Origin of the sequence: Streptomyces sp. AJS327 (genome assembly GCF_013450295.1) — a bacterium.
Lineage (GTDB): Bacteria > Actinomycetota > Actinomycetes > Streptomycetales > Streptomycetaceae > Streptomyces.
The window spans coordinates 1562501-1620171 of record NZ_SKBR01000001.1 but is presented as its reverse complement, the minus strand read 5'-3'; the positions used below and the strand labels follow the sequence as shown (position 1 = coordinate 1620171).

The following is a 57671-nucleotide window of genomic DNA, read 5'->3' as shown; positions in this document are numbered from 1 at the left end:
AACGAACGGCGGAGGGAACCCCATGAAGATCGGGATCGTCGGAGCGACCGGCCAGGTCGGCGGCGTGGTGCGGGAGATTCTGGCGGAACGGAAGTTCCCGGTCGGCGAACTGCGGCTGTTCGCCTCGGCCCGCTCCGCCGGGCGCACCCTGCCCTGGCAGGGCGGGGAGATCACCGTGGAGGACGCGGCGACGGCCGACTACACGGGGCTGGACATCGTCATCTTCTCGGCCGGTGGCGCGACCTCGCGGGCCCTCGCGGAGAAGGTCGCGGCCTCGGGGCCCGTGGTCATCGACAACTCCTCGGCCTGGCGGATGGACCCGGAGGTGCCGCTGGTCGTCTCCGAGGTGAACCCGGCGGCCGCGCTCGACCGCCCCCGGGGCATCATCGCCAACCCGAACTGCACCACCATGGCCGCCATGCCCGTGCTGCGCCCGCTGCACGCCGAGGCCGAACTGGTCAGCCTGGTCGTCGCCACCTACCAGGCGGTCTCCGGGAGTGGCCTGGCGGGCGTCGCCGAACTGGACGGCCAGACACGGCGGGCGGTGGCGGACGACGCGACCCGGCTCACCCACGACGGCGCCGCGATCGACTTCCCCGCGCCCGAGACCTACCGGCGTCCGATCGCCTTCAACGTGCTGCCGTTCGCCGGCGCGCTCGTCGAGGACGGGCTCGACGAGACGGACGAGGAGCAGAAGCTGCGCAACGAGAGCCGCAAGATCCTGGGCATCCCCGAGCTGAAGGTCGCCGGTACCTGCGTGCGGGTGCCCGTCTTCACCGGCCACTCCCTCCAGGTGCACGCCCGCTTCGCGCGCCCCCTCACCCCCGGGCGCGCCCGCGAGGTGCTGACCGGGGCGCCGGGCGTCGAACTCTCCGACATCCCCACCCCGCTCCAGGCGGCGGGGCGGGACGCCAGCTACGTCGGCCGGATCCGGAACGACGAGACGGTGGAGAACGGGCTCTCGCTCTTCCTCTCCAACGACAACCTCCGCAAGGGCGCGGCGCTCAACACCGTGCAGATCGCGGAGCTGGTCGCGGCGGAGCGCTGACCGGAACGCGCGCCCGGAGCCGGTCGCGCGTCCCCCACACGCCCCACACACCGCGCGAACCCCCGGACAGTGTCCGGGGGTTCGCTGTGTGCGAGGTCGCCGGCCGGTGACCGGCGAGGTCGGCTATGGGTCAGCCGATCTCGGCCCCGTACGCCTCAAGCGCCTCGGTGACCGGCTGGAAGAAGGTCTCCCCGCCAGCGGAGCAGCTGCCGCTGCCACCGGAGGTCATGCCCAGCGCCTGGTCCTCGGCGAAGAGCGCGCCGCCGCTGTCTCCGGGCTCAGCGCAGACATCGGTGTGGATCAGACCCTCGACGGTGCCCTCCGGGTACTCGACGGTGGCGTCCACCGCGAGCACCTGACCGTCGTGCACCTGGGTGGTGCTGCCACTGCGGGTCACCTGCTGACCCTCGGTGGCCTCACCGGCGCCCGCGATGGCCTGGGTGCCACCGTCGTAGAGGTTGACCTCACTCGGGTGCTCGGTGTCGGCCGTGTACATCGCGATGCCGTAGTCGTCGCCCGGGAAGCTGCCTTCCTTGGTGGCGGCGATCTCCGGGCCACCCTCTTCCTCGGCCCAGCTGCTGATCGCGTCGGTGCAGTGCCCGGCGGTCAGGAAGCCGGCCTCGCCACCGACCGTGACGTTGAAGCCGAGCGAACAGCGGCCACCGTCACCCCAGATGGCGTCGCCACCGGCGATCTTGGTGGTGTACTTGCCGTTGGTGCGCTGGAGTTCGGCCTTGCCGTCCTGCGCGGCGACCTGCTTCTTCAGCTCCGCCAGCTTGGCGCCCTTGACCGTCTTGTCCGCGGTGATGACGACCTTGTTGGTCTTCGCGTCGACGGCGCGCGAGGTGCCGACCACACGGTCCTTGCCGCCGAAGGCGTCCATGGTGGAGGTGAGCTCCGCCATGGAGTGCCGGACCTCCTTGGCCTCGGCGCCAGCGGACTCGACCTTCTCCTTGGCCGCGTCGCTGACGACGTTCACGACCAGCTTCTCGGCCTTCGCGTCGTAGTACGCGCCCGCGGTGCCCTTACCGGACAGCTTCTCGGCGAGCGAGGAAGCCGAGGTGGACGACAGGGTCTTCACCGACGGGCTCTCGTCCGTGGCGTTCGCGCTTGAGACGGTGAGCGTCCCGGCGGCGAGCGCGGCGACACCCGCACCCGCGAGAAGCATCCGGCGCTTGGATATACGTCGGTTGTGACTCAACTCAGAACCTCCAGTGGGGGGCTGGGGCCGCCCGTGGGGGAACGACCCCGGAGGACATGGGGACATGGACCGTTCGCCGGAGCAAGTCGCGTCCATGCCAACCCGTCCGCCGAGTATTGCGACGATGTTGAGACCCACACAAGGCTCAGATCACGACAGTGCCCCACGCGGGAACTTTCCGGGGCCGTGGACCGTACGCACCGATAGTCGTGCACGTCGCTCCAGAGGCCGAACACGGGGGGCGATCCCCCGGCCCCCCGGGGTGAGGACTACACCTGTCTGATTACTGATCCCCAACGGCCGGTTCTCCGCTACCGGTTATCCGAGGTGCCCCGTCGAACCGAACCCCGCGCCACGGACGCCCTGTTCGTCCCGGACGCCGCCCTCGCGTCCCCCCACCGCCGTCCATCGCCGTCATCCGGCGACCGGCGCGCCACCGGTCGGCACCTACCGGCCCACCGCCCGGTCCGTCCGTACGCCCACACCCCCACCCCGATCGAGGCACCGGCCTCCGGACCTTCACGCCCGGGCCACCCGGAACGCGGGAGCCGTCCCGGTCCCGAACCGGGAGCGGGACGGGCCCGGGCCGGATCAGGTCAGGGGTCGGGGCAGTGGATCGGGCCGGTCGGGTCAGTGGATCGGATCGGGCCGGGGATCGATCGGTTCCGGTCGATGGTTCGGACTGGTTCCGGTCGAGTCGGTTCAGCTCGGTCCGGTTCAGCTCAGCGCGTCGCTCACGGGCCGTCAGGCCGCCGCCGGGCGCGGGGCCGAGGGACGGTTTCCGGGAGGTCCCCGCCGCCCGGACCACCGGATCGGCGTCCGCGCCGTCGGGGTACCGCGCCGTGCCGCGCGGGCGGAGCCGGACGTTGGCCGGGACCACAGACCGGACCCGCTCACCCGGATGTCCCCATCGCCACCCGTCCGGCCGGAGCCCCCGCTTCCGGCGGACCGTCACCTCCCGTGAAGGGAACGGGCCCTGAGGGAACGCCATATTTCGGGCGGAGGTACCGTCGGGAATCACAGATCCGGTGCGTATCCGCTTGGCGCATTGTCCGCGTCATGCACGACGATAGAGACGCGGGCCCGCAGCCACGTCGCTGCCGGACGGAGTGGGATCCGCGCGAGGAGAGGAGGCGCCCATGGGATCGGTGCGCAAGGCGAGTGCCTGGTTGGGCCTCGTCGACGACAGCGAGATGCGCTACTACGACGACGACTACGCCGAGGGACCGGAACCCGGTGACGCCGCCCGCGACTCCTGGGTCACGGATCCGAAGGTGCGCGTCACCGCGGAGACGGCGCAGGACCAGGGCACCCGGATCGCGACGGTCACCCCCGAGGGCTTCGCCGACGCGCGCGGCATCGGCGAGCTGTTCCGGGACGGCGTCCCCGTGATCGTCAACCTCACCACCATGGACCCGGCGGACGCCAAACGCGTCGTGGACTTCGCCGCCGGGCTGACCTTCGGGCTGCGCGGCTCCATCGACCGCGTGGCCACCCGGGTCTTCCTGCTGACGCCGCCCGCCTACCAGATCGTCGCGGGAGAGGACCGCCGCGCCGCCGAGGGTGGCTTCTTCAACCAGAGCTAGACCGGGCGCGGCGGCCGTCCCGTCCCGCGCGGCGAGCCCGTCCCCGGGGGGCGCCCGACGCGGGAGCGGCCGGGCCCGCCGGCCGGGCTCGAGGCGAACCCCTCGCGGGTTCGCGGCCCTTCCGGGGTCGCGTGCCCGTCCGGGGTCGTGCGCTCCTCGCGTGCCAGCCCGCCCGCGAGCTGGCGGGCTGGCACGGCGGTGAACCCGGCGCGAGCGGGACGACGGCCCGTGCGACCGGCGCTAGGAGTGGGTGACCCGGCCCTGTAGCAGGGGACCCGGGCCCTGCCCCTGAGTGTCGGCCGCCCCTCGCTCGTCCGCCGGTCCGCCCCCCTGCCGGGGCGGGCCGTCCAGCTGCGCGGACTCCTCCTGCGCACCGCCGCCGGTGCCGCGCGGCAGCCGGAGCGCGGCCAGCGCGCCGAGCAGCAGCAGCGCCGCGCTGACCAGCAACGTCATATGGAGGCCGTGGACGAACGCCTGGCGTGCCGCCTCGCGCAGGGCCTCCCCCGCCGAGCCGCCCAGCTGGGCGGACACCTCGTGCGCGGCGCCCAGTGACTGGCTGGCGTCCGCCCGGGCCTCACCGGGCACTCCGCGCGCCTCCCGCACGCCGGGGGCGTAGGCCGCGTTCATCACGCTGCCCAGGAGCGCTATCCCGATGCCCGCGCCGAGCTGGTAGGCGGTCTCCCCGATCGCGGCGGCGCCTCCGGCCTGCCGCACGGGGGCCTCGTTCAGCATCGACTCGTAACAGCCGAAGAGCGTCGTCTCCAGTCCGAAGCCGAGCAGGACGAAGCCCAGAACGAGCACCCCGGGGCGGTCCTGCTCCCCCACGCCCATGAGCCAGAGCACCGCGACGGCCGTCAGCACGAAGCCCAGCGAGACCATCACGCGCGGCCCCAGCGCCCGCAGCAGCCGCGGCCCGGCCAGCCCGGCGGCGATCGCCGCGACCGAGAGCGGCAACAGCCGCAGCCCCGTCTCCAACGGCGAGAGCCCCAGCACGAGTTGCAGGTACTGCGCGGCGATCAGCGCGAGCCCGACCAGCGCGAGCACCGTGAGCACGATGCAGCCGACCGCCGTGCCGAAGGCGGGCCGGGCCAGCGCCGAGAAGTCGATCAGCGGGTGGGAGCGGGTGCGCTGCCTGCGGACGAACAGCACGAGCAGCGCCGCGCCGACCGCCAGCGGCACCACGGCGCCCGGAGTGAACAGCGCGCCGTCGCCCGCCTGCTTGACGCCGAGGATCACCCCGCAGAGCCCACCCGCCGCGAGCAGCGCGCCCAGCACGTCCCACGGCCCCTCGGCCCCTCCGACGGACTCCGGTACCAGCCAGCGCGCCAGCGGCAGACTCACCGCCATCAGCGGGATGTTGACCAGGAAGACCGAGCCCCACCAGAAGTGCTCCAGCAGCACCCCGCCCACCAGGGGCCCGACAGCGGCGCCCACGGCCGCGACGGCGCTCCACACCCCGATGGCCACCGCGCGCTCACGGCGGTCGGTGAAGACCTGGCGCAGTATCGAGAGCGTCGCGGGCATGATCATCGCGCCGCCGACGCCGAGCAGCGCGCGGGCGGCGATCAGCACCCCCGGGGAGGGAGCGTAGGCCGCGACCGCCGAGGCGATCGCGAACAGCGCGTACCCGAAGAGGAGGACCCGGCGGCGACCCACACGGTCACCGAGGGTGCCGAAGAGGATCAGCAGCGAGGCGCAGGCCAGCGGGTAGGAGTCCACGATCCACAGCAGCTGGATCGATCCGGGCCGCAGGTCCTCCGAGACGGCGGGCACCGCGACGTGCAGCACGGTGGCGTCGATCGCCACCAGCAGCAGGCTGGAACAGAGCACGACGAGGACGGCCCAGCGATTCATGGCGATCCGGCCGCGGTCCGCCCGTGGGACACCAGCTGCCTTCCGCGCTCCGGCCGCGCTCGTGCCGGACATGTACGCACCTCCTCTTACCTCGCTCCTCTCCGAACCGTGGGGAGTTCCGGGGCAGCGCGGCGCGGCCGGTCCGGTACGGGAAACGAGTGGCGTCAGCGTACGCCAGCGATCAGGGGCTCCGGATGTCGGCCGTCACCCTGTGGGGCGACGGAACCCGAAGATCCCAAAGGCACCGAAGAACCCGAAGACCCCTGGAGAGCCCGAAGACCCGTCCGTCCGGGCGGGCGCCGGAGGACGCCGGGAACCCCCGGGAGGGGGCGCCGGCACGCGAGTCGGCACCCCCTTGACACCCCCCTTGACACCCGCACGGGACGGAGAAACCGACTGATACCCCTGCGGAACACCACACACGGGATGGCGGCGAAGACACACAGCGAAACTCCCGCCGGGGAGCACACCGGGCGAGACGGTGCATGCCCGCACCCGCGCGGGGACCCCGCTCCCCGGTGCGGTGATAATCGCCCCGTGACCGACCTCGCCACCGCTTCCGCCCCACCGCCGGGCCCGGCCTCCCCCCGCCTCCGCACGGCCTTCCGGTCCGCGCTCCGCGCCGCGGCGCCCGCGCTGCTGGCCTACACCGCGGTGCGGATGCTGGGGCTGCTGACGCTGGCGATCTGGGCGGCGGTCGCGGAGCGCAGCCCGCACCAGCTGCTCTCCGCCCGCTGGGACTCCCTCTGGTACGCGCGGGTCGCGGACGGCGGATACGGCTACACCGTCCGCCTGCCGGACGGGTCGGTCCACTCCGACCTCGCCTTCTTCCCCCTGCTGCCCGGGCTGGAGTGGCTGCTCTCGGCCGTCTCCCCGCTGTCCTTCGCGGACGCCGGGCTCCTGGTCAGCTGGGTCTCCTCGCTGGCGGCGGCATGGGCGCTGTACCTGGTCGGTGAACGGCTGTACGGGGCGCGGGCCGGGGTGTGCCTCGCGGTGCTGTGGGCGGCGCTGCCGGTCGGCGTCGTGCAGTCGATGGCGTACAGCGAGTCGCTGTTCACCGCGCTCGCCGCCTGGGCGCTGTACGCGGTGCTCACCGAGCGCTGGATGACGGCGGGCTGCCTGGCGGCGCTGAGCGGCCTGACCCGGCCGGTGGGCGCGGCGGTGGTCGCCGCCGTGGTGATCGCCGCGCTGCTCTGGCTACGACGGGAACGGGTGGCGCCGCCGCCGCGCGTGGTGGCCGGGGTGCTGCTGGCTCCCCTCGGCTGGTTCGGCTACGTGGCCTGGGTGGGAGTGCGGACCGGCGAGGTCACCGGCTATCTCGACATACAGGACGGCTGGGGCAACGGGTTCGACGGCGGCTGGGCGTTCAGCCGGTTCATATGGGGCCACCTGACCGACTCGGTGATCGCCGGTCTCGGCCTCGTCGCGGGCGTGACGCTCGTCCTGTGGCTGCTCTACCTGGCCTTCCGGCAGCGGCAGCCGCCCCCGCTGCTCATGTACACGACGATCGTGGTGGCACTGGCGCTCTGCGCGAAGGGCTACTTCGGCTCGAAGCCCCGACTGCTGCTCCCCGCCTTCCCCCTGCTCCTGCCGCCCGCCGCCGGTCTGGCCGCGCTCCGCACCCGCACGGCGGCCGTCGTGCTGAGCGCCCTGGCCGTGGCCTCCGCGATCTACGGGGCGGCCTGGCTGCACGGCTCCGGCCCGCCGTGACCGGCGGGCGCCGGACGGGGCACCGCCACCCCGCCGGTATGGGGCCCGCCGCGACCACGCGCCCGCCCCGGCGCTGAAGCGCCCCGCCCTCGCCTGGCCCCGTCAACCGGTCACACATCGCCGTCGGGAAAACGGGAACGGAAATCGCCGTGACACCCGGGAAAGCTCCCCGCAAAGCATTGTGGTATTGGCCGCACGGCAGCGGCATTCTCCGGCCCGGAAAACGGGGAAGAGGGTCAGCACAAGGGCTCGAATCCGCTCTGTTTCCCGCTCATGACAGATCACATCGCCATCACGAAGACCGGAGCGTTGACAGAGCGGCACTTCACAGCCGGTAATCTCGATTGAGTGCGTACCGACCGAATCTTCTCCAGACTAGAGCAGGAGGCTCATAGGCCAACTGCTCCAACACCCCGGATGAGCCGCGTCCGCTGCGCGCTCTTCGGGGCGGTGGTGGGGCTGTACCTCGCCATCGTGCTGGCCGTGTTGGTGTCAACCTGGCTGGTCCACCTCGACTGGCAGGTCATGTTCTTCCGCCCGTACAAGCAGTGGCCGGAACTCCACGCCTTCCTCGACTACTTCGTGGTCCTCGGGCAGCGTGGCCCGACGGCGGTGCTGGTGTGCGCCTGGCTCGGCTGGCGCTCCTGGCGGCAGCGCACCCTCCGGCCGTTGCTGGTCCTGGGCAGCGCGCTGCTCCTGCTCAACGTCTCGGTCGGCGCGGTCAAGATCGGTCTGGGGCGGCTCGGGCCGCACTACGCGACCACCATCGGCTCGACCGAGCTGTGGTCCGGCGGCGATATATTCCCGTCCGGGCACACCGCCAACGCCGTGGTGACCTGGGGCATCCTCGCCTATCTGGCCACCACGCCGATCGCCCGCCGGGTGCTCTCCATCGTCGCGGCGGTGTTCGCGCTGGGAGTGGGGGCGACGACCGCCTACCTCGGTACGCACTGGGTGAGCGACGTGCTCCTCGGCTGGGCCGCCGGACTGCTCATCCTGCTGGGGCTGCCATGGTGCGAGCCCGCGATCGCCCGGGCGGAGGTCGCGATCTTCGCGTTGCGGGAGCGGGTGCGCGCCTCGGTCGGGCGCTCCCGGGCCCGGGTCCCCGTCAACCATCCGCCCGTCCTCGCCGCCCGCGAGCGTCCCGGTGAGGGGCTGGCGCACAGCGAGGCGGGCGACCCCGGTGTCGCCGTCTCCCACCCGCTGACCTCGGCGGGAGCCTGCTCCGCGAGCGGCTCCCGGGCGCACAACGGGCACCCCGGCCCCCGGCAGCACTCGCTGCGCGCGGGGCGGGCGCCGGTCGGTCCACGCCTGGACTGACCGGCGCCCGCCCCGCGGCCGGTACGAGGGGCAGCCACGAGGGATACGGGGGCTGGGGAATCGCGGTTGGCGGGGGAATGGGTCGGCGTTCAGCCGCGCCCGCCGCGGGTCCACGGGGTCGGTACGCACACCTCTCCGTGGTCCGTGGAACGCCGCGCGTACGCGGGGCGGGTCCGGCGCGTCAGCCCTTCCAGCAGCGCACGACCGTGTCGTCGGTGACGGCCAGGTTCAGCCGGCCGACCAGGAACTCCATGGTGACGATCGCGTCCGGCGCGAGTCTGCGGACCGTGCTCCAGCCCTGCTCGTAGGCGCGGCGCTCGGCGGCGTCGGCGGACAGGCCGACGTAGCTCTCCGGCTCGTCTCCGGCGGTGTCGGGGGCTTCGGGTTCCGGTGCCATGGCCGCCACGGTACGGTCTGGACGCGGACAGCCGGTAGTCGGGGTCCCACCGCGACGCCGTCCCCGGTTCGTCACACTTCTGTCACGGCCATCGTCACGCTTCGGCAGCAGTTCTTTGGCCATTGCCTCACGTTCCGGTCGATCCGCCCCGGGGGTCCGAAGCGCCCGTATTCCACCACGGGGGGTCGTCGTCCGGCCCTCCGTCGCGAATTCCGGGGGCGGGCGGGAATTCCCCGTCGCCGCGCCGGTCGCGAAATCCGGGAAGCCCGCGGAAATGGCGCGCCGGGGTACGCGGGAACCGGGCGGTTCCGCCGGCGTGGGCGTCCACCGGCTGACGGACGGGCGGAACGGGCACCCCCTCACCACCGCACCGCAGCCCCAGGCCCGGGTCGGCCCGGCCCCCTCCGATCGCGGCCGGGAGTCCGGGAACGGGGGGACCGTGCACGGGAGTTGGGGGCTGGGAGCGGGAGGGCGGATTCCCGGGGGCGGGGAGCCGCTCGTCCGTTCCGGCGGGGCGCCGTGCCTCGTCTCTCGGGTCAGATCCCGGACGCCGTGTCCGTCACCCGGACCGCCAGGTCGTTGTCCCGTGTGTAGTACGGAGTGGCGGTGGTGGGGGAACCCGCGGCCAACGGCTCGGCGGGGTAGCGGACGACCAGCTGCTTGTCCGGCACGTCGTCCAGGATGCGGGCGAGTCGCACGGGGTCGACCCCGCCGCCGGGTCTGAGCCACAGGTCCCATACCGGGTGACCGGCCAGCCGGGCGAAGCGGAGCCGCGTCGTGAACGCCGTCTCCCCACCCTCCGCCGGGTCGGTCCACACCGGTTCGCGCACCGGCGGGCCGCCCCCGTCCCGCGGCTCCGCCACCAGCTCCGCGGCCGGGGTGAGCCGAGCGCCGTACAGCCGCCCGCCGAACGTCATCCCGAACTCCGCGAGCCGCGGGTCCCCGACCTCCGCGTGCGGCCAGCGCAGCCAGGACCGGAGGCTGAGGTTGCCGCGTGCCGTGGCGTACGGGATGCGGACGCCCAGCCAGGTGCGGTTCTCCCGGGGCGTCCGGTCGACCAGCGAGCGCAGGTCGTTGACGCCGGGCAGCAGCCGCTCCGGCTCGCCGCCGGGGAGCGCGAGGTAGGTCTTCCAGCGCCCCTCGGCCAGCGGCACGGTACTGGGCAGCGCGGCGCGGAGCGGATCCCCGGGCGCGCCGGTCGAGGTGAGTGGCAGCCGTACGGTGTCGGCCGGATCGGTGCCGCCCCGGCGGCACAGCAGGAGCGCGGCGTCCCACGGGCCGAGCGGGGACTGCCGCCAGGTGGGCAGCCGCACGTCGAAGGTGAGGCCGCCCGCCCGGTCGGCGGTGCAGTCGGCACGTGGTTCGGGGACCTCCACACGTGGGGCGGGCGCCCGCCCGTCCGACGGTTCGGGGCGCGGGACCGCGCCGGGGAACCCGCGGGACCCCTGGGACTCCGGGCGTCTGGGGAGGGACGTGCCCGGTCCACTCGTCGTCGGATCGCTCATGCCGTACGGCTCCTCTGCGGTGCGTGCCCCGTGTCCCTGACCGTGTCCCCCACCGCGTACCGCCCGCCGTGCGGCACCGTCCGAGCGCGGTACGGGCGGCGGCCGCCGCGTGCGCCGAACTCCATCAGCAGGGTCTCGTACCGTCCGGCCGCCCGAAAAGGGGCGAACGGGACGCTGTTGGCGGCCACTTCCCGGCGCGGCCGTCTCCCCGCGTCCTCCCCGCGCACGGCGGACGGCGCGTCCCGTCCGCCGTGGGGAGGGCCGCCGGGCGGGAACGCCCAGGCCGCGCGGGCGCGCGCGGGCCGTCGCCCCGCCCGCGCGCCCGCGCGGCCGACGGCGCGCTGGACGGCGGATCCGACGGCCGGGCACGGCGTGAACGAGTTGCGCATCTTTCCCGGGTTCCTCGCCTCCCACGGACGGCCGGGCCAGCCGGCGGGCCGGTCCGTCTGACACCCGTACAGATGCGTACCGCGTTGTCAGGGTTGAGTGGTTTCACCGTCCTGTTCCTGAAGAGTTCCGACATCGTGAGTCACCGGACGGAACCGTTCGGGGACGCTTTCCATCCCCCCGTTGCGGGGAACGGAGGTGCGTATCCGGACCGTGCGTGCCCGGATGGCACGCTCCCCCGGCGCTGGGCGCCGGGGCTCACCAGCGCCGTGCGCCGGGGCGGGGCCCGCTCATCGCGCGGGCCCGGCCCGGCCAGCGGCACAGCGGACGGTCAGCGGACCACGGGCGGCACCCGGCGGACGGCGGCTGGGGACGCGCCCTCGCCCTCCGCCACCTCGCTCCCCTCCGCGCCGGGCGTACCCGGCACGGTGAGTTCGGTGCCCACCTCCAGCCCCTCCGGAGTGCCCCCGGCCGCCTCGGCGTTGGCCTGATACAGCCGCTGCCAGCCCCCGGGCACCGCGTAGCGCGCGGCGATCGAGCTGAAGGTCTCGCCGGGGGTGACCACGTGGGTGCGGGTGGGGGCGGACCCCTCGTCCGGTTCCGGGGCGCGCAGCCCGACCTTCACCGAACAGACCGGCCAGGCCTTCCAGCCCTGGACGGCCAGCACCCGCTCGGCCACCGTGATCTGCTGCTCGCGGGTGGCCAGGTCGGCGCGGGCCGCGTACCGCGTTCCGCCGAACTCCTCCCAGGTGGGCTGCCAGAACTGGAGGCCGCCGTAGTAGTCGTTGCCGGTGTTGATGTCCCAGCGGCCGCTGCTCTCGCACAGGGCGAGGCAGTCCCAGGGGCCGTCCGCGCCCTCCGCGCACCCGGCGGGGGTGTGGCGCTCCGGTGGTCCTCCCGCCCCCGGCGAAACCGTCGTGCCGGGCGCCGCCTGCGCCGGTGCGCCCGCGAGCAGCACCGCGGCGAGGCCGGTGGCCACCGCGGCCAGGCGTGCCCCGGCCGGCCGCCTGGCGTCACCCGCCGGACGGGGCGAACCCCCGATGCGGGCGACACGGGGCCCGCCGGAACCGGGGAGGCCACGGGAGTCCCGGGAGCCCACGAACCCCGGAGAGCCCGGGGAGTTCAGGGAGTTCGGAGAGGCCGGGGGATTCGGCGGGAGGGGACGGGTCGTGAGACGGGTCCGGACAGCGGCCCGGAATCGGACTCTGAGCATACGAACACACATCTGCGCCATCCGGACAAGCAAGCACAGGAGCGGAGACGATCCGGTCCACCGCGCCACCGGCCCCGGGCAGCCCACCCACACAGCGGAGCGGGAAGCGGCGGCGCGCCCGTGCCTCGGCCCGTGGGTGGGGCCCCGCCTCCCGCGCCTCTCCGGCCGGTCCGAACGAACGCCGAACGAACGGCCACCGGACGGGGACCCGGCCCGGAACGCGTGACCAGCGCGCCGAATCGTCCGTTGTCCACACGAACAGCAACCCGAGAGCCAGGAGCCCCCGTGTCCCCCATGCTCGATGTCAGCGACGCCGTACGCGCAGAGATCGGCGATGAAGAAGCCAACCGGCTGCTCGCCGGGGAGTACGCCCCGGGCAGCTACGACTGCACCTCGTGCCGCACCCCTGGCGACCCCGGCTCCGAGCGGACGAGCACCGTCCTGTTCGTCGGGGAGGAGTCGGCGGTCCTCGCCTTCGCCCACGCCAGCTGTGTGCCCTCACAGGTGGTGCCGGTCTCCGAGGAACAGCTCCAGGGCGCGGTCCGCACCATCGAGGGCCAGCCGTCCGTGGAGGACGACGTACCGGACGGGCCGGCCGACGCGGCGCCGGACGTGGAGCCGGTCGCCCCGGAGGCACCGGCCGACGGCCAGGAGGGATCCCGGCAGGCGGTGCTCGGCGTCACCTGCGGGCAGGTACTCATGGACAACGCGCTGGCCGCCGCGTTGGTCGTCGAGCCGACCGGGCCGATCGCCCGCCCCGGCTCGGACGGCCCGGGGGACGACTTCCTGCCGATCCTGATCGAACAGGGCTTCCTGCCGGTGACGGACGTGGCGCAGGCGCCCGCCACCAACCCCGGCTGGTCGGTGCTGGTCGCCACCGGTCAGCTGCACGCGATCCTCCAGCCGCCCGCGCCCGGCACCGCGCAGCCGATCACCTGGTGGCAGGCCCATCAGCCGCTGGCTGTGACGGACGGCTGGCGGGCGGCGGTGAACAAGACCAACACGGTGCTGGTCTACGCGGCACCGGCGGGCTCCATCGGCCAGCAGCCCCGCGAGGACCTGCTCCGCGAGGCGCTGGAGAAGGCGGCGGCGGCCGGGGTGCTGGTGGCCGCGGCGATGCCGCTGTCCGGCACCTGAGGCCCACGGTCCGCCGGAGCGTCACCGGCCCGGGGGCGCCGCCCCGCACCCCCGGGCCGGTGGCCCGCACGGGCCACCGACCGAGCCTCCGCGATCAGGTCATTCGCCGCCCGGCCCCGCATCCGCCGGGCGGCGTTTTCGTTGGCACTGACGTGCAACCCTACGAATCCCCCCGATCCCGCGGCCACTTCGGCCAGACCCAGATCCCCGGTATGCGACCGGCCAGGGCCACCGGCTACGAACCGGCGCCCTCGGCGACGCCGATCTACGACGCCCTGTACGCGGAGTACGGCAGGCTCTTCCGCGCGCTGCCGGGCGACCGCACCGGAGAGGAGCGGCTGGCGTTCGAAGGATTCGGTATCGCGAGCGGCACCGGCGGCGGTGCCCCGATCTGGGTCGAGGACGAGCCGGGCGGCGCGGACGAGCGCCCTGCTCTGCCCCCGGGCCCGGGCGACAGCCAGCGCTACGGCCGCTGATCCCCCGGCGCCCCGGCCACCCCGGCCGGGGCGCTCACTTCTTCCGGCCGCGCTTCTCCCGCACCCGCACGGAGATCTGGATCGGGGTGCCCTCGAAGCCGAACTGCTCGCGCAGCCGCCGTTCGATGAACCGACGGTAGCCCGCCTCCAGGAAGCCGGAGGCGAACAGCACGAACCGCGGCGGCTTGGACCCGGCCTGTGTGCCGAAGAGCACCCGCGGCTGCTTGCCGCCGCGCACCGGGTGCGGGTGGGAGGCGGCGATCTCACCGAGGAAGGCGTTGAGCTTGCCGGTCGGCACCCGCGTCTCCCAGCCCGCCAGGGCCGTCTCGATGGCGGGGACCAGCTTCTCCAGATGGCGGCCGGTCCGCGCCGAGACGTTCACGCGGGGCGCCCACCGCACCTGGGCCAGCTCCCGCTCGATCTCCCGCTCCAGGTAGTAGCGGCGCTCCTCGTCCAGCGTGTCCCACTTGTTGTAGGCGAGGACGAGCGCCCGTCCGGCCTCCACGGCGCTGGAGATGATCCGCTGGTCCTGCACGCTGATCGACTCGCTGACGTCCAGCAGCACCACGGCCACCTCCGCCTTCTCCAGGGCGGCCGCGGTGCGCAGCGAGGCGTAGTAGTCGGCGCCCTCCTGGAGGTGGACCCGGCGCCTGATCCCGGCCGTGTCAACGAACATCCAGCTCTTGCCGCCGAGTTCGACCAGCTCGTCGACCGGGTCGCGGGTGGTCCCGGCGAGTTCGTCGACCACGACGCGCTCCTCGCCCGCGACCTTGTTGAGCATCGAGGACTTGCCGACGTTCGGTCGGCCCACCAGCGCGATCCGGCGCGGGCCGCCCAGGGGGGAGCCGAAGGTCTGGGGCGGGGCCTCGGGCAGCACCCGCAGCACCTCGTCCAGCATGTCGCCGGTGCCCCGGCCGTGCAGCGCGGAGACCGGGTGCGGCTCGCCGAGCCCGAGCGACCAGAGGTAGGTGGCGTCGGCCTCGCCGGAGGGCCCGTCGACCTTGTTGGCGCAGAGCACCACCGGCTTGCCCGCCCGGCGCAGCAGCTTGACGACGGCCTCGTCGGTGTCGGTCGCGCCGACGGCCGCGTCCACCACGAAGACCACCGCGTCGGCGGCCTCGACGGCGAACTCGGCCTGCGCCGCGACGGAGGCGTCGATGCCGAGTACGTCCTGTTCCCAGCCGCCGGTGTCCACGACCTTGAAGCGGCGTCCGGCCCACTCCGCCTCGTAGGTCACGCGGTCCCGGGTGACGCCCGGCCGGTCCTCGACCACCGCCTCCCGGCGTCCGATGATCCGGTTCACCAGTGTCGACTTGCCGACGTTCGGGCGGCCGATGACGGCGAGGACCGGAAGCGGACCGTGTCCGGCCTCGTCCAGTGCCTCCCCGACCTCGTCGGGGTCGAAGCCCTCCTCGGTCGCCAGCCGCATGAACTCGGCGAGTTCGGTCTCGCCCAGCTCACCGTGCTCCTGCTCACCACCGGAGTGGCCCTGCTCGTTCATGGCGTCGTGTCCTCGCCGTCGTTCGTGCGTGGTTCCTGCGTGGTTCCTGCGTCCGTCGTGGGGTGCGCCGCGCGCCGAGGCACCACCTCCCGCCAGTGTGCGGAGTCAGCGGCCCGTCGTCCGCCGGGCCCGCGCCAGGTGCCCGGTCAGGCGCCGCTGCACGCGGGTCGTCGCCTCGTCCAGCGCGGAGCGGGTACGGCGGCCGCCGCCGTCCCCCGCGAGGAACGGATCACCGTAGACGATGTCGATCCGGGCCCGCAGCGGAGGCAGCGCCCGCACCGCCCGCCCGGCCCGGTCCGCGCTGCCGAGCACCGCGACCGGCACCACCGGGGCGCCCGTGCGCAGCGCGAAGTAGGCGAGGCCGGACCGAAGCGCGGCGAAGTCCCCCTCACCCCGGGTGCCTTCGGGGAAGATGCCGAGCACCCCGCCGCGCTCCAGCACCTGGAGACAGCCGGTGACGGCGGCGCGGTCCGCGCTGCCCCGGTCGATCCCGAGCTGGCCGATACCGCGCAGGAAGGAGCCGAGCGGGCCGACGAACGCCTCCTTCTTGATCAGGAAGTGCACGGGGCGGGGCGCGGTGCTCAGCAGGAGCGGGCCGTCGAGCAGGTGGGCGTGGTTGACGGCGAGTATCGCCGGCCCGGCCGAGGGCACCCGCCAGGCGCCCAGCACCCGGGGCTTCCACAGCCCGCGCATCAGGCCGCTCCCCAGCCTGCGCGCCGCCTCGGCACCGCGCGCTCCGGGCACGGGAGCGGTCACCTGACCGCCGCGCCCTGCCCGGCACGCCGGGCCGCGGCCTGCTCGACCAGGGTGACGACGCACTCGACGACCTGCTCCAGGGTGAGCTCGGTGGTGTCGATCTCCACCGCGTCGTCGGCGCGCTTGAGCGGGGAGGCCTTCCGGGTGGAGTCGGCCCTGTCCCGGCGGGCCAGCGCCTCCTGGGTGGCGGCCAGCCCGGCCGCGTTCGCGCCCGACAGCTCCCCGCTGCGCCGGGCCGCCCGGGCCTCGGGCGAGGCGGTGAGGAACACCTTGAGGTCGGCGTCGGGGAGCACGGCGCTGCCGATGTCCCGGCCCTCCACCACGATCCCCACGCCCTCCGCCGCGGCCTCCGCGGCGATGGACCGCTGAAGCTCGGTGATCCGGGTGCGGACCTGCGGTACGGCGCTGACCGCGCTGACCGCGGCCGTCACCTCCTGGGTGCGGATCGGGCCGGAGGCGTCCGCGCCGTCCGCCGAGATCGCCGGGGCCTTCGGGTCGGTGCCGGAGACGATCGCGGGCCGCCCGGCGGCCTCCGCGATCCGCTCGGGGGCGCTGACGTCGACGTCGTTGCTCAGCATCCACCAGGTCAGGGCGCGGTACTGGGCGCCGGTGTCCAGGTAGCGCAGCGCCAGCCGCGCGGCGACGGCCTTCGAGGTGCTGGACTTGCCCGTGCCCGAGGGGCCGTCGATGGCGACGACCACCGGAGCCGGGACGGCCGGGGAGTCGGGGGTCGCCTCCGGGGAGTTAGCAGACACGCTTCGAGCACCTTTCTCGACATCTCGGGGGCGCGGGCGGCGGTGCGGGGCGTACGGCCCGGGACAAGGCTACCGGCTGCCGGAGGCGCTCACTGCTGCCGGATGGCCCAGCCCCGCTCGCGGAGCGCGTGCTGGAGAGGGCGGACCGCGCCCGGCTCCACCATGAGCTGCACATGACCGGCCTGCTGGCCGGTGGCGTGCTCGATCCGCACGTCCTCGACGTTGACCCCGGCGGCGCCCGCGTCCGCGAAGATCCGGGCCAGCTCGCCGGGGCGGTCGCTGATCAGGACGGCGACGGTCTCGTAGACGGTGGGGGCCTGGCCGTGCTTGCCCGGGACCCGCGCCCGGCCCACGTTGCCCCTGCGCAGCATCCGGGCCACCTCCCCGGCGCCCTCCCGCCGCCGGTCCTCGTCGGAGGACTCCAGGGAGCGCAGCGCGCGCACCGTCTCCGCCAGGTCGGAGGTGACGGACGCGAGGACGTCGGCGACCGGCCCGGGGTTGGCGGAGAGGATGTCCACCCACATCGCCGGATCGGAGGCGGCGATCCTGGTGACGTCCCGAATGCCCTGGCCGCAGAGGCGCACGGCCGTCTCGTCCGCCTCCTCCAGCCGGGCGGCGACCAGGCTCGACACCAGCTGGGGGGTGTGCGAGACGAGCGCCACGGCCTGGTCGTGCGCCTCCGCCTCCATCACCACCGGCACGGCGGCGCAGAGCGCCACCAGCTCCAGGGCGAGGTTGAGGACCTCGGTCTCGGTCTCCGCGGTGGGGGTCAGCACCCACGGCCGTCCCTCGAAGAGGTCGACGCCGGCGGCCAGCGGCCCGCTCTGTTCCCGGCCCGCCATCGGATGGGTGCCCAGGTAGCTGCCCGGGTCGCCGCCCAGCGCGGCCAACTGCCGCCCGGGGCCGCCCTTCACGCTGCCCACGTCCAGGTAGGCGCGGGCCTCCCCGGCCCGCTGGGACTCGGCGACGGTCCCCGCGATGTGCGCGGGCGGCACGGCGACCAGCGCGAGATCGACCCGCTCGGCGGGGGCGTCCTGGGTGCCGGCCCCGAGGGCGGCGGCGGTGCGCACCCGCTCGGTGTCGTGGTCGCGCAGATGGACGCGGACGCCGCGGGCGGTCAGCGCGAGCGCGACCGAGGTGCCGATGAGGCCGGTGCCGATGACGAGAGCGGTGCGCATTGCCTGACGTTGTCCTTGGGGTGCTCGGTGTCCGCGGGTGCCCTCGGCTCCCCGGGACCTGGTGTCCTGGCGTCCCCGCGGCCCGGGGTTATCGGGAGCGCGGGCCTCCCGGCCCCCTCGGGAGTCCCCGGGAAGGGGTTCCGCCGCCACGGCCAGCCTAGGGGCGGCACCGTCCGGATGTGCGCGGTGACCGGCAGTTGAGACGGTACAAGAGAGTCATGATCTTCCACGTGGTGCCGCTCGACGACTGGCTGAGCTTCCCGGACCGCCCCTACGCGCCGCCCGGTTTCGCCGATGACGGGATCATCCGCTGCGCGGCGGACGAGGCGGGCGCGCTGGTGGCGGCGGACACCCACTTCCGCGAGGCGATCGGGCCGGTGATGGCCCTGATGATCGACGAGCGGAAGCTGGACGTGCGGGTGCGCTGGGGCCCCGGCCCCCGCGTCCACGGCCGGATCAACCGCACCGCGGTGGCCGGGATGCTGGAGATCCAGCGAGACGCCGAGGGGAGCGCGCTCTCGCTCAGCATCTGGTCCTGAGCCCGGCCGTCCCGGAGTACGGGTCCCCACGGGGTGGCCGCGGGGGCGGGTTCCGGGGGCTCGTCCCCCGCGGCCTCGCCGTCCGGGGCCGCCGGAACGCCTCCCAGCGGCGGAGGCGCGGGCGCCCGACGGGGCGCGGGAGCGGCGGTGGGGCGCGGGAGCCCGGCGGTGGCTCCGCGCCCGGCGGACCGCCCGCCGCCGTGGACGCCCCGCGCGCGGGAGCCGCCCGGGGCCCGCGCGGGCCGAACGGCCGGGCGAGCCACCGGAGTCGGGGCCGGTGGCGGAGACTGCGGCGGGGCGGTGGGGTGGAGACGGGGGCGGGCGTCGACGGCGGGGAAAGCGTGGAAGAGTGGCCGCAGGAGGTCCAGCTCACCGTGTCCCTGTTCTGGCGGATCTTTCTGCTCAACGCGCTCGTCCTGGTGACGGCCACCGTCGTGCTGCTCTGGGCACCCGTGACCGTCTCCGTGCCGGTCGTGCTCACCGAGGCCGTCGTCGTCACCGGCGGCATGCTCGCGATGCTGCTCGCCAACGGCTTCCTCCTCCGGCTCGGGCTCGCCCCGCTCCAGCGGCTGAACCGGCTCATGCAGACCATCGACCTGCTGCGGCCCGGGCAGCGCCTCCCGGCCAGCGGCCAGGGCGACATCCCCGACCTGCTGCGCGCCTTCAACGAGATGCTGGACCGGCTGGAGACCGAACGCGGCGACAGCAGCGCCCGCGCGCTCTCCGCGCAGGAGGCCGAGCGCCGCCGGGTGGCGCAGGAGCTGCACGACGAGGTGGGCCAGAGCCTCACCGCCGTTCTGCTGGACCTCAAGCGGATCGCCGACCACGCCCCGGACGCGATGCGCGCGGACCTCCGGCAGGCCCAGGAGACCACCCGCGCCAGCCTCGACGAGGTGCGGCGGGTGGCGCACCGGCTGCGGCCCGGCGTACTGGAGGACCTGGGACTGGTCAGCGCGTTGACGGAGCTGGCCGAGGAGTTCGCCGCGCACTCCGGGCTGACCGTGCGCCGCGACTTCGCCGCTCCGCTGCCGCCGCTCGGCGGCGAGGTCGAGTTGGTGCTGTACCGGGTGGCGCAGGAGAGCCTGACGAACACCGCCCGCCACGCGGACGCCTCCGGCGCCGAACTGTCCCTCCGCTCCGAGGACGGGCGGGTGGTGCTCCGCGTCCGGGACGACGGGCGTGGGCTGGGGGCGTCCGGGGAGGGCGCCGGGCTGCGCGGGATGCGGGAGCGGGCGCTGCTGGTCGGCGGCGAACTGAACGTCGGGACGCGCCGTGGGGGCGGCACCGAGGTGCGGCTCCGCGTCCCGCTCGACCACGGCTCGCGGGCGGCGCCGCCGGCGCCCCGGGCGGAGGACCGGACACCGGCCGGGGGCGCGTCCGCCTCCGGCCCGGAGAACCGCACCCAGGAGGGGGAGTGAACGCGATGGCCGGAACGGCCGGAGCCACGGGGCGCGACGGGCGCCGCACCCGGATTCTGCTGGCTGACGACCACGCCCTGGTGCGCCGCGGGGTCCGGCTGATCCTGGACGGCGAGGACGGGCTGGAGGTGGTCGCGGAGGCGGGAGACGGGGCGGAGGCCGTGGAGCGGGCCCGGACGACCCCCGTCGACCTGGCGGTGCTGGACGTGGCGATGCCCCGGATGACCGGTCTCCAGGCGGCCCGTGAGCTGTCCCGCGCCCACCCCGGGCTGCGCATCCTGATCCTGACCATGTACGACAACGAGCAGTACCTCTTCGAGGCGCTCAAGGCCGGGGCCTCCGGCTACGTCCTGAAGTCCGTCGCGGACCGGGATCTGGTGGAGGCGTGCCGGGCGACGATGCGGGGCGAGTCCTTCCTCTACCCCGGCGCGATCACCACCCTCGTGCGGACCTACCTGGAGCAGGCGCGGCGGGGGGACGGTCTGCCCGAGCGCATCCTGACCGAGCGCGAGGAGGAGGTGCTGAAGCTGATCGCCGAGGGTCACTCGGCCAAGGAGATCGCCGCGACGCTCTCCATCAGCGCGAAGACCGTCGAACGGCACCGGGCCAACATGCTCCAGAAGCTCGGGCTCCGGGACCGGCTCGACCTCACCCGCTACGCGATCCGCACCGGCCTCGTCGACCCCTGAGCGCGGACCCCGTACTCCCCCGGGGCCCGGCGCCCGGCCGGACGCGCCACCGCCGTCCCCGGTCGGTGCCGGGGACGGCGGTGGCGCGTGGTGACGGCGGTGGCGGCGGTGGCGGCGTGATCCGGTGTTACAGCCCGACCTCGTTCATCAGCATGCCGACCTCGGTGTTGGTCATCCGCCGCAGCCAGCCCGACTTCTGGTCGCCCAGCGCGATCGGCCCGAAACGGACCCGCACCAGCTTCTCCACCGGGAACCCGGCCTCCGCGAGCATCCGCCGCACGATGTGCTTGCGGCCCTCGTGCAGCGAGACCTCGACCAGGTAGTTCTTGCCGGTGTTCTCGACGATCTTGAAGTGGTCGGCGCGGGCGAAGCCGTCCTCCAGCTCGATGCCGGACTTGAGCCGCTTGCCGAGGTCGCGCGGGAGCGGCCCCTGGATCGCCGCCAGGTAGGTCTTCCGCACCCCGTACCGCGGGTGGGTGAGCCGGTGCGCCAGCTCCCCGTGGTTGGTCAGCAGGATCAGGCCCTCGGTCTCGGTGTCGAGACGGCCCACGTGGAAGAGCCGGGTCTCCCGGTTCTGGACGTAGTCGCCGAGGCACTGGCGGCCGTCCGGGTCCTCCATCGAGGCCACGACACCGGCCGGCTTGTTGAGCGCGAAGAACACGAAGGACTGGGCGGCGACGGTCAGCCCGTCGACCTTCAGCTCGTCCCGCGCGGCGTCCACCCGCAGGCCCTGCTCCCGCACGACGGTGCCGTTGACCTCGACCCTGCCCTGCTCGACCAGCTCCTCGCAGGCCCGGCGGGAGCCCATCCCGGCCCGGGCCAGCACCTTCTGGAGCCGCTCGCCCTCCTGCTCGCCGAAGGTCTTGGGCGGGGCCGCCCGCCGCTCGCTGTGCCGGGCGCGGTTACGCTCCTCGATCTTCGCGTCGTACTCGCGGGGGCGGGCGGGGGCCGAGGCGTTCTTGGCCCGGGCCTTGGGCGCACCGCTCTTGGTGACGTTCCGCGTGGAGTTGCGCAGGGTGCTCTTCGGGGAGTTCCGCGCGCCGCCCCGGCCCGCCGCCGTACCGGACTTACCCGGACCACCGGACTTGCCGGGGCCGCCGGACTTGCCGGAACCGCCGGGCTTACCGGAACCGCCGGGCTTGCCCGGGCCACCGGACCTGCTGGGGCCGCCGGACCGGCCGGACGCGCCGGAGCTCTGCGCCGGGCCGCCGCCCCGACGGCCGGTGTCGCCCCCGGAGCCACCGCGCCCGCCGCGGCCCTCGGAGCCGCCCTGGTCGTAGCGGCGCTCCTCCGGGCGTGGGCGCCCGTCACGCCGCTGCCGGTCGCGCCTGTCGCCCGCGCTCCGGTTGTTCCGGTTGCCGCCGGTGTTCTTGCCGCTGCTTCGCATCAGTGATCCGTCTGGGAGTGGTCGGAGCGATCGGGGTCGTCGCCGCTGTGGTCGTCTACGTCGAACGACGGCACACCCTCCTGGGAGTCCCCCTCGACGGCCTCGGCTTCCGGCAGGAAGGGGGCCAGCTCCGGTAGCTCGTCCAGGCCGCGCAGGCCCATCCGCTCCAGGAAGTAGTGCGTCGTCCGGTACAGGATCGCACCTGTCTCCGGTTCCGTGCCCGCCTCCTCCAGCAAGCCCCGCTGGAGGAGGGTCCGCATCACGCCGTCACAGTTCACGCCACGCACCGCGGAGACCCGGGAGCGGCTGACCGGCTGCCGGTAGGCGACCACGGCCAGCGTCTCCAGCGCCGCCTGGGTGAGCCGCGCCTGCTGCCCGTCCAGTACGAAGCTCTCCACGGCCGCCGCGTACGCGGGCCGGGTGTAGTAGCGCCACCCGCCGGCGACCAGTCGCAGCTCGAAGCCGCGACCCTGCTCGGCGTACTCGTCGGCCAGCTCCCGCACCGCGTCCGCGACCTCGCGCGGGCGGCGGCCCAGCACCTTCGCCAGCCGCTCGACGGTGGCGGGCTCGTCCACGACCATCAGCACCGCCTCCAGCGCGGGCTTCAGCTCCAGTCCGGCGGCGCCGGAGTCGTCCGGCGGCGGGGCGGGGGACGGGACCGCGCCAGGCGGCAGCACGCCCTCGGCGTCCGCGGCGGGGCCCACGTCGTACTCGGCGGACCCGGCGTCGTGTCCCGCAGCCCGCCGCGCGGCCTCCGCGTCGGGCGCGGGTTCGGGGCGGGCGGCGTCCGTGCCGCCCGGGCCTTCCTCCGGCGGCGCCGCCTCCGGCCCCTCGGTGGCCGCGACGGGACCGGCGGGATCGACCGGGGTGACGGGATCGGTGGGGGTGACGGAACCGGCGGGCTCGGTGGGGGCGGTGGTTCCGGTGGGGGTGGGCTCCGTACGGGGGCTGGCGATCAGGCGGGCGGTGCCCTCGGTCCGGGAGGTCTCCCCCGCCCGGTCGGTCTCCTCGGTCATGTCCGCTTCCTCTCCTCCTCCGGCTCGGGCGGGCGGTCGAACTCGTCGGTGACGAGCGGGGCGGCGTCCGCCGCACCGCACCACCGGACGGTCAGCTCGCCGAGGGCCTCGTCCTGGTCCAGCTCGACGGCCCGCTCCCGGTACAGCTCCAGCAGCGCGAGGAACCGCGCCACCACGGTGAGGGTGTCCGGGGCGCCCTCGGTCAGCTCGCCGAAGGTGGCCCGGCCGCGCTCCCGCAGCCGGGCCACCACCACCTCGGCCTGCTCGCGCACGCTCACCAGCGGCGCGTGGATGTGCTCGACGTACACCTGGGGCTTCGCCCGTGGCCGCATCGCCTTGACCGCGAGCCGGGCGAAGCCCTCGGGGCCGATGCGCAGCGCCACCTCGGGCAGCAGCTCGGCGTGGTGCGGTTCGAGCCCGACCGTACGCGGCCAGCGCCGCGCCTCGTCCGCCAGCCGCCCCGCGAAGATCTCGGCGACCCGCTTGTACGCGCGGTACTGGAGGAGCCGGGCGAACAGCAGGTCGCGCGCCTCCAGCAGGGCCAGGTCGGCCTCGTCCTCCACCTCGGCGGCGGGCAGCAGCCGGGCCGCCTTGAGGTCCAGCAGCGTGGCGGCGACGACCAGGAACTCGGTGGTCTGGTCGAGGTCCCACTCCGGGCCTATGGCGCGGATGTGCGCCATGAACTCGTCCGTGACCCGGGAGAGCGCCACCTCCGTGACGTCCAGTTTGTGCCGCGAGATCAGTTGGAGCAGCAGGTCGAAGGGGCCCTCGAAATTGTCCAGGACGACGGTGAACCGCCCGTCCCGCTCCGGCTCCTCCCCCGGCGGTTCCGCCGGGCCGTCCGGCGCCGTGGGCCCGGGGGGTTCGACGGGCGCCGTGGGCTTGGGCTCCCCGGCCCCGGCCGACGGCACGGGTTCCGGGGTGTGCGGCTGGACGGGCTCCCCGTCCGGTGCCGCTCCCTCCCCCGGCGGTTCCGCCAGCCCCTCCGGAGCCGTGGGTTCGGGGTGTTCGACGGGCTCCGTGCGCCGCGTCGGCTCCGTGGACGCGGTGGCCCGGGGGCCGCCGGACTCGGGGAGTTCACCGGGGGGCCGCTCCCGGCTCCCGGCGGACCACGGCGTACTCGCGTCGCCCGGGCCCTGGCCGAGGGGGCGGCGCGGGGACCGGCGCGGTGCGGGAACGCTGTCGTCAGGAGTGGGCATCGCCGGAAGCGTACTGGCATCCCCCCGCCGGACCCCGGAGGGCACCTCGACGGGCGGCGCCGGGCGTCAGCGCCCGCGCAACCGCCGCACCAGGATGCTCGCTTCGCCACGCGACTCCAGGTCAGCGAGGACCACGGCGACCGCCTCGCGGACGATACGGCCCCGGTCGACGGCGAGTCCGTGCTCGCCGCGGAGCACGAGCCGCGCGTGCTCCAGATCCATCAGCTCCTCGGCGGAGACGTAGACGGTGATCTTCTCGTCGTGCCGTTCGCGGCCGCTGGGGCGTCGCTGCGTGGCGCGCCGGGCACGGGGCGAGTCGCCCCCGCCCTGGCGGCTCTTGGCCTGCGCGCGGGCGCCCGGCTGTGCGGACGGGGAGCGGCGCCCGCCGGTCGCCTGCTCCGCCGCGATCCGTCCCCGGCGGGCGGGGGCGGGGTGCTCGGCGGGCTCGGCCGTCTCCGGGCCGCCCGCCGTGTCGGGGCGGGCGGCGGGGAACTCGTCGTCCTCCGGGGCGTGTCCACCGGCGCGCGGCTCACCGCCGTCCGCGGAGTCCCGCGCGGTGCCGGGGTCCCCACCGGTCTCGGGAGACCGCGCGGGCGGAGGTACCGAGGCGGACGCCTCGCCGTTGGCCTGGTTCTGCTGGATCCCCGAGGGCTGCACGGAGGATCCCCCGGTCGTACGGAACAGTTCGTCGGCTGCCGGGAGACTCACTCGGCGTGGCACCGGGCGAGCACCTCCCTGGCGAGTTGGCGATAGGCGGCGGCGCCAACGGAGTTGGAGGCGTACGTCGTGATCGGCTCACCGGCGACCGTGGTCTCCGGGAAGCGGACGGTTCGGCCGATCACCGTGTGGTAAACGTTGTTGTCGAATGCCTCGACGACCCGCGCCAGCACCTCCCGGCTGTGCACGGTCCGGGAGTCGTACATCGTCGCGAGGATGCCGTCGAGCTCCAGCTCCGGGTTGAGCCGCTCCTGCACCTTCTCGATCGTCTCGGTGAGCAGCGCGACCCCACGCAGCGCGAAGAACTCGCACTCCAGCGGCACGATCACCTTGTGTGCGGCGGTGAGGGCGTTCACCGTGAGCAGGCCGAGCGAGGGCTGGCAGTCGATGACGATGAAGTCGTAGTCGTTCAGCAACGGCTGGAGCGCGCGCTGGAGCGTGGACTCCCGGGCGACCTCGCTGACGAGTTGCACCTCGGCGGCGGACAGGTCGATGTTGCTGGGCAGCAGGTCCATGCCGGCCACCGCGGTCTTCAACAGCACCTCGTCCGGGGCGAGTCCGCGCTCCATGAGCAGGTTGTAGACCGTGAGGTCCAGCTCCATGGGGTTCACGCCGAGACCGACGGAGAGCGCGCCCTGCGGGTCGAAGTCGACGAGCAGTACCCGGCGTCCGTACTCCGCGAGCGCGGCACCGAGGTTGATCGTCGAGGTGGTCTTGCCGACCCCGCCCTTCTGGTTGCACATAGCGATGATCTTCGCGGGCCCGTGTTCGGAGACGGGGCCGGGGATCGGGAAGTACGGCAGCGGGCGGCCGGTGGGCCCGATGCGCTCGCGGCGCTGGCGGGCGGCGTCCGGCGCGAGCGTCGCGGCGTACTCCGGATCGGGCTCGTACTCCGCGTCGGGGTCGTAGAAGTGCCCCTCGGGCAGCTCGCCGTAGGCAGGATCGATGTTCTCTGGGTGGCTGTAGTCGGCGATTCGCTCGGCGGACTGACCGTTCGCGCCGTCGCCGGCCATGGCGTTCACGTAGTGGCCGTCCATGCTCTGGTGGGCTGTCGTGCTCGGGTGTCGGGTGGACTGCTGAGGATAGGCGTGGACGCCGAAGGAGCCGACAGCCTCGGGCCCCGAGGGCTGGTGCCCTCGCACAGGCGCTCCTGGATGACCACCCCCGGGAGAAAATGTCGACTCATTCACAAGTCGTCCTACCTCCTTGGCGACCAGGAAACTTCTAAACAGGTCAGCGTGGCACCATGCCGACGGTTGGTGACTCTATGGCGTGTCGGCGGTTCGCAGCAACACAATCCACCGGAGACGGCGCGATGTGTCGGCAACCAGGCGCCCCCGTGTCAAGACCGCTCAGCGCCATCACACCGACGTTATGGCGGAGCAAAACGGTCGGAACACCATGTTCGCGACACGTCACGGAGGGTTGAAGTGGCGCCGCCCACACGGTCGGTGCCCAAACCCCCGTGGGATACGTGACGTTGCTGACGTTCCCCGTACCCCGTTCCCCGGCGCGCATCCCCACCCGCCCCACCACGCCCGACTCTTCCCCGTTCGGCGATCCGCCGTGGACGCGCGCCGGGCCGTCTCACCCGCCCCACCCGGCGGCCTCGCCACCGAATCCGACCGCGCGTTCTCCCCGCTCACCGTCGCGCGGCCACCCGCCCCCGGAACGCGGGGACTTACCCGCGTTCCGCCCCGAACCGGAAACAGATACGAAGGTGAACGGCGGCCGGACGGACGGGAGTTCGCGGGAGTCTCGACGGGACACCGTCACCGGACGGCCACCCCGGAGCGGACCCGCGAGCGGAGAGGCGAGCGGACCCCGGGGCATGCGCGCGGCACCGACGTCCCGTCGGGTGGAGCGAGGACGCTGGGGAGTGGGCGGCACGGTGAGGGAGTTGACCACCGGGACGCGGAGAGGGGGTCAACCCCCCGTGACAAACGTGATGTTGGGGCTGTCCACCCCCAAAAGGTGTCGCCCCGCGAGTCTTTGGGGCACTCGGAGCGCGGGGCGGCGCGCCCCCCACGACGGGGCGCGGCGGCCCGTCCGGCGCGCGGGTCGGCGCACCGGACGGGCCGCGTAACGGCGACGAACTGACCGTGCGCGAACCGCCCTTGGCAGAGGCGCGCCCTCGGCGGGGGCAACGCGTGCGGCGGGCGACCGCGGATCAGCCGAGCAGGGTGCCGAGTTCGCGGACCGGCAGCTCGTGCGCCTCCGCGACAGGGCCGTACACCACCTCGCCGTCATGGGTGTTGAGACCGAGAGCCAGCGCCGGATCCCGGCGCAGCGCCTCGCGCCAGCCGTGGTTGGCGACCTCCAGGATGTACGGGAGCGTGGCGTTGGTCAGGGCGTAGGTGGAGGTGTTGGGTACCGCCCCTGGCATGTTGGCGACGCAGTAGAAGATCGAGTCGTGCACCGGGAAGGTGGGGTCCGCGTGCGTGGTGGGCCGGGAGTCCTCGAAGCAGCCGCCCTGGTCGATCGCGATGTCGACAAGGACGCTTCCCGGCTTCATCCGGGATACCAGCTCGTTGGTCACCAGCTTGGGCGCCCTGGCGCCCGGGATCAGCACCGCGCCGATCACCAGGTCGGCCTCCAGCACGGCGCGTTCCAGTTCGTAGGCGTTGGAGGCGACGGTCCGCACCGTACTGCCGAAGATCCGGTCGGCCTCGCGCAGCTTGTTGACGTCCTTGTCCAGCAGGGTCACGTGGAAGCCCAGGCCCACCGCGATCTGGGTGGCGTTCCAGCCGGAGACACCGCCACCGATCACGACCGCGCGCCCCGCGTGCACACCCGGCACCCCGCCGGGGAGGACTCCGCGACCGCCCGCGTGCTGTCCCGACTCGCCCCAGCGCATCAGGTGGTAGGCGCCCACCTGCGGGGCGATCCGGCCCGCCACCTCGGACATCGGGGCGAGGAGGGGCAGCGCCCGGTTGGCGGTCTCCACCGTCTCGTAGGCGATGGCCGTGGTGCCCGACGCCAGCAGGGCGTCCGTGCAGGGGCGGGACGCGGCCAGGTGGAGGTAGGTGAAGAGGGTCTGGTCCTTACGGAGGCGGTGGTACTCCTCCCGCACCGGCTCCTTGACCTTCAGCAGCAGGTCAGCGGTGGCCCACACCTCGTCGGCCGTGCCGAGGAGGGTGGCGCCGGCGGCGGTGTACTCCTCGTCCGGGATGGAGGAACCCACTCCGGCCCCTCGCTCGACGTACACCTCGTGGCCGCTTCGCACGAGTTCCAGCACACCGGCCGGGGTTCCGGCCACCCGGAACTCGTTGTTCTTGACTTCGCGGGGGATACCGACCTTCACGTCAATCACAGTCCTTGGCTCAGGGGTTCGGAGGACAGGGACGGCCGGGGCACGTCCCGTGATCTCCCGGTATGTATGGGTGGATACCGAGCGACATCAGGGACGCAGGGAAAACCGGCACGAGTCGATCGATACCGCTCCATACCCGCAGGTGGCGGCATGGAACGGTGCGGACCAACGCGAACCCAGACGGATACCCACGGAGGGCCACGGCGCGACCATTCTAATGAAGGATCTCGCACTGTCTAGCCTTACAAAGGGTCCATCTAATCGCGCCTTGCTATATGTTTCCCAGGTAACGCGATCAGACACCGGTGGCGGTAGTTCCGTTTTCCGGGCTCCGGACCGCCCCCTCCGCCGCCGCCCGGTCCAGCAACCGCTGACCTGCCCGTCCCCGCTCCCGCGCGGCCCGGCGCTCGCCCACCCGCTCCAGCGCTCCGGCCAGCCGCAGGTTGACATGCCCCTCCAGCCGCGGGTCCCCCGCGCGTTCGGCGGCGGACAGCGCCTGCTCCCAGGCGCGCAGCGCCTCCTTCGGCCGCCCGGCCCGGTCCTGCGCCTCGGCGACCTCCGCCAGCGCCCGCGCCCACGCCCAGGTGTCCCCCAGCCGCCGGAGCAGCGCCGCCGCGGCGCGCCACTCGCGCAGCGCCTCGCCCCAGCGCCCGGACCGGCCCAGCACCGCGCCGAGCCTGCCGTGCAGCCGGGCCGCCGCCGCGCCGTCCCCGCCCCGCGCCTGCCGTCCGGCGAGCGCGCGCCCGTACCAGTCGGCGGCGCGGGACCAGTCCTCCTGTTCCGCGTGGGTGTCGCCGATCGACTCCAGAGCCCGGCAGGCGGCCAGCTCGTCCCGGGCGGCGCGGGCCGCGTCCAGCGCGGCCCGGTAGCGGGCGAGCGCCTCCGGCAGCCGCTCCGCGTGCGCGTCGAGGTCGCCCAGGTTCAGCAGGGCCGCGGCCTCCTCCCGGGCCGGGCCACCGCGCGCGGCGACCCGCAGCACCAGCTCGTGCAGCCGGTAGACGTCCGGGGCCGACTCCTCGGGCGTCCGGTGCGCCTCCAGGGCGCGGGCGAGGGCCGAGACCATCCGGCGGGCCAGACTGTCCAGTTCGCCCCCCTCCTCGACGGCCGAGCGGACGGCGGTCAGCAGCGCCGGACGGCGTGCCGTCAGCCAGTCCCGGGCCTCGGCCGGGCTCTCGAAGCGCAGGGGGCGGGGCTGCGCTGCGAGACGTTCCCGCGCCGGTGAACCGGCTGGTTCGGTGACGGCGCGGCACGCCTGGAGCTGCCGCACCATCCGCTCCAGCATCCGGGCCCGGGCCAGCAGCGCCTCGCTCTCCCGCTCCCGCTCGGCGAGTTCGGCGCGGAGCAGCGGGTCGAGGCAGCCGGGTACCGCGTAGCGGTCCGGGGGGAGCGCGCGCAACAGCCCCAGCCGCTCCAGGTCGGTCAGGATCGCGATGGCCTCCGGCACCGCGCATCCGGCGAGCGCGGACGCGCCGTGCGCGTCGGCGACACCGCCGGGGGCGAGCGTCAGCAGGCGGGCGAGCCGGGCCGTCGGTGCCGGGAGGGCGTCGTAGGCCAGCCGGAAGGCGCGGGTCAGCGGGGTGCGGGTGCCCGGCTCCCCGGAGGGCGCGGTCCCGGGGCGGGCGAGGGCCCGGGCGGCGTCCGCGACCGAGGCCGTCGGGTGCGCGCTGAGCCATCCGCCGGTCAGCGCGAGCGCGGCGGGCAGGTCCCCGCACGCCTCGGCCAGCAGTTCCGCCCCGCGCGGGTCGACGGTGATCCGGGGCGCGGATCCGGCGCGGCGGGCGAGGAGTTCGACGGCGGAGGCACGGTCCAGTCCGCCGAGCGCGCAGGGCCGTACGTCGGGGACGCCGGTGAGCGGGCCGGAGGAGACCGCGACGACCAGGCACTCGCGGCTGTCGGGCAGCAGGTCCAGCAGGTGCGCCGGGTCCGCCACGTCGTCCAGGAACAGCACGGCGGCGCGTCCGGTGAGGGCCGTGCGGACCGCCTCGGTCAGCTCCTCCTCCCCCGCTCCCGGTGGGACCCGCGGCCCGTCGAGTGTGGCGAGGATCTCGCGGGCGGCCTGTTCGACCGGCACCGGTTCTCCGTGGGGGTCGGTGAGCCGGGCGCGCAGCACCCCGTCCGGGTAACGGTCGGCGACACCGCGCACGAACGCCTCGGCCAGGGTGGTGCGTCCGGAGCCGGGCACGCCCGCGATCAGCAGCACCCGGCTGTGGGGGGAGGGACGTCCCGCGAGGGTGTCGAGCCCGGCGTGCTCGATGTCGGTGGCCAGCTGGCGCAGTTCACGGCGGCGGCCCAGGAAGTCGGCTGGCGGCCGGGCCGGCGAGCCGGGGCGTTCGGCGGGCGGGGCGTGCACCCGGGCGGCGGGGGCGGTGGGGGTGCCGGAGGCGGTGGGCCCGCTGGGGGCCGGACGGTTCGCGGCTTCCCCGGTCCGGGGCTCCGGGGCCGGAACGGGCGGGACGGGAGACCCGGTGGCCGCGACGGTCCCGGCCGGGGAGTCGGCGGGGAGTGGGGAGCTGGCGGACGCGGGCTCCACCGGGGCCTCCTCGGTGGGGCTTCCCGCGCGCTCCGTGGCTTCCTCGGTGGGGCTTCCCGTGGGACCGGCGTCGGGACCCTCCGGACGGTCCGTCGTGCCCGCCGGACCCGCCGGGCTCGCCGGATCAGTCGGTTCTGTCGGGTCTGTCGGGTCTGTCGGGTCCGTCGTGGGGGCGGGGGTTTCCGCTGGCTGAACCGCCTGATCCGTCACCGGTACGCTCCCGTCCACCTGAGCCTGCGCGCACGAGCCCGCGGGCCGCCGCCGGTTCACACCGCCCCGGACGGCTCGTCCCGGGCGCCGTGGGCCCGGGCCCACGGCGGTCCGTGCCCGGGGCACCGCGCCGGACGTACGGACGCCTCCCGGGCGTGCGGCCCGGAAGCGGTCCCTCATACGGCGGGGCGCGGCGCTCGCCGTCGGCTCCCCACGTGGGCCCGAGGACGTACCGGGTGGCACGCCGTTCGGACCATGTGATCCAAGAAAAAGCACCTTAGTTCACCCGGGGAAGGGGCGTCGGGGCGCGCGGCGGCTCGGATACGGAAGCTCACCACTTCGGTCCAGCGGCCCCGGGGCACGCTCCGGGCGCCCCCGGCGACCGGCGGGCGAGGGGGCGGACGGGGATCACGTCCGCCACCACACGCGCCCACCTGATCCGCCCGGGCCCCCGGATCCGTCGGGCTACGGCCGGGCCCGGCGACTCCGCGTCAGGACGGCTGGAAGGGGCGGGCGGGCCAGGGCGCCTCGGCGGGGCGCAGTCCCTCCAGCCCCTCGGCCGAGGAGCGGGCCGCGTGGAGCGCCAGCGCCCCCACCACCAGGCAATTGTTGTGCAGCCGCCCGGCGAGTGCCCCCTGGACCAGCTCGTCCAGCGGGACCCGGGCCAGCTCCATCGCGGCCTCCTCGGCGAACACGGCGAACCGCTCGCCCTCCGCCTCGGTGACCCCACGGGCGAGGAAGATCCGGACGGCCTCGTCGCAGCCGCCGGGCGTGGTGTACACGTCGACCAGCACACGCCAGTCCGTGGCCTGGACGTGGGCCTCCTCGTACAGCTCGCGCTCGGCCGCGTGGAGCGGGTTCTCGCCGGGGACGTCGAGCAGTCCGGCCGGGATCTCCCACAGCTTCCAGCGCACCGGGTGCCGGTACTGGCTGAGCACCAGCACCCGGTCCTCCTCGTCCAGCGCGAGCACCGCGACCGAGCCCGGGTGGACCTGGTAGTCGCGCCGCGCGACGCCGCCGTCCGGCATGACCACGTCGTCCGTGCGGACGCTGGTCTTCTTGCCCTGGAAGGGGGTGGCCGTCCCGGTGACGCGCCACTCCTCCGGTACGTCGACGAGTTCGGGGTGCTCCGCCATCGTCAGGCTCCCTCTCCAGCGTTCGCCGCGGTCCCGGGGTGCGCCGGGTCGCTCAGCCCGTCCGGCTCGGCGCCGGTGGCCAACGGCCCGCTGGTGGACCGCTCCGCCTGCCGCTCCACCGCGGCCCGGGCGAGCCCGGCGAACAGCGGGTGCGGACGGGTCGGCCGGGAGCGCAGCTCCGGGTGGGCCTGGGTGGCGATCAGGTACGGGTGGACCTCGCGGGGGTACTCGACGTACTCGACCAGCCGGTTGTCGGGGGAGGTTCCGGAGAACACCAGCCCCGCCTTCTTCTCCAGCTCGCTCCGGTACTGGTTGTTGACCTCGTACCGGTGCCGGTGGCGCTCCTCGACGTACGGCTCACCGCCGTACACCTCGCGCGCGATCGAGCCCTCGGCGAGCTTGGCCGGGTAGAGCCCCAGCCGCATGGTGCCGCCGAGATCGCCGTCCCCGGCGACGATGTCCAGCTGCTCCTCCATGGTGGAGATCACCGGATGCGCGGTGCCCTGGTCGAACTCGGTGCTGTTGGCGTCCGCGATACCCGCCAGGTTGCGGGCCGCCTCCACCACCACGCACTGGAGGCCCAGGCAGAGCCCGAGCAGCGGCAGCCGGTTCTCCCTGGCGTACCGGATCGCGCTGACCTTGCCCTGGACACCGCGGTCGCCGAATCCGCCCGGGATACAGACCGCGTCGCAGTCGGCGAGCTGTCGCGCCGCGCCCTCCGGGGTACGGCAGTCGTCCGAGGTGACCCACTTGATGTGCACCCGGGCCCGGTTGGCGAAGCCGCCGGCGCGCAGCGCCTCGGTGACCGAGAGGTAGGCGTCCGGCAGGTCGACGTACTTGCCGACGAGCGCGACGGTCACCTCGTGGTCGGGCTCGTGGACCCGGCGCAGCAGGTCGTCCCACTGGCTCCAGTCCACGTCCCGGAAGGGCAGGTCCAGTTTCCGGACGACGTAGGCGTCGAGCCCCTCGGTGTGCAGGACCTTCGGGATGTCGTAGATCGACTTCGCGTCGATGGCGGCGACCACGGCGGCGTCGTCGACGTCACACATCAGCGAGATCTTCCGCTTGATCGCGGTGGGCACCTCGCGGTCGGCGCGCAGCACGATCGCGTCCGGCTGGATGCCGATGTTCCGCAGCGCCGCGACCGAGTGCTGGGTCGGCTTGGTCTTCAGCTCCCCGGACGGGCCGATGTACGGCAGCAGCGAGATGTGCACGACGAAGACGTTGTCCCGCCCCACCTCGTGCCGCACCTGCCGGACGGCCTCCAGGAACGGGAGCGACTCGATGTCCCCGACCGTGCCCCCGACCTCGGTGATCACGACGTCGACGTCGTCGGTGGCCATCCGCCGGATGCGGTGCTTGATCTCGTTGGTGATGTGCGGGATCACCTGGACCGTGTCACCCAGGTACTCGCCGCGCCGCTCCTTGGCGATCACCGAGGAGTAGACCTGCCCGGTGGTGACGTTGGCGGAGGCGTCCAGGTCGACGTCGAGGAAGCGCTCGTAGTGCCCGATGTCGAGGTCAGTCTCGGCACCGTCGTTGGTGACGAACACCTCACCGTGCTGGAAGGGGTTCATCGTGCCGGGGTCGACGTTGAGGTAGGGGTCGAGCTTCTGCATCGTCACCCGCAAACCCCGTGCCTTGAGCAGCGCGCCCAGGCTGGAGGCGGTGAGCCCCTTGCCGAGCGAGGAGGCGACGCCCCCGGTGACGAAGAGGTGCTTGGTCGTCATGGTTGCAGGCGGCATGGCCAAGTGGGGCTCCCGTGGTCGCGTGGTGGAGTGCGGCGGACGCCCTGCCACGATGCACGGGGGCCGACGCTGCGGTTCGGGGGGCTGCCGCGCCGACGGGATCCCGGAAGGGAAGAGGCCGATTCGACGGATGAGCTGGGCCCACCGGTCCACGGGCTACCAGGGTATCAGCGACCGTCCGAGCCGCCCCTCGGAGGACGTCCACGGACCTCGGAACGCCCTGGGAACGCCCTGGGAGCGGCCCTGGGAGCGGGCGCGGACCGGACCTGGGCGCGGCCCGCGGAACGGGTCCCGGCGCGGGCCCGGGTGGGCGGCCGGGCGGCGCCGGGTCCGCCGCGCGGAGCTGGTGGGACGGAATCGGTCCAGGCGTGCCACAGCAGGGCCCTTTCTGCTCTACCGTGGCGGTCAGATCACGGCGGTCGCGTCCGGCCGGTCGTTCACCCCTCACGCCACACCCTCGCGGTGGCCGTCGGGCGGGTCCCGCCGCCGCGTCGTACCCTGCCCGGTACCTCTCCGGGCGGGTTGGGAAATCGCAGGTCATGTCGGGCGTCCCACGGGGACGCCACGCCACAGTTCGACTGGAGACGCACGTGGCTGGGCGTATCGAGGATTACGCACTCATCGGGGATATGCAGACCGCCGCCCTCATCGGACGGGACGGTTCGGCCGACTGGCTCTGCCTCCCCAGATTCGACTCGCACGCGGTGTTCGCGAGTCTGCTGGGCACGGAGGAGCACGGCTTCTGGCGGCTCGGCCCCGCGCACGCGGCCGGAGGGGAACCCCCTCCGGCCGACCGCAGGCGCTACCGGGGGGACTCCCTCATCCTGGAGTCCGAGTGGGACACCCCACGCGGCTCCGTCCGGGTCATCGACTTCATGCCGCCGCGCGGGACGCACGCCCCGCAACTCGTCCGGATCGTGGAGGGGGTCAGCGGCCGGGTGCCGATGCGCTCCGCGCTGCGGATGCGCTTCTCGTACGGCTGGGTGGTGCCGTGGGTGCACCGGGTCGACCACCGCACCGCGGCCGTCGCCGGGCCCGACTCGGTGTGGCTGGACAGCGACGTCGAGACCTACGGCCAGGACCTCACCACCTACTCGGACTTCACCGTGAAGGCCGGGGACCGGATCGCGCTCGCCATCAGCTGGCAGGCCTCGCACCGGGAGCCGCCGGAGCCACCGGAGGCCGAGTCCGCGCTGGAGGTCACCGAGGAGTTCTGGCGCGAGTGGGTGGAGCAGTGCACCTACCAGGGCCCGTACCGGGAGGCGGTGGTCCGCTCGCTGATCACCCTGAAGGCCCTGACGTACGCGCCGACCGGCGGGATCGTCGCGGCGCCCACCACCTCGCTCCCGGAGGACATCGGCGGCTCCCGGAACTGGGACTACCGCTTCACCTGGCTCCGGGACGCGGCGATCACCCTCTCCTCGCTGCTGCGCACCGGCTACCGGGAGGAGGCGCGGGCCTGGCGCGAGTGGCTGCTGCGCGCCGTCGCGGGCGATCCGGAGAACCTCCAGATCATGTACGGCATCGCGGGCGAGCGCGAGTTGGGCGAGATGGAGCTGAGCTGGCTGCCGGGGTACGAGAACTCGGCGCCCGTCCGGGTGGGCAACGGCGCCGCCGGACAGCTCCAGCTGGACGTGTACGGGGAGGTCACCGAGGCGCTGCACCTGGCGCACATGACCGGTCTGGGCCGGAACGACTACGCGCAGCTCCTCCAGCTCAACCTGATCCGCTACCTGGAGAAGCACTGGACCGAGCCGGACGAGGGCATCTGGGAGGTGCGCGGACCGCGTCGGCACTTCGTGCACTCGAAGGTGATGGCCTGGGTCGCGGTCGACCGCACGGTGAAGCTGATCGAGTCCGGTGAGGTGGACGGTCCGCTGGACCGCTGGCGCGCGCTGCGGGACGACATCCACCGCGAGGTCTGCGAGAAGGGGTACGACAAGGAGCGGAACACCTTCACCCAGTCCTACGGCTCCCAGGAGCTGGACGCCTCCCTGCTGCTCATCCCGCAGATGGGCTTCCTGCCGCCGGACGACAAGCGGGTCATCGGCACCATCGAGGCGATCCAGCGGGAGCTGTCCACCGAGGACGGCTTCGTCATGCGGTACCCGACCTCCAGCGGCCCCGACAACGTCGACGGGCTGGAGGGCGACGAGGGGGCCTTCCTCGCCTGCTCGTTCTGGCTGGCCGACGACCTCGCGATGATCGGCCGGGTGGAGGAGGCACGGCAGCTCTTCGAGCGGCTGCTCGCGCTCCGCAACGACCTGGGCCTGCTCGCGGAGGAGTGGGACCCCCGGCTCCAGCGTCAAGTGGGCAACTTCCCGCAGGCGTTCAGCCATGTGCCGCTGATCGACACCGCCCTGCGGCTGACCGCCTCCGGCGCCTACGGCGCCTGAGCACGCGCTCCCCCGTCCACACGGGCGGGGGGCAGCACCGACCCGGCGGAGCCCGGACCGCGCCCCACCGGGGCTCCGGTCCTCCGCCACCCGGCGTCGGCGGCCACCGCGGCACACCGCGCGTCCCCGACGCCCTCTCCGCTCTCTCACGCGCCACTCCCCCGCGCCCCGACCCCCGCCGAACGCGGCCCGGTGGGGCGGACAGTTCAGTGCGCGCCGGTCATCTCGTCGTAGACGCTGAGCACATGGGCGACCGTGTCCGCCTCGGTCGCCCAACTCGCAGCCTGGGCACGCCCGGCGGCGATCAGCCGCTCCCCGCGCTCCGGCGAGCGCAGCAGACCGGACACCGCGCCCGCCAGCGCATCCGGATCGTCCTTCGGCACCAACAGCGCCCCGTCCCCGACAAGTTCGGGCACGCCGCCGACCGCGCAGGCCACCAGCGGCACCCCGGCGCGCAGCGCCTCCTGGGCCAGCGGCGACCGCGCCTGGTGCCGCGCGGGCAGCAGCGCGACGTCGGCGCGGGCCAGCAGGTCGATGGCGTCTCCGGGAGGTCCCACCAACCGGGCGGGCAGCGCCTCCTGTTCGATACGGCGCTGGAGCGCGGGCCGGGCCGGGCCCGCACCGGCGATGGCCAGGACCGGTTCCGGGGTGAGGTGGCGCCAGGCGCGCGCCGCCGTCAGCAGCGTCCCGAGGCCGTGGTGACGGTCGAGGCGTCCGGCGGTGAACAGCAACGGGCGCCGCACAGCGTCAAGTTGGGCGTGCAGCGGCTCGTCGGTGACCGGTCCCGGAGGCCGCCCGGCGGAGGCGCACCGCTCGGGGTGCGGCAGGCCGACCGGGGCGAGCCGGGCGTCCCGCGCGCCGCACGCCCGGGCGGAGTCGACCAGTTCGGCGGTCGCGCCCAGCATCACCTCGGCCGCCCGCGCCACCCGCCGCTCCAGGAGCCGGACGAGCGGTCCCCTCGCGCCCTCGCCGTAGTCCCGGTTGTGCCAGGTGACGACGAGCCGGACGGAGCCGCGCAGGGCGCTCAGCGCCAGTGCGGCCAGCATTCCGGAGCGCAGCCCGTGCGCGTGGACCAGGTCGGCTCCGGCGCAGACCGCGCGCAGCGCGGCGACGGCCTCCGGCCCGCCCTGCGCCGGGACGGCCGCGAACCGCGCCCCGGCGCCGGTGAACCCGTACCGTGACTCGGCGCCGGGACCCGCGCAGACGGTCACCCGGACCCCGCGTGCCACCAGCCCCTCGGTCAGCGAGCGCACGTGCGCGGCGGTCCGGGTCGAGGAGACCCCACCGGACGCGGGGGACGCCCCGCCCAGCACCTGCACGACGCGCAGTGGCGCCCGACCGAGGAGTGGCCCGTGCGGAGGAGGGGTGGGGCTCACGGTGGTCAGGCTCCTGGCTGCGGTCGACGTGGGCGAGCGGACGTCCGGCACGGACCGCGGTCCGGCGCGGGCCCGGCAGGGGGGGCACCAGGCTCCCGCGCGGCCCGGCGACCGGCCCAGCATGCCAGGAGCGGCGGGTTCGCCGGCACCTGAGCCCCCGTCAGACGGGGGCGCGCGTCGCGCCCCACACCGTGGGATCACTCAGCCGGGTGAGGTCAGAGCCGCGCGCCCCCGCACACCACCGCGCTCCGCGCGCGCGTCCCGCCCGCGCGCCGGGTCCGGCCGGAACGGGCCGGGGAGCGGCGGGAAACCACCGGAACCTCCCGGGCGTCGGCCCCGGGAGCGGCCGACGACGGTCCCGGGGCCCGGCCCGGCATCCGCCCAGGTTCCGCCCGGTCCGCCCGAGGTCCGCCGAGGAACGCGAGGGTGGCGCGGGCGGGCCGTCTCAGACCTCGGAGCGGGCCGTCTCCAGCAGCTCCTCGGCGTGGGCCCGGGCCAGCTCCGAGTCCTCCTGGCCCGCGAGCATCCGGGACAGCTCGCGCACCCGCTCCTCGCCCTCCAGCGCCTGCACCCCGCTGCTCGTGACCGAGCCGTCGCCGGTCTTCCGCACCACCAGGTGACGGTCCGCGAAGGCCGCGACCTGCGGCAGGTGCGTCACCACCACCACCTGCGCGGACCGGGCGAGCCGCGCCAGCCGCCGCCCGACCTCGACCGCCGCCTTGCCGCCGACCCCGGCGTCCACCTCGTCGAACAGGTAGCTGGGGACGGGCGCGGCGCCCGCGAAGACCACCTCGACCGCCAGCATCACCCGGGACAGCTCACCGCCGGAAGCGCCCTTGGCGATGGGCCGGGGCGGAGCGCCCGGGTGCGGCGCGAGCAACAGCTCGACCTCGTCGGCGCCGTGCGGGCCGTAGGCGACGTTCCGTCCGTCCAGCTCGATCCCGGACTCCTCGTCGGCGGCCTCGCCGTGCCCGATGGTGAACGACACCCGGGCGTGTGGCATGGCGAGTTCGGCGAGTTCCGCCGTCACCGCCTCGGCGAAGCGCCGGGCGGCCTCGGTGCGCGCCTCGGTCAACGCGTGGGCGAGCGTGCCGAGTTCGGCGCGCAGCCCGGCGTGCTCGGCGGTCAGCTCCGCGATCCGCTCGTCGTCGCCGTCCAGTTCGGAGAGGCGGGTCGCGCTCTCCTCGGCCCAGCCGAGCACCTCCGCGATGTCCGCGCCGTACTTGCGGGTGAGCTGGGCCAGCGCGGCGCGCCGCTCCTCCACCGCGGCCAGCCGCAGCGGGTCGGCGTCCAGGTCGTCGGCGTAGCCCGCGAGTTCACCGGCCACGTCGGACAGCAGGATGGACACCTCGCCCAGGCGTTCCGCGAGGGCGGCGAGCGCCGGGTCGTGCGACCGCACCGCCTCCAGGGCCCGGTGCGCCCCGGCGACCAGGGTGGCCGCGTCCACGCCCTCCGGGTCGGCCGGATCCCCGGCCAGCGCGCCGTGCGCCGCGGTGGCGGCGGAGGCCAGCGCCTCGGCGTGCCCCAACCGCTCGGCCTCGGCGGCCAGTTCGGTGTCCTCACCGGGACGCGGCTCCACCTCCGCGATCTCCGTGAGGCCGAAGCGGAGCAGGTCCGCCTCCTGGGCGCGCTCCCGGGCCCGCGTGGTGATCTCCGTCAGTTCGCTGGAGACGGCGCGCAGCCGCTGGTACGCCTCGCCGTAGGCGGCGAGCGGCTTGGCCACGGCCTCGCCCGCGTACCGGTCGAGCGCCTCCCGCTGCCGCGCGGGGCGCAGCAGCCCCTGCTGGTCGGTCTGGCCGTGCACCGCGACGAGGTCGCCGCTCAGCTCGGCCAGCAGCCCGATCGGGGCCGAACGGCCGCCGAGGTGGGCGCGGGAGCGCCCCTCCGCCGAGACACTGCGACTGATCAGCAGGGCGCCGTCGTCCAGTTCGGCACCGGCCTCGCTCGCCCTGCGCGCCACCGGGGACTGGGGAGGGACGAGCAACCGCCCCTCCACCACGGCCGACTTCGCGCCGAACCGCACCAGACCGGCGTCGGCCCGGCCGCCGAGCAGCAGGCCGAGGCTGGTCACGACCATGGTCTTCCCGGCTCCGGTCTCGCCGGTCACCGCGGTGAAACCGGGGGCCAGCTCGACGACGGCGTCGTCAATCACGCCCAGGGACTGGATCCGCATCTCCTCCAACACGGGTACGACCATACGAGGTCACCCGGTGGCCGCCCCACCCCTGGTCCGGGTGACGCCTCCGTCGTACCCGGGCACGGTGGGGCGAGCGGGACCGGAATCCCGGCCTCCCAGACGCCGCGCGCGCCCCGGCGGCGGCCCCGGGAGGGAAGGCGTTCCGGGTGGTGCTCCGGAGCCCGGCGAGTTCGGTCGTGTGCGGCCGGACCTCGCGGGAGGGGCCGCCGCGCCCCGAACCGGACGCGGCGCCGGGCTCGTTGACCGGCGCGGGGCTCGGGGCGGAGACGGCGGGGCCGCCGTCAGCGCGGGGCGCCGCGCCAACCGCCCACCGGAAGCGCGAACTTGGCGACCAACCGGTCGGTGAAGGAAGCGTGGTGCAGACGGGCGAGCCGCACCGGCACGGAGCCGCGGCGCACCTCGACCCGCGCGCCGGGGGCGAGTTCGACGCTGCGCTTGCCGTCACACCACAGCACGCCGCCGGGGGTGTCCGGCTGGACCTCCACCGCGAGCACCGAGTCGGGCGCCGTCACCAGCGGCTTGGCGAACAGCGCGTGCGCGCTGATCGGCACCATCAGCAGCGCCTCCACCTCCGGCCAGACCACGGGGCCACCGGCGGAGAAGGCGTAGGCGGTGGACCCGGTGGGGGTGGCGCAGACCACACCGTCGCAGCCGAAGCTGGAGACGGGGCGGCCGTCCACCTCCGTCACCACCTCCAGCATCCGCTCGCGCGCCGCCTTCTCCACCGACGCCTCGTTCAGCGCCCAGTCGACGTGCGCCGGGGCGCCGTCGTTCCGCACCAGCACGTCGAGCGTCATCCGCTCCTCGACCTCGTACGCGCGGCGCACGACGCGGTCCACGACCTGGCCCAGGTGGTCGCGCTCCGCCTCCGCGAGGAAGCCGATCCGCCCCAGGTTGACGCCGAGCATCGGCACCCCGGAGGCGCGGGCGAACTCGGCGCCGCGCAGCAGGGTTCCGTCCCCGCCGAGCACCACCAGCAGCTCACAGCCCTCGGCCGCGTCCGGGGTGGGGGTGACGGTCTCCACGGGGCCGGGCAGCGGCAGGTTCACCGCCTCCTCGTCCAGCACCCGGACCTGCACGCCGCAGCGGAGCAGCCCCCGCACCACGAGTTCCGCGCTGCGCACGGCGGCGGGCCGTCCGGTGTGCGCGAGCAGGAACACGGTGCGGCTCCCCGGCTCCTCCGACGGCTTCTCCGCCTCGCGGGGCGCGGTCTGTCCGGCGTGCGCGCCGCTCCGCCCCCGCTCCGCTCCGCCGGGCCCGCTCGTCTCGTCCGTCGCCGTCACTTCGGCCCCTCCGCCACCGCTCGGTCCAGCTCGGCCGGGTCGAGCGGTGCCGCTCCGGCGCGCAGCCACAGAAAGTACTCAACGTTGCCCGAGGGGCCCGGCAACGGGCTCGCGGTGACCCCGCGCACCCCCAGCCCCAGCTCCTCCGCCCGCCGCGCGACGGTGCTCACCGCCTCGGCCCGCAGCCGGGCGCCGCGCACCACGCCGCCGCTGCCCAGGCGTTCCCTGCCGACCTCGAACTGCGGTTTCACCATCAGGACCAGGTCCGCTTCGGGGACGGTGCAGCGGCGCAGCGCGGGGAGCACCAGCCCGAGCGGGATGAACGAGAGGTCACCGACGACGAGTTCGACGGGTTCGCCGACCTGCTCCAGGGTGAGCGAGCGCACGTTGGTGCGGTCCAGGGTGGTCACCCGCTCGTCGCTCCGCAGCGACCAGGCGAGCTGCCCGTACCCCACGTCGACGGCGACGACCTGGCGCGCCCCGGCGCGGAGCAGCACATCGGTGAAGCCGCCGGTGGAGGCGCCGGCGTCGAGCGCGCGGCGCCCCCGGACGCGGAGTCCGCCCGGGGTGAACGCCTCCAGCGCCCCGGCGAGTTTGTGGCCGCCGCGCGAGACGTAGTCCGGATCGTCGGCGTCCTCGCGGACCAGCAGCGCGGCGCTGGTCTCCACCTGGGTCGCGGCCTTGCTCGCGACGTTCCCCCCCACCGTGACCCGCCCGGCGGCGATGAGCTGGCCGGCGTGCTCCCGCGAGCGGGCGAGGGAGCGGCGTACCAGCTCCGCGTCGAGTCGGCGTCGTGCCACGGTCAGCTCCCCGGTGCGGGTCGGTCGAGGGCCGCGAGGGTGTCGCGCAGCCCGCGGTGCACATCCTCGTACACCTCCAGGTGGCCCGAGACACCGAGGTGGTCGGCGTCCCCGAGCCTCCGCAGCCCGGCGTCGACCGGGGGGTGGCCGGTCAGCTCGACCGCGATCCCGAGCGGACGCGGACCCTCCGCGTCCGGCTCCGGTTCCGCCGCCTCCGCCCCGGGCTCCGGGCCGGGCTCCACCCCGGATTCCGACCCGGGTTCCGGTTCGGGGCGCCGCGGTGACCCGCCCTCCGGTCCGCCGGTCGCACGCGGGGGGTCCGGCCGCTCCGGAAGGGCGGCTTCCCCGAGTGGGATGGGCTGTTCGGCCACAGGGTGTTCGCGCGGCTCCGCCTCGTTCATGCCCCCGACGCTACCCGCTCGCCGGGCGCGCCGTACCCGCGCGCCGTACGCCGTCGTGGCCGCTCCGCGGCCCGGCGCGGCGCGGGCGTGGCCCGGTGGGGGCCCGCGCCGTCGAGTGGGCGAGGGCACCGGGCGGGCGCGGGTGCCGAAGCGTCGCCGCTGGACGGGGTGTGGATCGCGCGGGACGCGCCCCGGGGGCCTCCGGTGCGCCGGGTACGCGGCGCGGGAGCGCGCGGCCGGGACGCCACGAGGCCGCCCCGGGCGAGACGCCAGCCGTGCGGGCGGGGACGCCGTCCGCCCGGTGGGCGGCAACCGTCAGGCGGTCCGGGCCCGTTCGCGTGCGGCGGGGACCACCAGCGGGGTGCCGGTCTCCGGATCCGGGATCACCCGGCAGGGCATGCTGAAGACGGTCTCCACCAGGTCGGCGGTGACCACCTCGGAGGGCGGTCCCTCGGCGACCACGGTGCCGTCCCGCATCGCGATCATGTGGGTGGCGTAGCGGGCCGCGTGGTTGAGGTCGTGCAGCACCGCGACGAGGGTGCGGCCCTGTTCCTCGTGCAGCCGGGCGCAGAGGTCGAGCACCTCGATCTGGTGGGCGATGTCGAGGTAGGTGGTGGGCTCGTCGAGCAGCAGCAGCGGCGTCTGCTGGGCCAGCGCCATCGCGATCCAGACGCGCTGGCGCTGGCCGCCGGACAGCTCGTCGACGTAGCGTCCGGCGAGTTCGGTGACCCCGGTCGCGGCCAGGGACTCCGCGACGACCCGCTCGTCCTCGTCGGACCACTGCCGCAGCAGCCCCTGGTGCGGGTACCGCCCACGGCCCACCAGATCGCTGACGGTGATCCCGTCCGGGGCGATGGACGACTGGGGCAGCAGGCCCAGGGTGCGGGCCAGCTTCTTCGCGGGTATCCGGGCGATGTCGCCGCCGTCCAGCCGGACGGTGCCACGGCTCGGCCGCAGCATCCGGGAGAGCGCGCGCAGCAGCGTCGACTTGCCGCAGGCGTTCGGCCCCACCACCACGGTGAACGAGCCGTCCGGGATGACGACGCTCAGCTCCTCGGCGATGGTCCGCTGGTCGTAGCCGAGGGTCAGCGACTCCCCCGCCAGCCGTCCGCGGGGCCCGGTACCGGAGGAGGCGGCTCCTCCGCCCGCCACGTCTCCCGGCCGCGGCGCGGCCGCGGCGGTGTTCTCGGTGTTCCCGGGTCCGGGCGCCGTCTGGCCGGAGGCGGCCGCGTCGCCGGGCTCGGGGGTGTCGGCCCGCCGGTCGCCGCGGGCGGTCTCGGTCTGCTCCATCTCGGCCTTCCCGTCGCTCTCGTTCGCCTGCCTGCCCACACGCCGGGCCCGCGTCCCCCACGCCCTCGGTGCCCCGTCCGCCCCGTTGGCACACCGGCGCCGGGGAACGCCCGGGGCCGGTGGGGACGAGACGCCCGGGGCCCCCACGGGCGCCGGGGGGTCGCGCCCCATCATCCGGAACGACCACGGCGGAGCGCGCGGGCGGGGTGGACGCACTGGCCCTCTGGACAACAACGACTTAGGTTAAGTTAACCTAAGTCAGCGTCGTCCGTCGCGTCCTGACCGTACGTCCCAGGACCCGTACGCCCGTGGAGAGCGAGCCCTCATGTTCCCCCGGACACCGGCACCCGCGGGCCGTCGCGGAGCGTCCGCCCCCCGGCCGCGCGCCGGACGCGGGAACCGCGGCCGCGCGCTCCGGACCCGCACCGGGCGCCGCCCCGAACTCGCCCCGCACCACCGCGAAGTGAACGCCGTCCGCCACGGCGCGGAACGGCGGCATGGCACGCCCCGGGAGGAGACCGCACGATGAGCACCGCAGCCCCCGAAGCCCCCGCCCCCGCCGTCCCGTTCGAGTTCTTCGAACTCCGCGTCGTCCGGACGCGGCGGCTGAGCCCGAGCATGCTCCGCGTCACCCTCGGTGGCGACCAGCTCTCCGGCCTCACTTCGGGCGGCCGCGACCAGCGCTTCAAACTCTTCCTCCCGCACCCCGGCCAGACCGAGCCGCTGGTCCCCGTCCAGGCCGGGGAGGGCTGGTTCGCCCAGTGGCGGGCCATGGACCCGGCGATCCGCGCCGTGATGCGGTCGTACACCGTGCGCCAGCAGCGCCGTTTCCCCACCGAGGAACTCGACATCGACTTCGCGCTGCACGGCCTGGACGACGCGGGCATCCCCACCGGACCGGCCTCCCGCTGGGCGGCGCGGGCCGAGCCCGGCGACCGGGTCACCCTGCTCGGCCCGGCCGAACCGGACAACGGCGGCGTCGACTTCCGGCCGCCGCCGGGCACCGACTGCACCCTGCTGAGCGGGGACGAGACGGCGCTGCCCGCCATCGCCGGAATCCTGGAGTGGCTGCCCGCGGGCAGCCCGGTCCGGGCCTGGCTCGAAGTCCCGCACGCCGGGGACGTCCAGGACCTGCCCACCCTCGCCGACGCCGAGATCACCTGGCTGGTGCGGGAGGAGGCCGCCGGACGGCACCGTACCGACGTGCTGCTGGACGCCGTCCGGTCCGCCACGCTGCCTACGGGCACCCCGTACGCCTGGATCGCCGGAGAGGCCGGGTCGGTGCGGGCCCTGCGGCGGCACCTGGTCACCGAGCGCGGACTCGACCGCCGGTCCGTGACGTTCACCGGCTACTGGCGGCTCGGCGCGACCGAGGAGCAGCTGGTCGAGGAGGCGGTGTCCGGGGCCACCCGCGCCTGACCGACACCCCGGCGGCCTCCGGTCCGGGGCCGAACCACTCCGGCGGCCGGGGCGGTCAGCGGCGGTTCCGCGCGCGGTTCCCCCTGCGGCGTCGCCGGGGGCCGCGCCTCCGGGCGGCGGCCCGAGGGCCCCAACTCCCCGAAGGCGCCCGGCTGTTATCCATCTCCCCTGAGAGGCGGGCGCGTTCGCCCGAGCGGACGGTGCTGTGTGCCCCTACCTCCTTGCCCCGTACGGGAGTTGGCTCCGGTTCGGTACACGGTTCCCCGCCCTGACCCAACCGCGTGGCGCGCGGGGGACGTTCGGAGCGGCGGGTCCGACGTCCCGCCCAGCGCGCCCAGTTCACCCGCCGCCCGGCCGGGGGCGGGGCGGCACGGGGGAAGGTCAGCCCCGGCCCGGACGGGTCCCTCGGCCCGGACGGGTCACAGGGCGAGGCGGGAGAGCGCCTCCACCGCCGGGAGGGCGCACCGCTCCGGGCCCGCCGCGCTCCAGGCGGCGGCGCACAGCGCGCGCAGCCCGTCCAGCGGCTCGCCCTCTCCCTCCAGCCTCAGTCCGGCGGCCTCGGCCCGGGCGCGCCAGCCGGCGCAGGTGAAGCCGCGCTCCGCGTCCCCCCGTACCTCCGGCTGGGTCGTCAGGAGGCCGCGCAGGTCGCGGTCGACGTAGGTGGGGCGGTGCTCGGGGCGCGCGGCCAGCAGCTGCGCCGCGTCGGTCACCCCGGTCAGGACGAGCAGCGCGTCGACGCCTCCCGCGTGCGCCCCCTCGATATCGGTGTCCAGCCGGTCCCCCACCACCAGCGGGCGTTCGGCGCCGGTGCGCAGAATCGACTCCCGGTGCATGGGAGTTCGGGGCTTCCCCGCGACAACGGGCTCCGGCGCGTCGGGCATCCAGCGGGTCGCGATCCGCACCACCTCGACGGCGGCGCCGTTGCCCGGTGCGATCCCGCGCGGCGCCGGAATCGTCAGGTCCGTGTTGGAGGCGAACCACGGCACCCCACGTCCCACGGCGACGGCGGCCTCCGCCAGCCGCCCCCACGGCAGCTCCGGCCCGCCGTACCCCTGGACCACGGCCGCCGGTTCCTCGTCGGCCGAGTCCACCGCGCGCAGCCCGTGTTCGGCCAGCGCGTCCCGCAGCCCCTCGCCCCCGGCGACGAGGACGGCGGCGCCGCGCGGCACGGTCTCGGCGATCAGCCGGGCGACCGCCTGGGCCGAGGTGACCACCTCCTCGGCCCGCGCCGGGACGCCGAGCCGCGTGAGGTGCCCGGCGACCGTCCGGGGCGTCCGCGCCGCGTTGTTGGTGACGTAGGCGAGACGGGTCCCGGCCCGCCGGGCGGCCGTCAGCGACTCCACCGCGTGCGGGACGGCGGCGCCGCCCACGTACACCACCCCGTCCAGGTCCAGCAGCGCGGTGTCGTACGCCTCCCGCAGCGGCGTCGGGGACGGCTCGGTCCGCGTCCGTGGCTGGGCTCCGGACTGCATGGTCCACGCTCCTCGTGCTGTGCTCCGGGCCCCGTGGTCCCGGGCCTGCCCGTACTGGCTTCGCCGGGCCACCGGCACGGCGGCCCGGCACCGATCATCGCGTACGGGCGGAGTGGTGCCGTCCGCACCCCGGCGCGCGGCGGTTCCCCGCATCCGATCTCACGCGCCCCCCATGCCCCCGTCCCCCCACCCGTGCGCCCCGGCATAGCATGCGCAGATGACCGCCGACGGCCTCCGCCTCGCGCCCTTCCGTGGGCTGCGCTACGCCCCCGGACGGGTCAGCGGTCTCGCCGCGGTGACCTCCCCTCCGTACGACGTGGTCGTCCGCCCGGACGGGCTGCGGGAGTTGGAGACGGCCGACCCGTACAACATCGTGCGGCTGATCCTTCCGCAGGACGCCGACCCCGGGGTCCGGCACCGCCGGGCCGCCGAGACGCTGCGCCGCTGGCGCGCCGAGGGCGTGCTCGTCCTCGACCCCGCCCCCGCGCTGTACGTCTACGAGCAGCGCACCCCGGAGGGCGTCCAGCGCGGCCTGATCGGGGCGCTGCGACTGACCCCGCCGAGCGCGGGCGTCGTCCTGCCACACGAGGACGTGATAGAGGAGGTCGTCGAGGACCGGGCGGCGCTGATGCGGGCGACCGGTACCCAGCCCGAGCCGCTGCTGCTCTCGTACCGGGGCGGCGGCGCCGCCTGTGACGCCGCCACGGTCATCGAGGACGCCACCGGGCGGACCCCGCTGCTTGCCACCACCACCGAGGACGGCGTCGCGCACCGGCTCTGGGCCGTCACCGACCCGGGGCGGATCACGGCGGCCACGGCGGCGCTCGCCCGGCAGCGCGCGCTGATCGCCGACGGCCACCACCGCTGGGCGACGTACCTGCGGCTGCGCGGCGAACACCCGCCGGGCGAGGGCGACATGACGGCGTCGCCCTGGGACTACGGGCTGGTGCTGCTGGTGGACACCGACCGCTACCCCCTGCGGGTGCACGCCATCCACCGGGTGCTGCCCGGCCTGCCGCTCGACCGCGCCCTCGACTCGGTGGCGGGCGCCTTCCGGACGCGCCCGGTCCCGGGGCCGCTCCCGGCCGCGCTGGAGCGGCTGGCCTCAGCCCCCGGCCCCGCCTTCCTGCTGGCCGACGGCACCGAGGCCGGGGGCTTCCACCTCCTCGACCAGCCCTCGTCCACCCTGCTGCGCCGGGTCGACGCGCCGGAGGGGCCGCACGGCCCGTTGGACGCCTCGGTCCTGCACTCGGCCCTGCTGGACCGGGTCTGGGGCGTGCCGGACAGCTCCTCCGCCATCGGCTACCTGCACGACGCGCGTTCCGCGCTCGGGCAGGCGGCGCGACGCGGCGGGACGGCCGTGCTGATGCGCCCGGTCGCGGAGCAGACCGTCCGGGACCTCGCGGAGCGCGGCGTCACCATGCCGCGCAAGTCCACCTCGTTCGGGCCGAAACCGGCCACCGGACTGGTACTCCGCACCCTGGACACCGACCGGTACTGAGGCGTCAACAGCCGCGCGCCCTGGCGCACCCGCCGTTCCCGCACGTCCGGTGCTTCCCCAACTCCTCCCGTACCTCGGGTGGTTGACGCTCCGTCGGGTTACCGGAACGGGAGCCGCGCCGGTTATCAGCCGTTCACGAACAAGGCGGTATGCCCTCCTCCGAAGGTTCGAGTTAGGGTAGCCTTACCTCATCGCACGAGTCCGTGTGCGATGCCGAATGTCCGCGTCAGGGAGGACAGTTCATGAGCGGCAGGTCACACCTGCTCAACGACAGAACGGCGGAGCGCTACCGGCACTCCCTCACCGACGGCGTCGGACGGGTCGCGGCACGGATCGCCCGAACCCAGCGGCCGTTCACCGGCGTCACCCCCGCCGAACTGGCCCCGGAGATATCCGGCATCGATCTGGAGCGGCCCCTCAGCGACCCCGCCGCCGCCCTCGACGAACTGGAGACCGTCTACCTGCGCGACGCCGTCTACTTCCACCACCCGAGATACCTCGCGCACCTCAACTGCCCCGTGGTCATCCCCGCGGTCCTCGGCGAGGCCGTCCTCTCCGCCGTCAACTCCTCGCTCGACACCTGGGACCAGAGCGCGGGCGGCACCCTCATCGAACAGCGGCTGATCGACTGGACGACGCGGCGGATCGGCCTCGGCCCGGACGCCGACGGGGTGTTCACCAGCGGCGGCACCCAGTCCAACCTCCAGGCGCTGCTGCTCGCCCGCGACGAGACCTGCCGGCTGGTGCGCAAGAACTCCGAGACCCCCCTGCGCACCGCCGAGATCCTGCCCCGGCTCCGGGTCCTCGCCTCGGAGTGCGGTCACTTCAGCGTCGAGAAGGCCGCCACCCTCCTCGGCCTCGGCGCCGAGGCCGTCATCCCGGTGCCGTGCGACGACTCCCGCCGGATGCGGCCCGACGCGCTCGCCGCGGAGCTGGAGCGCCGCGCTCGCGCCGGCGAGACCGTCATGGCCGTCGTCGCCACCGCGGGCACCACCGACTTCGGCAGCATCGACCCGCTGCCGGAGATCGCCGACCACTGCGAACGCGCCGGAGTCTGGCTGCACGTGGACGCCGCCTACGGCTGCGGACTGCTCGTCTCCCGGCGCCACGGACTGCTGGACGGCATCTCGCGCGCCGACTCCGTCACCGTCGACTACCACAAGTCCTTCTTCCAGCCGGTCAGTTCGAGCGCCATCCTGGTCCGTGACCGGGCCGCCCTCCGGCACGTCACCTACCACGCCGACTACCTCAACCCGGAACGGGCCGCCGAGATGGCGATCCCCAACCAGGTCGACAAGTCCCTCCAGACCACCCGCCGTTTCGACGCGCTCAAGCTCTGGATGACCCTGCGCGTCATGGGCGCCGACGCCATCGGGGAGCTCTTCGACGAGGTCGTGGACCGCGCCGCCGAGACCTGGCGACTGCTCGCAGCGGACCCGCGCTACGAGACCGTCACCGAACCACAGCTCTCCACCCTGGTCTTCCGGCACGTGCCCCGGCACCCCGCCGACCCGGCCCTGGTCGACCGGGCCAACCTGCACGCCCGGGAGGCCCTCGCCGCCTCCGGCGAGGCGATCGTCGCGGGAACCGTCGTGGACGGCCGCCACTACCTGAAGTTCACGCTGCTCAACCCGGACACCACCCTGGCCGACATCACCACCGTGCTGGACCTCCTCGCCCAGCACGCGGATCGCTTCCACGCGACCGAGGCGGCGCGCGCCACGCCACCCCGTCCCGCCCTCAGCCACCCCCACGCCAGCTGACCGACCACCGGAGTCCCCGTGCCGACCCCTCACCCCCCGACCTCCCCCACCGGGTCCCCCGCCGTCCCCGAGCAGGACGACCCCGGCCACATACACGACTTCGCCGCCATCGGTCTCGGCCCGTTCAACCTCGGACTGGCCTGCCTCACCGAACCACTCGACGACCTCAACGGCGTGTTCCTCGACGAACGCCCGGAGTTCGACTGGCACCCCGGCATGCTGCTGGAGGACAGCACCCTCCAGACCCCCTTCATGTCGGACCTCGTCACCCTCGCCGACCCCACCTCGCCGTACTCGTTCCTCAACTACCTCAAGCAGTCCGGACGGCTCTACCCCTTCTACATCCGCGAGAGCTTCTATCCGCTGCGCACCGAGTACAACGACTACTGCCGTTGGGCCGCAGGCCAGTTGGGCACCATCCGCTTCCAACACCGCGTCACCGCCGTCGAGTTCACCGAGACGCTCAACGGCTCCGACACCGGCGACGGCGGCGGCTACCTCGTACACGCCGAGATCACGGGGACCGGGGAGCAGCGCACCTACCGGGCCCGCAAACTCGTTCTCGGCACCGGCACCGCCCCGCACATCCCCGCCGAGTGCGCGGACCTCGGCGGTGACCTCATCCACAACTCCAGCTACCTGGAACACCGGGAACAGCTCCAGCGCAAGCGGAACATCACCATCGTCGGAAGCGGACAGAGCGCCGCCGAGATCTACCTCGACCTGCTCCAGGACATCGACACCCACGGCTACGAACTCACCTGGGTGACCCGCTCCCCCCGCTTCTTCCCGCTGGAGTACACCAAGCTCACGCTGGAGATGACCTCCCCGGACTACGCGGACTACTTCCACGCCCTGCCGCCCGGGACCCGCGACACCCTCGTCGCCTCACAGAAGAACCTGTACAAGGGCATCAACTCCGAGCTGATCAACGAGATCTTCGATCTGCTCTACCGCAAGAACCGCCGCTCCCCCTGCCCCACCCGCCTGCTGACCAACACCGCGCTCACCGGTGCCTCACACGACCCGACCAGCGGCGACTACACACTCACCTTCCGGCAGGAGGAACAGCGGAGGGACTTCAGCCTCAGCAGTGACGGGCTGGTCCTCGCCACCGGCTACCACGCGCGGGTCCCCGACTTCCTCAAGCCCCTCACCGATCGCGTCGTCTGGGACGACCGGGGCCGGTACGCGGTACGCCGGAACTACAGCATCGACGTCACCGGACAGGACGTCTTCGTCCAGAACGCCGAACTGCACACCCACGGCTTCATCGCCCCCGACCTGGGCATGGCCGCCTACCGCAACTCCTGCATCATCCGGGAACTGCTGGGCCGCGAGGTGTACCCCATCGAACGCTCCATCGCCTTCCAGGAGTTCGGCGCGCCCTCGCCCAACGAGGAGGCCCCCGCCCGATGACCGCCCCCGCCCCCCTCTACACCCGGCACGACCCAGGGCTCGGCGAGTTCGCGCTCCGCGCCCTCCAGCCCCTGGACGACGCCGAGTTGCTGCACCGCTGGGTCACCCACCCCAAGTCGGCCTTCTACCTGCTGGGCGACGCCACCCCGGAACAGGTCCGGCAGGAGTTCACCAGCATCGCGAACTCCCCCCACCACGACGCCTTCCTGGGCCTGCACCGGGGACGGCCCGCCTTCCTGATGGAACGCTACGACCCCGCCCACGTCGAACTCACGGGCCTCTACGACCACCAACCCGGCGACGTCGGCATGCACTTCCTCTGCGCGCCCACCGACACCCCGCTCCGGGGCTTCTCACTGGCCGTCATCACCACCGTGGTGGAGATGCTCTTCGCCGACGAGACCACCCGACGGATCGTCGTCGAGCCCGACGTCCGCAACACCGCCGTCCACGCCCTCAACGAGGCCGTCGGCTTCCGGGTGGAGCGGACCCTCACCAAACCCGAGAAGGAAGCCGCGCTGAGCTTCTGCACCCGCGAGGAGTTCCAGGCCGCCAGGAGCCGGACCGCCCCGGGTGACAGCGACACCACCGGCAGCCGCATCCCCGAAGGACCCGCCCTATGACGACCCCTCACGCCGGACCTCCCCAGCACGCCACCGCGCACCTGACCCCCGCACGCTGGGAACGGGCCACCCGGTCGCTGATACGCAAGGCCCTCGCCGAGTTCACCCACGAGCGGCTCCTCACCCCCGAACCGCTGACCACCGGCGACGACCAGTACGCGATCCGGGCCGACGACGGCGCCACCGAGTACCGGTTCACCGCCCGCCGGTTCAGCCTGGACCACTGGCAGATCGACGCCGACAGCATCACCCGCCACCGCGACGGAGCCCAACTCCCCCTGGACGCCCTCGCGTTCATCACGGAACTCCGCGGCACCCTCGGCCTCGGCGAACAGGTCCTCCCCGTCTACCTGGAGGAGATCAGCAGCACCCTGGGCAGCGGCGCCTACAAACTCGCCGCCGGACAGCCCACCGCAGGCGAACTCGCCCGCTCCGACTTCCAGGCCATCGAGACCGGCATGACGGAGGGGCACCCCTGCTTCGTCGCCAACAACGGCCGCCTGGGCTTCGACATCGCCGAGTACCGCGCCTACGCGCCCGAGACCGGCGCCCCCGTCCACCTGATCTGGCTGGCCGCCCACCGCGCGCACGCCACCTTCACCACCGCCCGCGACCTCGACTACGAGACCCTGGTGGCCGCCGAACTCTCCCCGGACACCCGGCACCGCTTCGCCACCACCATGACGGAGCACGGGCTCGACCTGCACGACTACTACCTCGTGCCGGTCCACCCCTGGCAGTGGTGGAACAAGCTCTCCATCACCTTCGCCGCCGAGGTGGCCGAGCGCCGCCTCGTCTGCCTCGGCCACGGCGACGACGAATACCTCGCCCAGCAGTCCATCCGTACCTTCTTCAACACCAGCCACCCCGAGAAGGACTACGTGAAGACGGCCCTGTCCGTCCTCAACATGGGCTTCCTGCGCGGACTCTCCGCGGCCTATATGAAGGCCACCCCGGCCATCAACGACTGGCTCGCCCAACTCATCGAGGACGACGAGCGGTTGCGCGACACCGGCCTCAGCATCCTCCGCGAACGCGCCGCCGTCGGCTACCACCCCGGCGCCTACGAGGCGGCGGCCCCCAAGGGCTCCCCCTACCTCAAGATGCTCGCCGCCCTCTGGCGCGAGAGCCCGGTTCCGCGCCTCCAGCCCGGCGAACGGCTCGCCACCATGGCCGCGTTGCTGCACACCGACGAGTCCGGCCACTCCCTCGCCGCGGCCCTCATCCACCAGTCCGGACTGGCCCCCGAGGAATGGCTCCGCCGCTACCTGCGCGCCTACCTCACCCCCCTGCTGCACTGCTTCTACGCGCACCAACTGGTCTTCATGCCGCACGGCGAGAACGTCATCCTCGTCCTCGACGAACACGGGGCGCCCCGCCGGGCCGTCTTCAAGGACATCGCCGAGGAGATCGCGGTGATGAGCCCCGAGACCCCCCTCCCGCCCGAGGTGGAACGCATCCGCGCCGAGGTGCCCGAGGACATGAAGATCCTCTCGCTGCTCACCGACGTGTTCGACTGCTTCTTCCGCTTCCTCGGCGCCACCCTCGACACCGAGGGCACGCTGACGGAGGACGCCTTCTGGAGCACCGTCGCCGAGTGCGTCACCGAGTACCAGAAGTCCACACCCGAGTTGGCAGACCGTTTCCGCCAGTACGACCTCTTCACCGAGGAGTTCGCACTCTCCTGCCTCAACCGCCTCCAACTGCGCGACAACCAGCAGATGCTGGACCTCCAGGACCCCGCGGGCGCGCTCCAGCTCGTCGGCACCCTCAAGAACCCGCTGGCACCCCACGCCCCCTGACCAACCCGCACCAACACAGGCGGGGCCGGACGGGCCTCAACAGCCCACCCGCCCCCGCCTGTTCCCCACCACCACGCCGTCCCTCTCCCCCGAAGGGAGAGGGGCGGCCGCTTCTCGGCGACCCACTTCTCAGCGAACGGCCAGCCCGATCCGGGGCCTACCGCCCGTCGTTCTCCCTCGGCCCCTCCAACTCCTCAGCGGAAGCGGCCGATTCACTCTCCGAAGCCGTCACATCCCCGTCCTCACCTTCCACCGGAGCGACGAAGGCCGGAGACGCGGGCGGCGCGGGAGACACCACGGACCGCTCAGGCTCCGGCGCCGAGGGCCCAGGCTCCGGCACCGAGGACTCCGCTGCCGAGGCGGACGGCCCGGGCGACACGGCGGACGCCGCACCTTCCGGCTCCGACCGCGCCTCTGCGGCCTCCCCACTCACCGCAGCCGACGAGCCGGACGCGAGGGGCTCGTCCCCGGCATCCCCGGGAAGCGCGGCCCCCGTTCCGGCGGACTCAGCGGCCCCACGCGGAGCGTCGGCCTCCCCCGGGACGTCCGTCTCACCCGAGGCGTCCCCTCCGTCCGTCCCGGAGACACCCGGGCTGGCCTCGGGGGCACCCGCCTCGTCCCTCTCGTCCTCCTCGTCCTCAAGATCGGCGTCCGGGTCGAGCGCGTCCAGGAACTCCACCCCGTCCAGCAGCGCCAGCCGGTCGGAGGCGTTCGTCACCCCCTCCTGGTCCGCGTCCAGCGTCTTGGCAAACCACTGCCGCGCCTCCTCCTCCCGGCCCACCTCCAACAGGGCGTCCGCGTAGGCGTACCGCAGCCGCGCCGTCCACGGCTGTACCGAGTTCGACGCCAGCTCCGGGCTCTGCAAGGTCACCACCGCGGCGTCGGCCTGGCCCATGTCCCGGCGGGCCCCCGCCGCGACCAGCCGCATCTCCACCTGGCCCGCCTTGTCGAGCTGCTGCACCTCCGGCTCACCCGCCATGGCCAGCGCCTTCTCCGGACGTCCCAGCCCGCGCTCGCAGTCAGCCATCACCGGCCACAGGTGCTGCAACCCGGTCATCCGCCGCGCCGCCCGGAACTCCGTCAGCGCCTCCGCGTACTTCTCCGTCGCGTAGGCCGCGAAGCCCGCCGCCTCACGAACCGACGGCACACGCGAGGCGAGCCGCAGTGCGACCTTCGCGTAGCCGTAGGCCTGCTCGGGGTCCTCGTCCAGTAGCCGGGCCACCATCACCAGGTTCTTCGCCACGTCCTCGGCGAGCGTCCGCGGCAGGCTCATCAGCTCCTGCTTCACGGCCTTGTCGATCTCCTCGCCGGTCACGTCCTCCGCGATCGGCAGACGCCGCGTCGGTTCCCGGTCCTGTCGAGCGTCATCGCCCCGGCGGCCTCGGCCATCGCGATCCTGGCCCCGGCCCCGGAAACGGTCCTGCGAACGCTCCCGACCCCTGTCCCTGTCCCGCCCACGGTCGTCCCGGCGGAAACCGCCACGGCCCTCGCCGTCCCGGCCTCCTCGGAAGCCGTCCCGACCCCGGTCATCACGCGGACGGTCGCCCCGTCCCCGATCGTCACGTCCCCGATCGTCACGGCCACGGCCGCCCGACCCGTAGGACCGTCCGCCAGCGCCGCCTCCCGGACGGCCGGAACCCCGGTCGTCACGACGCGGGCGCCCGCCACCGGAGTCCCGGCGGCCGTCCTTCGACCACGGACGGTCGTCCCGGCCGCCCTCGCCCCTGCTCCGATCACCACGGCCCCGGTCGTCCCGCGACCGCTCCCGGCCCCGATCTCCTCGATCCCGGTCGTCACGGCGGAACCCCGGACGGCCGCCACCCCGCCGGTCCTCACCGGCGTTCCCCCGGCCTTCCGGACGACGGCTCCCACCACGGTCGTCCCGCTCACGACGGTCGTCCGGGCGGCCGCCGTCACGATCCCGCCGAGGGCCACCGGACCGGTCATCCCGACCCCGGCCCCCGCCTCCGCCCGTACGCCGAAACCCACCCCGGTCATCGCCGGTCGACGGCCGCCGACGGCCACGATCGTTCCGACCATCCGAACCAGACGGTCGGGACCCGCGCTCGGGCCGGTCCTCGGATGAGTTGGTGGACATCAATGACTCCTGTCTGGGAACCGCACATCAAGTCTCGCGCAGCTGCACAGCGGGCGCGCTAGGAGTGCCGGCAGGCACCGGTGCATCCGCACATGAAAAAGGCCCCCGGTCCCAGCGTGAAATGCCGGGGACCAGGGGCCCTCCACAAATAGTTCGGCGGTGACCTACTCTCCCACGAGGTCCCCCTCGCAGTACCATCGGCGCTGGCAGGCTTAGCTTCCGGGTTCGGAATGTAACCGGGCGTTCCCCCACCGCTATAACCACCGAAACACACCCACACCAACAACCCACCCCCCACAAACAAGGGCATGAGCCACATCGGCATGGAAAACACGCAACACACTCTTCAAAAATAAACAAAGAAGAATAGTCGTTGTCTCAGAAACCACACAGTGAACGCGAGCACCTACGGACAAGCCCTCGGCCTATTAGTACCGGTCAACTCCACCCATTACTAGGCTTCCATATCCGGCCTATCAACCCCGTCATCTCCAGGGAGCCTTAACCCCACAAAGGGGGTGGGAGTCCTCATCTCGAAGCAGGCTTCCCGCTTAGATGCTTTCAGCGGTTATCCCTCCCGAACGTAGCCAACCAGCCATGCCCTTGGCAGAACAACTGGCACACCAGAGGTTCGTCCGTCCCGGTCCTCTCGTACTAGGGACAGCCCTTCTCAAGACTCCTCCGCGCGCAGCGGATAGGGACCGAACTGTCTCACGACGTTCTAAACCCAGCTCGCGTACCGCTTTAATGGGCGAACAGCCCAACCCTTGGGACCGACTCCAGCCCCAGGATGCGACGAGCCGACATCGAGGTGCCAAACCATCCCGTCGATACGGACTCTTGGGGAAGATCAGCCTGTTATCCCCGGGGTACCTTTTATCCGTTGAGCGACGGCGCTTCCACAAGCCACCGCCGGATCACTAGTCCCGACTTTCGTCCCTGCTCGACCCGTCAGTCTCACAGTCAAGCTCCCTTGTGCACTTACACTCACCACCTGATGACCAACCAGGCTGAGGGAACCTTTGGGCGCCTCCGTTACCCTTTAGGAGGCAACCGCCCCAGTTAAACTACCCACCAGACACTGTCCCTGATCCGGATCACGGACCCAGGTTCAGGCATCCAGCACGACCAGAGTGGTATTTCAACAACGACTCCACCAACGCTGGCGCGTCAATATCACAGTCTCCCACCTATCCTACACAAGCCGAACCGAACACCAATATCAAGCTATAGTAAAGGTCCCGGGGTCTTTCCGTCCTGCTGCGCGAAACGAGCATCTTTACTCGTAGTGCAATTTCACCGGGCCTATGGTTGAGACAGCCGAGAAGTCGTTACGCCATTCGTGCAGGTCGGAACTTACCCGACAAGGAATTTCGCTACCTTAGGATGGTTATAGTTACCACCGCCGTTTACTGGCGCTTAAGTTCCCAGCCCCGCCACCCCCAAAAGAGCAGCTCACCGGTCCCCTTAACGTTCCAGCACCGGGCAGGCGTCAGTCCGTATACATCGCCTTACGGCTTCGCACGGACCTGTGTTTTTAATAAACAGTCGCTTCTCGCTGGTCTCTGCGGCCACACCCAGCTCACACCGAAAAGGTGATCACCAAACATGGCCCCCCTTCTCCCGAAGTTACGGGGGCATTTTGCCGAGTTCCTTAACCATAGTTCACCCGAACGCCTCGGTATTCTCTACCAGACCACCTGAGTCGGTTTCGGGTACGGGCCGCCACACACCTCGCTAGAGGCTTTTCTCGACAGCACAGGATCATCCACTTCACCACAATCGGCTCGGCATCAGGTCTCACCCCTATAACGGTGCACGGATTTCCCTGCACACCGGGCTACACCCTTACCCCGGGACAACCACCGCCCGGGCTGGACTACCTCACTGCGTCACCCCATCACT

41 protein-coding genes, 2 rRNA genes and 1 pseudogene (1 of these 44 cut by a window edge) are annotated in these 57671 nt (G+C 73.8%); 16 read left to right on the top strand and 28 right to left on the bottom strand.

Annotated features, from left to right (window positions below; genetic code table 11):
* The first annotated feature begins 22 nt into the window (after window positions 1–22).
* Entirely contained in the window at window positions 23–1048 is a 1026-nt protein-coding gene (locus E0L36_RS06530) for an aspartate-semialdehyde dehydrogenase (protein WP_180927859.1), read from the top strand.
* 130 nt (window positions 1049–1178) lie between these two features.
* On the opposite strand, the gene E0L36_RS06525 is transcribed toward E0L36_RS06530, so the two are convergent.
* Window positions 1179–2216 carry a S1 family peptidase gene (locus tag E0L36_RS06525; protein WP_258015921.1) on the bottom strand — a complete coding sequence of 346 codons (1038 nt, stop codon included), beginning with the start codon at window positions 2214–2216 and terminating at the stop codon, window positions 1179–1181.
* 1172 nt (window positions 2217–3388) lie between these two features.
* On the opposite strand from E0L36_RS06525, the gene E0L36_RS06520 reads away from it, so the two are divergent.
* The gene (locus E0L36_RS06520; protein ID WP_180927857.1) at window positions 3389–3835 is read left to right on the top strand and encodes a cell division protein SepF; all 447 of its coding nucleotides are present in this window, start codon (window positions 3389–3391) and stop codon (window positions 3833–3835) included.
* A 240-nt stretch (window positions 3836–4075) separates the two neighbouring features.
* On the opposite strand, the gene E0L36_RS06515 is transcribed toward E0L36_RS06520, so the two are convergent.
* Complete coding sequence (locus E0L36_RS06515; protein WP_180927856.1) at window positions 4076–5761, bottom strand: MFS transporter; 1686 nt, start codon at window positions 5759–5761, stop codon at window positions 4076–4078.
* A gap of 465 nt (window positions 5762–6226) precedes the next feature.
* On the opposite strand from E0L36_RS06515, the gene E0L36_RS06510 reads away from it, so the two are divergent.
* A complete protein-coding gene (locus tag E0L36_RS06510; RefSeq protein WP_308416652.1) occupies window positions 6227–7399 on the top strand; it encodes a glycosyltransferase family 39 protein in 1173 nt (390 codons plus the stop codon).
* Between the two features lie 417 nt (window positions 7400–7816).
* On the top strand, window positions 7817–8719 hold the full coding sequence (locus E0L36_RS06505; RefSeq protein ID WP_219636114.1) for a phosphatase PAP2 family protein: 903 nt from the start codon (window positions 7817–7819) through the stop codon (window positions 8717–8719).
* 181 nt (window positions 8720–8900) lie between these two features.
* Here E0L36_RS06505 and E0L36_RS06500 read toward each other — a convergent pair whose 3' ends face one another.
* From E0L36_RS06500 to E0L36_RS06490, 3 genes are all read right to left on the bottom strand, one after another.
* Complete coding sequence (locus E0L36_RS06500; protein WP_180927853.1) at window positions 8901–9116, bottom strand: proteinase inhibitor I78; 216 nt, start codon at window positions 9114–9116, stop codon at window positions 8901–8903.
* Window positions 9117–9652: 536 nt separating this feature from the next.
* Window positions 9653–10621 (bottom strand): hypothetical protein, encoded by a 969-nt coding sequence (locus tag E0L36_RS06495; RefSeq protein WP_219636113.1) that lies wholly within the window; start codon window positions 10619–10621, stop codon window positions 9653–9655.
* A gap of 718 nt (window positions 10622–11339) precedes the next feature.
* Window positions 11340–11987: a transglycosylase family protein gene (locus E0L36_RS06490; RefSeq protein ID WP_308416651.1), complete on the bottom strand. Its 648-nt coding sequence runs from the start codon at window positions 11985–11987 to the stop codon at window positions 11340–11342.
* 528 nt (window positions 11988–12515) lie between these two features.
* Between E0L36_RS06490 and E0L36_RS06485 the strand changes: the two genes are divergently transcribed.
* Complete coding sequence (locus tag E0L36_RS06485; protein ID WP_180928646.1) at window positions 12516–13358, top strand: hypothetical protein; 843 nt, start codon at window positions 12516–12518, stop codon at window positions 13356–13358.
* Between the two features lie 212 nt (window positions 13359–13570).
* Complete coding sequence (locus tag E0L36_RS06480; protein ID WP_180928720.1) at window positions 13571–13834, top strand: hypothetical protein; 264 nt, start codon at window positions 13571–13573, stop codon at window positions 13832–13834.
* 34 nt (window positions 13835–13868) lie between these two features.
* Here the strand turns inward: E0L36_RS06480 and der are convergent, their stop codons facing one another.
* The 4 genes from der to E0L36_RS06460 form a co-directional block, all read right to left on the bottom strand.
* On the bottom strand, window positions 13869–15335 hold the full coding sequence (gene der, locus E0L36_RS06475; protein WP_180927851.1) for a ribosome biogenesis GTPase Der: 1467 nt from the start codon (window positions 15333–15335) through the stop codon (window positions 13869–13871).
* A gap of 105 nt (window positions 15336–15440) precedes the next feature.
* Window positions 15441–16154, bottom strand: coding sequence for a lysophospholipid acyltransferase family protein (locus E0L36_RS06470; RefSeq protein WP_374705492.1), 714 nt, complete (start codon window positions 16152–16154; stop codon window positions 15441–15443).
* Window positions 16088–16846, bottom strand: a complete 759-nt coding sequence (gene cmk, locus E0L36_RS06465) for a (d)CMP kinase (RefSeq protein WP_308416650.1) — start codon at window positions 16844–16846, stop codon at window positions 16088–16090. Before cmk ends, E0L36_RS06470 begins: the two co-directional genes overlap by 67 nt.
* An 89-nt stretch (window positions 16847–16935) precedes the next feature.
* On the bottom strand, window positions 16936–18024 hold the full coding sequence (locus tag E0L36_RS06460; protein WP_180927850.1) for a prephenate dehydrogenase: 1089 nt from the start codon (window positions 18022–18024) through the stop codon (window positions 16936–16938).
* Between the two features lie 218 nt (window positions 18025–18242).
* Here E0L36_RS06460 and E0L36_RS06455 point away from each other — a divergent pair, with 218 nt between their 5' ends.
* From E0L36_RS06455 to E0L36_RS06445, 3 genes are all read left to right on the top strand, one after another.
* The gene (locus E0L36_RS06455) at window positions 18243–18563 is read left to right on the top strand and encodes a DUF952 domain-containing protein (RefSeq protein ID WP_180927849.1); all 321 of its coding nucleotides are present in this window, start codon (window positions 18243–18245) and stop codon (window positions 18561–18563) included.
* Between the two features lie 374 nt (window positions 18564–18937).
* Window positions 18938–19981, top strand: coding sequence for a HAMP domain-containing sensor histidine kinase (locus E0L36_RS06450; RefSeq protein ID WP_180928643.1), 1044 nt, complete (start codon window positions 18938–18940; stop codon window positions 19979–19981).
* A gap of 5 nt (window positions 19982–19986) precedes the next feature.
* Window positions 19987–20670, top strand: a complete 684-nt coding sequence (locus E0L36_RS06445; protein WP_180928642.1) for a response regulator transcription factor — start codon at window positions 19987–19989, stop codon at window positions 20668–20670.
* A gap of 127 nt (window positions 20671–20797) precedes the next feature.
* Here the strand turns inward: E0L36_RS06445 and E0L36_RS06440 are convergent, their stop codons facing one another.
* The 9 genes from E0L36_RS06440 to E0L36_RS06400 form a co-directional block, all read right to left on the bottom strand.
* Complete coding sequence (locus tag E0L36_RS06440; protein WP_180927848.1) at window positions 20798–22057, bottom strand: pseudouridine synthase; 1260 nt, start codon at window positions 22055–22057, stop codon at window positions 20798–20800.
* Window positions 22057–22734 carry an SMC-Scp complex subunit ScpB gene (gene scpB / locus E0L36_RS06435; protein ID WP_374705511.1) on the bottom strand — a complete coding sequence of 226 codons (678 nt, stop codon included), beginning with the start codon at window positions 22732–22734 and terminating at the stop codon, window positions 22057–22059. The genes E0L36_RS06440 and scpB overlap by 1 nt, the downstream gene beginning before the upstream one ends.
* Window positions 22735–23069: 335 nt before the next feature.
* Entirely contained in the window at window positions 23070–24272 is a 1203-nt protein-coding gene (locus E0L36_RS06430; RefSeq protein ID WP_180927847.1) for a ScpA family protein, read from the bottom strand.
* Window positions 24273–24338: 66 nt separating this feature from the next.
* Window positions 24339–24980, bottom strand: a complete 642-nt coding sequence (locus E0L36_RS06425) for a hypothetical protein (protein ID WP_180927846.1) — start codon at window positions 24978–24980, stop codon at window positions 24339–24341.
* Window positions 24977–26026, bottom strand: a complete 1050-nt coding sequence (locus E0L36_RS06420) for a ParA family protein (protein WP_219636388.1) — start codon at window positions 26024–26026, stop codon at window positions 24977–24979. The genes E0L36_RS06425 and E0L36_RS06420 overlap by 4 nt, the downstream gene beginning before the upstream one ends.
* Before the next feature lie 1133 nt (window positions 26027–27159).
* Window positions 27160–28293: an alanine dehydrogenase gene (ald, locus tag E0L36_RS06415; protein ID WP_180928640.1), complete on the bottom strand. Its 1134-nt coding sequence runs from the start codon at window positions 28291–28293 to the stop codon at window positions 27160–27162.
* Window positions 28294–28597: 304 nt separating this feature from the next.
* Window positions 28598–30652 (bottom strand): ATP-binding protein, encoded by a 2055-nt coding sequence (locus tag E0L36_RS06410; protein WP_180928639.1) that lies wholly within the window; start codon window positions 30650–30652, stop codon window positions 28598–28600.
* A gap of 881 nt (window positions 30653–31533) precedes the next feature.
* Window positions 31534–32178, bottom strand: coding sequence for an NUDIX domain-containing protein (locus tag E0L36_RS06405; protein ID WP_180927844.1), 645 nt, complete (start codon window positions 32176–32178; stop codon window positions 31534–31536).
* A gap of 2 nt (window positions 32179–32180) precedes the next feature.
* The gene (locus E0L36_RS06400; protein ID WP_258015920.1) at window positions 32181–33923 is read right to left on the bottom strand and encodes a CTP synthase; all 1743 of its coding nucleotides are present in this window, start codon (window positions 33921–33923) and stop codon (window positions 32181–32183) included.
* Window positions 33924–34465: 542 nt separating this feature from the next.
* On the opposite strand from E0L36_RS06400, the gene E0L36_RS06395 reads away from it, so the two are divergent.
* Window positions 34466–36322: a glycoside hydrolase family 15 protein gene (locus E0L36_RS06395; RefSeq protein WP_180927843.1), complete on the top strand. Its 1857-nt coding sequence runs from the start codon at window positions 34466–34468 to the stop codon at window positions 36320–36322.
* A 206-nt stretch (window positions 36323–36528) separates the two neighbouring features.
* Here E0L36_RS06395 and E0L36_RS06390 read toward each other — a convergent pair whose 3' ends face one another.
* The 6 genes from E0L36_RS06390 to E0L36_RS06365 all read right to left on the bottom strand — a co-directional run bounded on the left by E0L36_RS06390 (window position 36529) and on the right by E0L36_RS06365 (window position 43669).
* Window positions 36529–37698, bottom strand: coding sequence for a glycosyltransferase family 4 protein (locus E0L36_RS06390; protein ID WP_308416648.1), 1170 nt, complete (start codon window positions 37696–37698; stop codon window positions 36529–36531).
* A 445-nt stretch (window positions 37699–38143) separates the two neighbouring features.
* The gene (gene recN, locus E0L36_RS06385) at window positions 38144–39895 is read right to left on the bottom strand and encodes a DNA repair protein RecN (protein WP_180927841.1); all 1752 of its coding nucleotides are present in this window, start codon (window positions 39893–39895) and stop codon (window positions 38144–38146) included.
* Window positions 39896–40176: 281 nt separating this feature from the next.
* A complete protein-coding gene (locus E0L36_RS06380) occupies window positions 40177–41055 on the bottom strand; it encodes an NAD kinase (RefSeq protein WP_180928638.1) in 879 nt (292 codons plus the stop codon).
* Between the two features lie 119 nt (window positions 41056–41174).
* A complete protein-coding gene (locus tag E0L36_RS06375) occupies window positions 41175–41978 on the bottom strand; it encodes a TlyA family RNA methyltransferase (protein ID WP_180927840.1) in 804 nt (267 codons plus the stop codon).
* A 2-nt stretch (window positions 41979–41980) separates the two neighbouring features.
* Window positions 41981–42220, bottom strand: coding sequence for a hypothetical protein (locus tag E0L36_RS28205; RefSeq protein ID WP_180928637.1), 240 nt, complete (start codon window positions 42218–42220; stop codon window positions 41981–41983).
* Window positions 42221–42694: 474 nt separating this feature from the next.
* Entirely contained in the window at window positions 42695–43669 is a 975-nt protein-coding gene (locus tag E0L36_RS06365; RefSeq protein WP_258015918.1) for an ABC transporter ATP-binding protein, read from the bottom strand.
* A gap of 525 nt (window positions 43670–44194) precedes the next feature.
* Here E0L36_RS06365 and E0L36_RS06360 point away from each other — a divergent pair.
* Window positions 44195–45088, top strand: a complete 894-nt coding sequence (locus tag E0L36_RS06360; RefSeq protein ID WP_180927839.1) for a siderophore-interacting protein — start codon at window positions 44195–44197, stop codon at window positions 45086–45088.
* A 419-nt stretch (window positions 45089–45507) separates the two neighbouring features.
* Here E0L36_RS06360 and E0L36_RS06355 read toward each other — a convergent pair whose 3' ends face one another.
* Window positions 45508–46560 (bottom strand): HAD hydrolase-like protein, encoded by a 1053-nt coding sequence (locus E0L36_RS06355; protein ID WP_180927838.1) that lies wholly within the window; start codon window positions 46558–46560, stop codon window positions 45508–45510.
* Window positions 46561–46777: 217 nt separating this feature from the next.
* On the opposite strand from E0L36_RS06355, the gene E0L36_RS06350 reads away from it, so the two are divergent.
* From E0L36_RS06350 to E0L36_RS06330, 5 genes are all read left to right on the top strand, one after another.
* Window positions 46778–48061: a DUF1015 domain-containing protein gene (locus tag E0L36_RS06350; RefSeq protein WP_180927837.1), complete on the top strand. Its 1284-nt coding sequence runs from the start codon at window positions 46778–46780 to the stop codon at window positions 48059–48061.
* 242 nt (window positions 48062–48303) lie between these two features.
* Window positions 48304–49824 carry an aspartate aminotransferase family protein gene (locus E0L36_RS06345; protein WP_180927836.1) on the top strand — a complete coding sequence of 507 codons (1521 nt, stop codon included), beginning with the start codon at window positions 48304–48306 and terminating at the stop codon, window positions 49822–49824.
* Window positions 49825–49842: 18 nt separating this feature from the next.
* A complete protein-coding gene (locus E0L36_RS06340; protein ID WP_180927835.1) occupies window positions 49843–51243 on the top strand; it encodes a lysine N(6)-hydroxylase/L-ornithine N(5)-oxygenase family protein in 1401 nt (466 codons plus the stop codon).
* Window positions 51240–51866, top strand: coding sequence for a GNAT family N-acetyltransferase (locus tag E0L36_RS06335; protein ID WP_180927834.1), 627 nt, complete (start codon window positions 51240–51242; stop codon window positions 51864–51866). The genes E0L36_RS06340 and E0L36_RS06335 overlap by 4 nt, the downstream gene beginning before the upstream one ends.
* Window positions 51863–53668 carry an IucA/IucC family siderophore biosynthesis protein gene (locus E0L36_RS06330; protein WP_180927833.1) on the top strand — a complete coding sequence of 602 codons (1806 nt, stop codon included), beginning with the start codon at window positions 51863–51865 and terminating at the stop codon, window positions 53666–53668. Before E0L36_RS06335 ends, E0L36_RS06330 begins: the two co-directional genes overlap by 4 nt.
* Before the next feature lie 496 nt (window positions 53669–54164).
* On the opposite strand, the pseudogene E0L36_RS06325 reads toward E0L36_RS06330, so the two are convergent.
* From E0L36_RS06325 to E0L36_RS06315, 3 genes and pseudogenes are all read right to left on the bottom strand, one after another.
* A pseudogene (locus E0L36_RS06325) lies at window positions 54165–54956 on the bottom strand (hypothetical protein); the annotation flags it as partial.
* 961 nt (window positions 54957–55917) lie between these two features.
* Window positions 55918–56034: ribosomal RNA gene (rrf, locus tag E0L36_RS06320) — 5S ribosomal RNA — on the bottom strand.
* 140 nt (window positions 56035–56174) lie between these two features.
* A 23S ribosomal RNA gene (locus tag E0L36_RS06315) occupies window positions 56175–57671 on the bottom strand; it runs 1630 nt beyond the window's last position.

Bases quoted from the DNA above. Each gene is read 5' to 3' on its own strand.
- E0L36_RS06530 (WP_180927859.1), top strand. From the start codon at position 23: ATGAAGATCGGGATCGTCGGAGCGACCGGCCAGGTCGGCGGCGTGGTG.
- E0L36_RS06525 (WP_258015921.1), bottom strand. From the start codon at position 2,216: ATGCTTCTCGCGGGTGCGGGTGTCGCCGCGCTCGCCGCCGGGACGCTC.
- E0L36_RS06520 (WP_180927857.1), top strand. From the start codon at position 3,389: ATGGGATCGGTGCGCAAGGCGAGTGCCTGGTTGGGCCTCGTCGACGAC.
- E0L36_RS06515 (WP_180927856.1), bottom strand. From the start codon at position 5,761: ATGTCCGGCACGAGCGCGGCCGGAGCGCGGAAGGCAGCTGGTGTCCCA.
- E0L36_RS06505 (WP_219636114.1), top strand. From the start codon at position 7,817: ATGAGCCGCGTCCGCTGCGCGCTCTTCGGGGCGGTGGTGGGGCTGTAC.
- E0L36_RS06500 (WP_180927853.1), bottom strand. From the start codon at position 9,116: ATGGCACCGGAACCCGAAGCCCCCGACACCGCCGGAGACGAGCCGGAG.
- E0L36_RS06495 (WP_219636113.1), bottom strand. From the start codon at position 10,621: ATGAGCGATCCGACGACGAGTGGACCGGGCACGTCCCTCCCCAGACGC.
- E0L36_RS06485 (WP_180928646.1), top strand. From the start codon at position 12,516: ATGCTCGATGTCAGCGACGCCGTACGCGCAGAGATCGGCGATGAAGAA.
- E0L36_RS06480 (WP_180928720.1), top strand. From the start codon at position 13,571: ATGCGACCGGCCAGGGCCACCGGCTACGAACCGGCGCCCTCGGCGACG.
- der (WP_180927851.1), bottom strand. From the start codon at position 15,335: ATGAACGAGCAGGGCCACTCCGGTGGTGAGCAGGAGCACGGTGAGCTG.
- E0L36_RS06460 (WP_180927850.1), bottom strand. From the start codon at position 18,024: ATGCGCACCGCTCTCGTCATCGGCACCGGCCTCATCGGCACCTCGGTC.
- E0L36_RS06455 (WP_180927849.1), top strand. From the start codon at position 18,243: ATGATCTTCCACGTGGTGCCGCTCGACGACTGGCTGAGCTTCCCGGAC.
- E0L36_RS06445 (WP_180928642.1), top strand. From the start codon at position 19,987: ATGGCCGGAACGGCCGGAGCCACGGGGCGCGACGGGCGCCGCACCCGG.
- E0L36_RS06440 (WP_180927848.1), bottom strand. From the start codon at position 22,057: ATGCGAAGCAGCGGCAAGAACACCGGCGGCAACCGGAACAACCGGAGC.
- E0L36_RS06430 (WP_180927847.1), bottom strand. From the start codon at position 24,272: ATGCCCACTCCTGACGACAGCGTTCCCGCACCGCGCCGGTCCCCGCGC.
- E0L36_RS06420 (WP_219636388.1), bottom strand. From the start codon at position 26,026: ATGGACGGCCACTACGTGAACGCCATGGCCGGCGACGGCGCGAACGGT.
- E0L36_RS06405 (WP_180927844.1), bottom strand. From the start codon at position 32,178: ATGGCGGAGCACCCCGAACTCGTCGACGTACCGGAGGAGTGGCGCGTC.
- E0L36_RS06400 (WP_258015920.1), bottom strand. From the start codon at position 33,923: ATGCCGCCTGCAACCATGACGACCAAGCACCTCTTCGTCACCGGGGGC.
- E0L36_RS06395 (WP_180927843.1), top strand. From the start codon at position 34,466: ATGTCGGGCGTCCCACGGGGACGCCACGCCACAGTTCGACTGGAGACG.
- recN (WP_180927841.1), bottom strand. From the start codon at position 39,895: ATGGTCGTACCCGTGTTGGAGGAGATGCGGATCCAGTCCCTGGGCGTG.
- E0L36_RS06365 (WP_258015918.1), bottom strand. From the start codon at position 43,669: ATGGAGCAGACCGAGACCGCCCGCGGCGACCGGCGGGCCGACACCCCC.
- E0L36_RS06360 (WP_180927839.1), top strand. From the start codon at position 44,195: ATGAGCACCGCAGCCCCCGAAGCCCCCGCCCCCGCCGTCCCGTTCGAG.
- E0L36_RS06355 (WP_180927838.1), bottom strand. From the start codon at position 46,560: ATGCAGTCCGGAGCCCAGCCACGGACGCGGACCGAGCCGTCCCCGACG.
- E0L36_RS06350 (WP_180927837.1), top strand. From the start codon at position 46,778: ATGACCGCCGACGGCCTCCGCCTCGCGCCCTTCCGTGGGCTGCGCTAC.
- E0L36_RS06345 (WP_180927836.1), top strand. From the start codon at position 48,304: ATGAGCGGCAGGTCACACCTGCTCAACGACAGAACGGCGGAGCGCTAC.
- E0L36_RS06335 (WP_180927834.1), top strand. From the start codon at position 51,240: ATGACCGCCCCCGCCCCCCTCTACACCCGGCACGACCCAGGGCTCGGC.
- E0L36_RS06330 (WP_180927833.1), top strand. From the start codon at position 51,863: ATGACGACCCCTCACGCCGGACCTCCCCAGCACGCCACCGCGCACCTG.